General features: G+C 69.7%; 53 protein-coding genes and 1 rRNA gene (1 of these 54 only partly in view). 24 read left to right on the forward strand and 30 right to left on the reverse strand.

Annotation, left to right across the window (positions count from 1 at the left end):
- Nucleotides 1–86: ribosomal RNA gene (rrf, locus tag AB0310_RS13575) — 5S ribosomal RNA — on the forward strand; the annotation flags it as partial.
- A gap of 80 nt (nt 87–166) precedes the next feature.
- Here the strand turns inward: rrf and AB0310_RS13580 are convergent.
- Nucleotides 167–904 carry an IclR family transcriptional regulator gene (locus tag AB0310_RS13580; protein WP_366237689.1) on the reverse strand — a complete coding sequence of 246 codons (738 nt, stop codon included), beginning with the start codon at nt 902–904 and terminating at the stop codon, nt 167–169.
- Between the two features lie 94 nt (nt 905–998).
- On the opposite strand from AB0310_RS13580, the gene hutH reads away from it, so the two are divergent.
- The 3 genes from hutH to hutI are packed head-to-tail and all read left to right on the forward strand — an operon-like array spanning nt 999 to nt 5,354.
- The gene (hutH, locus tag AB0310_RS13585; protein ID WP_366237452.1) at nt 999–2,540 is read left to right on the forward strand and encodes a histidine ammonia-lyase; all 1,542 of its coding nucleotides are present in this window, start codon (nt 999–1,001) and stop codon (nt 2,538–2,540) included.
- Nucleotides 2,533–4,191 (forward strand): urocanate hydratase, encoded by a 1,659-nt coding sequence (gene hutU / locus AB0310_RS13590; RefSeq protein WP_280570079.1) that lies wholly within the window; start codon nt 2,533–2,535, stop codon nt 4,189–4,191. The genes hutH and hutU overlap by 8 nt, the downstream gene beginning before the upstream one ends.
- Nucleotides 4,188–5,354 carry an imidazolonepropionase gene (gene hutI, locus AB0310_RS13595; RefSeq protein ID WP_366237453.1) on the forward strand — a complete coding sequence of 389 codons (1,167 nt, stop codon included), beginning with the start codon at nt 4,188–4,190 and terminating at the stop codon, nt 5,352–5,354. Before hutU ends, hutI begins: the two co-directional genes overlap by 4 nt.
- Before the next feature lie 12 nt (nt 5,355–5,366).
- Here the strand turns inward: hutI and AB0310_RS13600 are convergent, their stop codons facing one another.
- Genes AB0310_RS13600 through AB0310_RS13615 form a run of 4 tightly spaced genes read right to left on the reverse strand, consistent with a single transcriptional unit; the run spans nt 5,367 to nt 10,418 of the window.
- A complete protein-coding gene (locus AB0310_RS13600; RefSeq protein WP_366237454.1) occupies nt 5,367–7,235 on the reverse strand; it encodes a glycogen debranching N-terminal domain-containing protein in 1,869 nt (622 codons plus the stop codon).
- Nucleotides 7,232–8,071, reverse strand: coding sequence for a carbohydrate ABC transporter permease (locus AB0310_RS13605; protein ID WP_268776569.1), 840 nt, complete (start codon nt 8,069–8,071; stop codon nt 7,232–7,234). Before AB0310_RS13605 ends, AB0310_RS13600 begins: the two co-directional genes overlap by 4 nt.
- Nucleotides 8,068–9,165: a carbohydrate ABC transporter permease gene (locus AB0310_RS13610; RefSeq protein WP_280571791.1), complete on the reverse strand. Its 1,098-nt coding sequence runs from the start codon at nt 9,163–9,165 to the stop codon at nt 8,068–8,070. The genes AB0310_RS13605 and AB0310_RS13610 overlap by 4 nt, the downstream gene beginning before the upstream one ends.
- Nucleotides 9,166–9,167: 2 nt before the next feature.
- Nucleotides 9,168–10,418: a sugar ABC transporter substrate-binding protein gene (locus AB0310_RS13615; protein ID WP_280568692.1), complete on the reverse strand. Its 1,251-nt coding sequence runs from the start codon at nt 10,416–10,418 to the stop codon at nt 9,168–9,170.
- Between the two features lie 116 nt (nt 10,419–10,534).
- On the opposite strand from AB0310_RS13615, the gene AB0310_RS13620 reads away from it, so the two are divergent.
- A complete protein-coding gene (locus tag AB0310_RS13620; RefSeq protein ID WP_187662417.1) occupies nt 10,535–11,539 on the forward strand; it encodes a LacI family DNA-binding transcriptional regulator in 1,005 nt (334 codons plus the stop codon).
- Between the two features lie 30 nt (nt 11,540–11,569).
- Here the strand turns inward: AB0310_RS13620 and AB0310_RS13625 are convergent, their stop codons facing one another.
- Both AB0310_RS13625 and AB0310_RS13630 read right to left on the reverse strand, forming a co-directional pair.
- The gene (locus AB0310_RS13625) at nt 11,570–12,484 is read right to left on the reverse strand and encodes an agmatinase family protein (protein ID WP_366237455.1); all 915 of its coding nucleotides are present in this window, start codon (nt 12,482–12,484) and stop codon (nt 11,570–11,572) included.
- 1 nt (nt 12,485) lies between these two features.
- Complete coding sequence (locus AB0310_RS13630; RefSeq protein WP_366237456.1) at nt 12,486–13,763, reverse strand: DUF445 domain-containing protein; 1,278 nt, start codon at nt 13,761–13,763, stop codon at nt 12,486–12,488.
- A gap of 36 nt (nt 13,764–13,799) precedes the next feature.
- Here AB0310_RS13630 and AB0310_RS13635 point away from each other — a divergent pair, with 36 nt between their 5' ends.
- Nucleotides 13,800–14,072, forward strand: a complete 273-nt coding sequence (locus AB0310_RS13635) for a metal-sensitive transcriptional regulator (RefSeq protein WP_025102619.1) — start codon at nt 13,800–13,802, stop codon at nt 14,070–14,072.
- 20 nt (nt 14,073–14,092) lie between these two features.
- Here AB0310_RS13635 and AB0310_RS13640 read toward each other — a convergent pair whose 3' ends face one another.
- Together AB0310_RS13640 and AB0310_RS13645 are read right to left on the reverse strand one after the other, a co-directional pair.
- The gene (locus AB0310_RS13640; protein ID WP_366237457.1) at nt 14,093–15,481 is read right to left on the reverse strand and encodes an aspartate aminotransferase family protein; all 1,389 of its coding nucleotides are present in this window, start codon (nt 15,479–15,481) and stop codon (nt 14,093–14,095) included.
- Between the two features lie 15 nt (nt 15,482–15,496).
- Entirely contained in the window at nt 15,497–16,981 is a 1,485-nt protein-coding gene (locus tag AB0310_RS13645) for a CoA-acylating methylmalonate-semialdehyde dehydrogenase (protein WP_366237458.1), read from the reverse strand.
- Between the two features lie 98 nt (nt 16,982–17,079).
- Here AB0310_RS13645 and AB0310_RS13650 point away from each other — a divergent pair, with 98 nt between their 5' ends.
- A complete protein-coding gene (locus AB0310_RS13650) occupies nt 17,080–18,621 on the forward strand; it encodes a PucR family transcriptional regulator (protein WP_366237459.1) in 1,542 nt (513 codons plus the stop codon).
- 9 nt (nt 18,622–18,630) lie between these two features.
- Here AB0310_RS13650 and AB0310_RS13655 read toward each other — a convergent pair whose 3' ends face one another.
- From AB0310_RS13655 to AB0310_RS13675, 5 genes are read right to left on the reverse strand one after another with little or no spacing between them, the layout of a single operon-like run.
- Nucleotides 18,631–19,098, reverse strand: a complete 468-nt coding sequence (locus tag AB0310_RS13655; RefSeq protein ID WP_187662412.1) for an Lrp/AsnC family transcriptional regulator — start codon at nt 19,096–19,098, stop codon at nt 18,631–18,633.
- Between the two features lie 54 nt (nt 19,099–19,152).
- Nucleotides 19,153–20,313, reverse strand: a complete 1,161-nt coding sequence (locus AB0310_RS13660) for an acyl-CoA dehydrogenase family protein (RefSeq protein WP_280568672.1) — start codon at nt 20,311–20,313, stop codon at nt 19,153–19,155.
- A complete protein-coding gene (locus AB0310_RS13665; protein WP_268776578.1) occupies nt 20,310–21,068 on the reverse strand; it encodes an alpha/beta fold hydrolase in 759 nt (252 codons plus the stop codon). Before AB0310_RS13665 ends, AB0310_RS13660 begins: the two co-directional genes overlap by 4 nt.
- A gap of 40 nt (nt 21,069–21,108) precedes the next feature.
- Nucleotides 21,109–22,026 (reverse strand): sugar kinase, encoded by a 918-nt coding sequence (locus tag AB0310_RS13670; protein WP_187662409.1) that lies wholly within the window; start codon nt 22,024–22,026, stop codon nt 21,109–21,111.
- The gene (locus AB0310_RS13675) at nt 22,023–23,231 is read right to left on the reverse strand and encodes an MFS transporter (protein ID WP_366237460.1); all 1,209 of its coding nucleotides are present in this window, start codon (nt 23,229–23,231) and stop codon (nt 22,023–22,025) included. The genes AB0310_RS13670 and AB0310_RS13675 overlap by 4 nt, the downstream gene beginning before the upstream one ends.
- A gap of 377 nt (nt 23,232–23,608) precedes the next feature.
- Between AB0310_RS13675 and nrdH the strand changes: the two genes are divergently transcribed.
- From nrdH to AB0310_RS13700, 5 genes are read left to right on the forward strand one after another with little or no spacing between them, the layout of a single operon-like run.
- A complete protein-coding gene (gene nrdH / locus AB0310_RS13680; RefSeq protein WP_017202656.1) occupies nt 23,609–23,842 on the forward strand; it encodes a glutaredoxin-like protein NrdH in 234 nt (77 codons plus the stop codon).
- A 57-nt stretch (nt 23,843–23,899) separates the two neighbouring features.
- Complete coding sequence (gene nrdI / locus AB0310_RS13685; RefSeq protein WP_060922465.1) at nt 23,900–24,334, forward strand: class Ib ribonucleoside-diphosphate reductase assembly flavoprotein NrdI; 435 nt, start codon at nt 23,900–23,902, stop codon at nt 24,332–24,334.
- Nucleotides 24,331–26,475 (forward strand): class 1b ribonucleoside-diphosphate reductase subunit alpha, encoded by a 2,145-nt coding sequence (nrdE, locus tag AB0310_RS13690; protein ID WP_366237461.1) that lies wholly within the window; start codon nt 24,331–24,333, stop codon nt 26,473–26,475. The genes nrdI and nrdE overlap by 4 nt, the downstream gene beginning before the upstream one ends.
- 39 nt (nt 26,476–26,514) lie before the next feature.
- Nucleotides 26,515–27,495, forward strand: a complete 981-nt coding sequence (nrdF, locus tag AB0310_RS13695; protein WP_060922463.1) for a class 1b ribonucleoside-diphosphate reductase subunit beta — start codon at nt 26,515–26,517, stop codon at nt 27,493–27,495.
- A gap of 18 nt (nt 27,496–27,513) precedes the next feature.
- Nucleotides 27,514–29,721, forward strand: coding sequence for an nSTAND3 domain-containing NTPase (locus AB0310_RS13700; protein ID WP_366237462.1), 2,208 nt, complete (start codon nt 27,514–27,516; stop codon nt 29,719–29,721).
- Between the two features lie 261 nt (nt 29,722–29,982).
- On the opposite strand, the gene AB0310_RS13705 is transcribed toward AB0310_RS13700, so the two are convergent.
- The 4 genes from AB0310_RS13705 to AB0310_RS13720 all read right to left on the reverse strand — a co-directional run bounded on the left by AB0310_RS13705 (nt 29,983) and on the right by AB0310_RS13720 (nt 31,935).
- A complete protein-coding gene (locus tag AB0310_RS13705) occupies nt 29,983–30,294 on the reverse strand; it encodes a hypothetical protein (protein ID WP_366237463.1) in 312 nt (103 codons plus the stop codon).
- A gap of 58 nt (nt 30,295–30,352) precedes the next feature.
- Nucleotides 30,353–30,829, reverse strand: coding sequence for an adenylyltransferase/cytidyltransferase family protein (locus tag AB0310_RS13710; RefSeq protein ID WP_259954064.1), 477 nt, complete (start codon nt 30,827–30,829; stop codon nt 30,353–30,355).
- Between the two features lie 73 nt (nt 30,830–30,902).
- A complete protein-coding gene (locus AB0310_RS13715; RefSeq protein ID WP_366237464.1) occupies nt 30,903–31,511 on the reverse strand; it encodes a hypothetical protein in 609 nt (202 codons plus the stop codon).
- A 109-nt stretch (nt 31,512–31,620) separates the two neighbouring features.
- Nucleotides 31,621–31,935 carry a hypothetical protein gene (locus AB0310_RS13720; RefSeq protein WP_366237465.1) on the reverse strand — a complete coding sequence of 105 codons (315 nt, stop codon included), beginning with the start codon at nt 31,933–31,935 and terminating at the stop codon, nt 31,621–31,623.
- A 212-nt stretch (nt 31,936–32,147) separates the two neighbouring features.
- Between AB0310_RS13720 and AB0310_RS13725 the strand changes: the two genes are divergently transcribed.
- Nucleotides 32,148–32,819 carry a hypothetical protein gene (locus tag AB0310_RS13725; RefSeq protein ID WP_366237466.1) on the forward strand — a complete coding sequence of 224 codons (672 nt, stop codon included), beginning with the start codon at nt 32,148–32,150 and terminating at the stop codon, nt 32,817–32,819.
- A gap of 17 nt (nt 32,820–32,836) precedes the next feature.
- On the opposite strand, the gene AB0310_RS13730 is transcribed toward AB0310_RS13725, so the two are convergent.
- Nucleotides 32,837–33,247, reverse strand: a complete 411-nt coding sequence (locus AB0310_RS13730; RefSeq protein WP_366237467.1) for a hypothetical protein — start codon at nt 33,245–33,247, stop codon at nt 32,837–32,839.
- A gap of 96 nt (nt 33,248–33,343) precedes the next feature.
- Here AB0310_RS13730 and AB0310_RS13735 point away from each other — a divergent pair, with 96 nt between their 5' ends.
- A complete protein-coding gene (locus tag AB0310_RS13735) occupies nt 33,344–33,964 on the forward strand; it encodes a cyclodeaminase/cyclohydrolase family protein (RefSeq protein ID WP_363446573.1) in 621 nt (206 codons plus the stop codon).
- Nucleotides 33,965–33,979: 15 nt separating this feature from the next.
- Here AB0310_RS13735 and AB0310_RS13740 read toward each other — a convergent pair whose 3' ends face one another.
- Nucleotides 33,980–34,210: a hypothetical protein gene (locus AB0310_RS13740; RefSeq protein WP_366237468.1), complete on the reverse strand. Its 231-nt coding sequence runs from the start codon at nt 34,208–34,210 to the stop codon at nt 33,980–33,982.
- Nucleotides 34,211–35,083: 873 nt separating this feature from the next.
- Here AB0310_RS13740 and AB0310_RS13745 point away from each other — a divergent pair.
- Entirely contained in the window at nt 35,084–36,574 is a 1,491-nt protein-coding gene (locus AB0310_RS13745) for a thioester domain-containing protein (RefSeq protein WP_366237469.1), read from the forward strand.
- Here the strand turns inward: AB0310_RS13745 and AB0310_RS13750 are convergent.
- The 3 genes from AB0310_RS13750 to AB0310_RS13760 form a co-directional block, all read right to left on the reverse strand.
- Entirely contained in the window at nt 36,542–37,552 is a 1,011-nt protein-coding gene (locus tag AB0310_RS13750) for a cation efflux transmembrane domain-containing protein (RefSeq protein WP_259954052.1), read from the reverse strand. The two genes, AB0310_RS13745 and AB0310_RS13750, sit on opposite strands and share 33 nt — an antisense overlap.
- Nucleotides 37,549–38,034 (reverse strand): transporter substrate-binding domain-containing protein, encoded by a 486-nt coding sequence (locus AB0310_RS13755; protein ID WP_366237470.1) that lies wholly within the window; start codon nt 38,032–38,034, stop codon nt 37,549–37,551. Before AB0310_RS13755 ends, AB0310_RS13750 begins: the two co-directional genes overlap by 4 nt.
- A gap of 124 nt (nt 38,035–38,158) precedes the next feature.
- Entirely contained in the window at nt 38,159–38,875 is a 717-nt protein-coding gene (locus tag AB0310_RS13760; RefSeq protein ID WP_366237471.1) for a helix-turn-helix transcriptional regulator, read from the reverse strand.
- A gap of 136 nt (nt 38,876–39,011) precedes the next feature.
- Here AB0310_RS13760 and AB0310_RS13765 point away from each other — a divergent pair, with 136 nt between their 5' ends.
- From AB0310_RS13765 to AB0310_RS13780, 4 genes are all read left to right on the forward strand, one after another.
- Complete coding sequence (locus tag AB0310_RS13765; RefSeq protein ID WP_259954045.1) at nt 39,012–40,412, forward strand: MFS transporter; 1,401 nt, start codon at nt 39,012–39,014, stop codon at nt 40,410–40,412.
- Nucleotides 40,413–40,421: 9 nt separating this feature from the next.
- Complete coding sequence (locus AB0310_RS13770; protein WP_366237472.1) at nt 40,422–41,528, forward strand: sensor histidine kinase; 1,107 nt, start codon at nt 40,422–40,424, stop codon at nt 41,526–41,528.
- Entirely contained in the window at nt 41,525–42,202 is a 678-nt protein-coding gene (locus AB0310_RS13775) for a response regulator (RefSeq protein ID WP_366237473.1), read from the forward strand. The genes AB0310_RS13770 and AB0310_RS13775 overlap by 4 nt, the downstream gene beginning before the upstream one ends.
- Before the next feature lie 137 nt (nt 42,203–42,339).
- Nucleotides 42,340–43,206, forward strand: a complete 867-nt coding sequence (locus AB0310_RS13780; protein WP_366237474.1) for a CPBP family intramembrane glutamic endopeptidase — start codon at nt 42,340–42,342, stop codon at nt 43,204–43,206.
- A 19-nt stretch (nt 43,207–43,225) separates the two neighbouring features.
- Here AB0310_RS13780 and AB0310_RS13785 read toward each other — a convergent pair whose 3' ends face one another.
- Nucleotides 43,226–44,323 (reverse strand): YihY/virulence factor BrkB family protein, encoded by a 1,098-nt coding sequence (locus AB0310_RS13785; protein ID WP_315638342.1) that lies wholly within the window; start codon nt 44,321–44,323, stop codon nt 43,226–43,228.
- Nucleotides 44,324–44,444: 121 nt separating this feature from the next.
- Nucleotides 44,445–44,978, reverse strand: a complete 534-nt coding sequence (locus tag AB0310_RS13790; RefSeq protein ID WP_187662395.1) for a DUF488 domain-containing protein — start codon at nt 44,976–44,978, stop codon at nt 44,445–44,447.
- Between the two features lie 116 nt (nt 44,979–45,094).
- On the opposite strand from AB0310_RS13790, the gene AB0310_RS13795 reads away from it, so the two are divergent.
- Nucleotides 45,095–47,890 (forward strand): hypothetical protein, encoded by a 2,796-nt coding sequence (locus AB0310_RS13795; protein ID WP_366237475.1) that lies wholly within the window; start codon nt 45,095–45,097, stop codon nt 47,888–47,890.
- Here the strand turns inward: AB0310_RS13795 and AB0310_RS13800 are convergent.
- Complete coding sequence (locus AB0310_RS13800; protein WP_259954035.1) at nt 47,854–48,786, reverse strand: LysR family transcriptional regulator; 933 nt, start codon at nt 48,784–48,786, stop codon at nt 47,854–47,856. The two genes, AB0310_RS13795 and AB0310_RS13800, sit on opposite strands and share 37 nt — an antisense overlap.
- Before the next feature lie 146 nt (nt 48,787–48,932).
- On the opposite strand from AB0310_RS13800, the gene AB0310_RS13805 reads away from it, so the two are divergent.
- From AB0310_RS13805 to AB0310_RS13815, 3 genes are read left to right on the forward strand one after another with little or no spacing between them, the layout of a single operon-like run.
- Nucleotides 48,933–50,309 carry an MFS transporter gene (locus AB0310_RS13805; RefSeq protein WP_366237476.1) on the forward strand — a complete coding sequence of 459 codons (1,377 nt, stop codon included), beginning with the start codon at nt 48,933–48,935 and terminating at the stop codon, nt 50,307–50,309.
- A 40-nt stretch (nt 50,310–50,349) separates the two neighbouring features.
- Complete coding sequence (locus AB0310_RS13810; protein WP_366237477.1) at nt 50,350–51,570, forward strand: FAD-dependent monooxygenase; 1,221 nt, start codon at nt 50,350–50,352, stop codon at nt 51,568–51,570.
- Nucleotides 51,567–52,187 carry an NADPH-dependent F420 reductase gene (locus AB0310_RS13815; RefSeq protein ID WP_187662390.1) on the forward strand — a complete coding sequence of 207 codons (621 nt, stop codon included), beginning with the start codon at nt 51,567–51,569 and terminating at the stop codon, nt 52,185–52,187. Before AB0310_RS13810 ends, AB0310_RS13815 begins: the two co-directional genes overlap by 4 nt.
- 89 nt (nt 52,188–52,276) lie before the next feature.
- Here the strand turns inward: AB0310_RS13815 and aztD are convergent, their stop codons facing one another.
- From aztD to aztB, 4 genes are read right to left on the reverse strand one after another with little or no spacing between them, the layout of a single operon-like run.
- Nucleotides 52,277–53,476, reverse strand: coding sequence for a zinc metallochaperone AztD (aztD, locus tag AB0310_RS13820; RefSeq protein ID WP_366237478.1), 1,200 nt, complete (start codon nt 53,474–53,476; stop codon nt 52,277–52,279).
- Between the two features lie 28 nt (nt 53,477–53,504).
- On the reverse strand, nt 53,505–54,422 hold the full coding sequence (gene aztC, locus AB0310_RS13825; RefSeq protein WP_366237479.1) for a zinc ABC transporter substrate-binding protein AztC: 918 nt from the start codon (nt 54,420–54,422) through the stop codon (nt 53,505–53,507).
- 1 nt (nt 54,423) lies between these two features.
- On the reverse strand, nt 54,424–55,650 hold the full coding sequence (locus AB0310_RS13830) for an ABC transporter (RefSeq protein ID WP_366237480.1): 1,227 nt from the start codon (nt 55,648–55,650) through the stop codon (nt 54,424–54,426).
- A gap of 20 nt (nt 55,651–55,670) precedes the next feature.
- The gene (gene aztB / locus AB0310_RS13835) at nt 55,671–56,549 is read right to left on the reverse strand and encodes a zinc ABC transporter permease AztB (protein ID WP_268776595.1); all 879 of its coding nucleotides are present in this window, start codon (nt 56,547–56,549) and stop codon (nt 55,671–55,673) included.
- Between the two features lie 55 nt (nt 56,550–56,604).
- Between aztB and AB0310_RS13840 the strand changes: the two genes are divergently transcribed.
- Nucleotides 56,605–56,655 carry the start of a metal ABC transporter ATP-binding protein gene (locus AB0310_RS13840; RefSeq protein ID WP_366237481.1) on the forward strand. The gene runs 693 nt beyond the window's last position, so the window shows 51 of its 744 coding nt (coding positions 1–51); it begins with the start codon at nt 56,605–56,607; its stop codon lies beyond the right edge, outside the window.

Consider the following 56,655-nt stretch of genomic DNA (forward strand, 5'->3'; position numbering starts at 1 on the left):
GTCACATTCCGAACCCGGAAGCTAAGCCTCACAGCGCCGATGGTACTGCAGGGGGGACCCTGTGGGAGAGTAGGACACCGCCGGACTCCTTTTAGACAAGAAGGCCACCCAATGCTGGGTGGCCTTCTTGCGTTAACGCGATCGCTCCGCGGCCCGCAGGACGGACTCAGCGCGCCAGGCGTGCCTCGAGCGTCGCCGCGGTCTCGCGTACCGCTTTCGCCAGCGCAGATTCCCTGCCGTCGTCGTCGGCCCAGGTGACCGCCACGGCGGCGACCGGCCATCCCGCAGCGTCCCGCACCACTGCGCCCACGGAGCGCAGTCCGTCCGCGACCTCACCGTCCTCGGTCGCATACTCGCGGACGCGGACTTCGCGGAGGAGTTCGCGCAGTTCGCCGGGCCTGCGAGGACCGCGCCCTGTGCGGTCGGAGAATGCGGAAGCATCCGGATACAGCGCCCGCACCTGTTCGCGGGGGAGCGCGGCGAGCGTCGCGCGTCCCGTTGCGGTCAGATGCGCCGGGAGGCGCACGCCCACGTCGGTCACCAGTGCCGGGCGTCGCGGCGCCCGTTCCTCGACGATGTAGAGCACATCGCCGCCGCTCATCACCGCGAGGTGTGCGCTTTCCCCGAGATGGTCGGAGAGTGCGGCGATGAGCGGACGGCCGAGCCGTGCCAACGGTTGCTGCCGCGCATAGCCCCCTGCCAGCTCGAAGGCCGACGTGCCGAGTCCCCATCGACGCTCCTCACGGAGGTGCAGGACGAAGCCATGGGCGGCGAGCGTGCGCAGCAGGTGATAGACCGTCGATCGCGGAAGCATCAGCTCGCGGGCGATCGCGGACGCCGCGACCGGTGCCGGCCGACCCGCCAGGTAGCTGAGGATGCGCAGGGTCTGCGCCGCGGCAGGCACCTGGGCTTCATCGGTCTCGGGGATGTCTGGGATCACAGACACAGGTTCCCACGAAGCCTCGTCCGCGTCGACTCCATGGGTGTGGAATCGAGACATGAGCGATCCTGCCCCTGTCATCGTCGGCGCCGCCCCTCTCTCCCCGGCGGAGGTCGTCCGCGTGGTCCGGCATAACGTGCCCGTCCGGGTGGATCCCGCCGCGCTGGCGAGGGTCGCCGAGAGCCGCCGTGTGATCGACGGCCTCGCCGCGGACCCGCACCCGCACTACGGGGTGTCCACCGGCTTCGGCGCGCTGGCGACGACTTTCATCGCTCCTGAGCGGCGACTGCAGTTGCAGGCGAGCCTCATCCGCTCCCATGCCGCGGGGACCGGAGCCGAGGTCGAGCGGGAGGTGGTCCGCGGGCTCCAGCTGCTGCGCCTCCAGACGCTCGCCTCGGGGCGCACGGGCGTGCGTCCTGTCGTGGTCGAGACCTACGCCGCGTTGCTCAACGCGGGCATCGTCCCCGTGGTCCGCGAGTACGGGTCACTGGGGTGCTCCGGAGATCTCGCCCCGCTCGCCCACATCGCCCTCGCGGCGATGGGAGAGGGCGAAGTGCGCGACGCCGCCGGGCGTCTCGTCGACGCGGCCGACGCCCTCGCCGCGGCCGGCATCGCTCCGCTCACCCTCGTCGAGAAGGAGGGGCTGGCCCTCATCAACGGCACGGACGGCATGCTCGGCACCCTGGTGCTCGCGCTCCACGACCTCGAGACGCTGCTGCTCACGGCGGACGTGGCGGCGGCGATGTCGGTCGAGTCGCAGCTCGGCACCGACGCCGTGTTCGCCGCCGACCTCATGGCGCTGCGTCCGCAGGCGGGCCAGGCGGTCTCCGCCGGCCACCTCCGGGCGCTGCTCGCCGGCTCGCCGATGGTCGCGAGCCACAAGGGCCCGGAGGACGGCCGCGTCCAGGACGCGTACTCGCTGCGCTGCTCGCCGCAGGTGCACGGCGCCGCACGTGACACGCTCGGGCACGCCGCGATGATCGCGGAACGTGAGCTCTCCAGCGTGATCGACAACCCCATCATCACCCTCGATGGACGCATCGAGTCCAACGGCAACTTCCACGGGGCCCCGGTCGCCGCCGTCCTCGACTTCCTGGCGATCTCCATCGCCGACGTCGCCTCCGTGTCCGAGCGCCGCACCGACCGGGCGCTGGACCCGGCCCGCAGCCACGGGCTCCCGCCGTTCCTGGCGGCGGAGGTCGGCGTCGACTCCGGTCTGATGATCGCGCAGTATGCGGCGGCCTGCATCGTCTCGGAGCTCAAGCGCCTCGCGGTTCCGGCCTCGGTGGACTCCATCCCGTCCTCGGCGATGCAGGAGGACCACGTCTCGATGGGCTGGGCCGCGGCGCGGAAGCTGCGGCGCGCGGTCGACGGCCTCTCGCGGGTCCTCGCGATCGAGATCCTCACCGCGGCCCGTGCGCTCGACCTGCGCGCGCCGCTGCAGGCGGGCCCGGCGACCGGAGCCGTGCGCGACCTCGTCCGCACCGTTGCCGCAGGCCCCGGACCTGACCGCCACCTCTCGCCCGAGATGGAGGCCGTGACCGCCCTCGTCCAGTCGGGCGCCGTCGCCCGTGTCGCAAAGGAGCACATGCATGACTGAGGACACCGCAGCGCGTACGGTACGCGCAGCCCGAGGTGCCGAGCGCACCGCGAAGAGCTGGGGCGCGGAAGCGGCCAAGCGCATGCTCATGAACAACCTCGATCCCGAGGTCGCCGAGCACCCGGAGGATCTCGTCGTCTACGGCGGGACGGGCAAGGCGGCGCGCAACTGGGCGGCGTACGAGGCGATCGTCCGCACGCTCGACGAGCTGGAGCCGGATGAGACGCTCCTGGTCCAGTCCGGGAAGCCGGTGGGGGTGTTCCGCACCCATGAGTGGGCACCGCGCGTGCTCATCGCCAACTCGAACCTCGTCGGTGACTGGGCGACCTGGCCGGAGTTCCGCCGCCTGGAGGAGCTCGGGCTGACCATGTACGGCCAGATGACCGCCGGCTCCTGGATCTACATCGGCACGCAGGGCATCCTGCAGGGGACGTACGAGACGTTCGCCGCTGTGGCCCGCTCGCTGGGCCGGGATTCCCTGCGGGGCACGCTCACGTTGACCGCCGGCGCCGGCGGTATGGGCGGGGCGCAGCCTCTCGCGGTGACCCTCAACGAGGGCGCGGTCCTGATCGTGGACGTCGACGAGACGCGGCTGGCCCGCCGCGTCGAGCACCGGTACCTCGACGAGTACACCACCGACCTCGACGCGGCGGTGGCCCGGGTCGTGGCGGCGAAGGACGCCGGTCACGCCCTCTCGGTCGGCGTCGTGGGCAATGCCGCGGAGATCTTCCCCGAGCTCCTGCGCCGGGGCGTGCCGATCGACGTGGTCACCGACCAGACCAGCGCCCATGACCCGCTCGCCTACCTGCCGATCGGTATCGACGTGTCGCGCTGGAAGGCGGAGGCCGCGCGCGATCCGGAGGAGTTCACCCGGCTGTCCCGCGCGTCCATGGCGGCCCACGTCGCCGCGATGGTCGGCTTCCAGGACGCGGGGGCGGCCGTCTTCGACTACGGCAACTCGATCCGCGCGGAGGCGCAGCTCGGGGGCTTCGACCGGGCGTTCGCGTTCCCGGGCTTCGTCCCCGCCTACATCCGCCCGCAGTTCGAGGAAGGGCGAGGACCGTTCCGCTGGGTGGCGCTCTCCGGAGACCCGGAGGACATCTTCAAGACGGACCGTGCGATCGCCGAGCTCTTCCCCGAGGACGCCGCGCTGCACCGCTGGCTCGACAAGGCGGGGTCGGCCGTCCACTTCGAGGGGCTGCCGGCGCGCATCTGCTGGCTCGGCTACCAGGAGCGGCACCTCGCCGGGCTGAAGTTCAACGAGATGGTCGCGTCGGGAGAGCTCTCCGCACCGATCGTCATCGGCCGCGATCATCTGGACTCCGGGTCCGTCGCGTCCCCGTACCGGGAGACCGAGGCCATGAAGGACGGCTCCGACGCGATCGCCGACTGGCCGCTGCTCAACGCCCTCCTCAACACCGCCTCCGGGGCCTCATGGGTGTCGCTGCACCACGGCGGCGGGGTGGGGATCGGCCGCTCGATCCATGCCGGGCAGGTGACGGTGGCGGACGGTTCGGCACTCGCCGCGGAGAAACTCGCGCGCGTGCTGACCAACGACCCGGGAACCGGCGTCATGCGGCATGCGGACGCCGGTTACGAACACGCCAGGGAGGTCGCGCGCGACCGCGGACTGAAGGTGCCGATGCTGTGACGACCACCCTCATCACCGGGATCGGGGAGCTGACGACCAATGTCGCCGCCGAGGGCGATCCGAGCGGCACGCTCAGAGACGCCGCCGTGCTGGTCGACGGCGAGCGGATCGCGTGGGTCGGTCCGTCCGCGGGGGCCCCCGCGGCCGACGAGGTCGTCGACGCCCGGGGGAGGGCCGTGATCCCCGGATTCGTCGACAGCCACAGTCACCTCGTCTTCGGAGGCGATCGCGCGGCGGAGTTCGAGGCGCGCATGGCGGGGCAGCGGTACGCGGCGGGCGGCATCCGCTCGACGGTGCAGGCGACCCGGGCTGCGAGCGACGACGAGCTGCGGAGCCGGCTGCGTGGCTTCATCGAGGAGCTGCGGACGCAGGGCACCACCACGGTCGAGATCAAGAGCGGCTACGGTCTCGCCGTCGCGGAGGAGGAGCGCCTCGTGCGCCTCGCCGCCGAGGTGACGCCGGAGGTCACCTTCCTCGGGGCGCACGTGGTGCCGGTCGAGTACGCTGACGATCCCGATGCCTACGTCGACCTCGTCGTGGGGCCGATGCTCGACGCCTGCGCCCCGCACTCCCGGTGGATCGACGTGTTCTGCGAGACCGGCGCCTTCACGGTGACGCAGTCGCGGCGGATCCTGGAGGCGGGCATCGCCCGGGGTCTCGCTCCTCGCGTGCATGCGAGCCAGCTCGGCCCGGGCGATGGCGTGCGGATGGCGGTCGAGCTCGGGGCCGCCTCCGTGGATCACGGTACCTACCTCACCGACGCGGACGTCGCCGCGCTCGCCGCGTCGGACACGGTGCTCACGCTGCTGCCCGGTGTGGAGTTCTCCACGCGTCAGCCCTATCCGGACGCCCGCGGACTCCTGGACGCGGGGGTGACCGTGGCGCTCGCGTGCGACACCAACCCGGGGTCGAGCTTCACGTCGTCGATGGCCTTCTGCATCGCCATCGCCGTGCGCGACATGGGTATGACCACGGCGGAGGCGGTCTGGGCCGCCACGGCCGGCGGGGCGCGCGCGCTCCGGCGCGACGACATCGGCCGGATCGCCCCCGGTGTGCGCGCCGACCTCGTGCTGCTCGACGCCCCCTCTCGCGTGCACCTCGCGTACCGGCCGGGGGTGCCGCTGGTGCAGCGCGTCTGGAAGGACGGGACGGCCGTCGTCTGACCGTCCCGCCCCTCATCGCAGGGCTTCGGCGCAGACCACGGCGGCAGCGGCGGACCATGCCTGCGGACGGCAGGCGGCCGGGTAGGGGACCGGTCGGCCGCCGTCGACGCGGGGCTCGCCCGAGTGCAGCTCCGGCACGCGGTAGTCGAAGCCCTCGGCGAGATCGAGCAGCTGGGCGGCGATGCGTCCGGCATGATCGGTGAGGCCGGCGCGGAGCATCCCGTGCACGGCGATCGCGGTGTCGTGGGTCCACACGCTGCCGCCGTGGTAGCTCAGCGGCCAGTATCCCGAGGCCTCCGTGGACATCGTGCGGACGCCGTAACCGCTCGACATCGTCTCGCCGACGAGCAGTTCCGCGCAGGCGCTCTCCTCGTCCGGATCGAGCAGCCCGGTGCCGATGAGATGGCCGATGTTGCTGGTGAGCGTGTCGACCGCGGCGCCGTGGGCGTCGAGGGCGATGGCGGGGTACCGCCCCTCCGGCGTGGTGACCCAGTAGGCCTCCCGGAAGCGTCGCCGCAGGTCCGCCGCCCACGAACGCAGGTCGTCACCGCCGGCTGCGCCCAGCTCGTCGAGGAGCGCTGCTCCGCGCACTGCGGCCTCGTAGGCGTATCCCTGCACCTCGCTGAGCGCGATCGGACCTTCCGCGAGACGGCCGTCGCGCCACTGGATCGAGTCGCCGGAGTCCTTCCAGCCCTGATTCGCCAAGCCGTGGCCGGACTCATCCGCATAGTCGATGAAGCCGCTGCCGGAGGCGTCGCCGTGCTCGATCATCCACGTCACTGCGGCGCGCAACGCGGGCTCCAGGTCCTTCAGCTCCGTGATCGTCAGGCCGGCCGCGCGCGCGTCGGCGAGGAGGCAGATCCACAGCGGTGTCGCGTCGACCGTGCCGTAGTAGAGCGGAGGCAGCAGCACGCCCTCGCCGGGGAGGGAGAGCTCCGCGCTGCGGAGCTCGTGCGCGATCTTGCCCGGAGCCTCCGCGGTGCCGGGGTCGTGCACCGTGCCCTGGAGACGCGCGAGCACCCGCAGGGTGGAGGCGGCGATGTCGCGGTCGGCGGCGAGGGCGAGACGGGCCGCCCAGATCGAGTCCCGTCCGAACAGGGTGAAGAACCAGGGGGCGCCCGCGGCGTAGAACGCCTCGTCCGGCTGATCCGGCAGGGCCAGTCGCAGGGCATCGAGGTCGGCGCAGGCGCGCTCCAGCCAGCGCGCGGCGCGAGGGTCCGCTCCGGTGGGGACGGGCCGGACGCCGGCTGTCCGGGGCGACGACGTCACGACCAGGGTCGGATCGTCGAGGTCGACCGACCACGTCACCTCGACCTCGCCGCGCGGAGGGACGGTCACCCGCCAGGCGAGCAGCATCTCCCGACCGTCGATCGACACGGCGGCGTCCACAGCGTGCAGCGTGAACGACGCCTGCCCTGCGCGGCAGCGCTCGCCGTCCCACGACCACTCCTCGCCCCCGGCCACCCCCGCCTTGACGAGCTGCAGGGGGGTGAAGTCCGGGCGGATGCGCACCGTGAGCTCGGCCGTCACCTCGTGCATGAGGTGCGAGGACACCCGCAGGGTCTCGGTCAGTCTTCCCGCCTCGACGGTGCGATCCCGGTCGAGGCGCACCTTCGGATCGGCGGCGGCATCGTCGAGTCCGCGCAGCAGGCCGGTGAACAGCGCACGCTGCGGGACCGGCGCCGAGCAGGCGATGGCTTCCAGGGCGGTGCCCCGCACCTCGAGTCCGATCGCGGCGATGTGACGGACGTCGCCATGGTAGACCCCGTGGATCGGGGCGCCGCCTACGTCGCCGTCGCGGTCGGACCAGACCTGGGTGGGGGCATCGAGCACGACCACGGCGTCGTCGAGCAGCGGCTGGAGGTGGGGGCGGTCGGTCATTCCTTGACGGCTCCTTCGGTGGAATTCATGATGCGGCGCTGGAAGATGAAGAACATCACGGCGACGGGGATCGTCATGATGAGCGCCGCCGCGAGCTTGAGCGGGTACTGGGTGCCCTGGCTGAGCTGCCCGCTGGCGAGCGAGGCGACACCCTTCGTGAGGGTCGTCAGCGCGGGGTCGTTCGTGGACACGATGAAGTGGCTGAGCTCGTTCCACGACCCCTGGAACGACAGGATGACGATCGTGATGAGGGCGGGCGTCGCCATCGGGAGCACGACCGACCAGAAGGTCCGGAACGCACCGGCTCCGTCGATCCGCGCCTGCTCCTCGACCGAGACGGGGATCGACTCGAAGAAGTTCTTCATGATGAAGACGCCGGCGGCGTCGACCAGCAGAGGCAGGATCATGCCGGCGTAGGAGTTGAAGATGCCGAGCTGGTTGATGACGAGGAACTTCGGGATGAGCAGGACGACGGTCGGCACCGACATCACGGCGACGAGGGCCGCGAACACGACTCCTCGTCCGCGGAAGCGCAGACGCGCGAGCGCGTATCCGGCGAGGGAGTTGAAGAACACCCGCCCCGCGGTGACGAAGATCGTCACGATGGCGCTGTTGACGAACCACGACGGGAAGTCGGAGTTGGCGAAGAGCCGTTCATAGGCGGCGAACGTCCACGACTCCGGGAGCAGGTTCACGCCGGAGCTCGCAGCGTCCTCGTCCGTCTTGAAACTCGTGAACACCTGGATCAGGAACGGGTAGATGTAGATGACGGCGAGCACGATCAACACGGTGTACAGCACGATCTGCCAGGTCAGCTGCGTGCGCGAGAGCCTCATGACGTCCCTCCCTCGCGCGCGACCTCGTACGCGCGGATGCGGCGCCGCGATACCGGCCGGTCGCGCAGCACCCAGCGCTGCAGCAGCGTGAAGATCACGATGATGACGAAGAGGATGAAGGCGATCGCGGCGCCCTGACCCCACTCCTGATCCGTGAACGCCGTCTTGTACGACAGGTACGCCGGGGTGAGGGTCGTCTTGCTGGGGGCGCCACGGGTGCCGGTGTAGATCTGATCGAACACCTGCCAGCAGCCGATGAGCCCGAGGGTGAGCACCGTGAACAGCGTCGGCCGCAGCTGCGGCAGGGTCACCCGCCAGAACCGCTGCCACCCGTTCGCCCCGTCCATCATGGCCGCCTCGTCGACGTCCGCGCCGAGATTCTGCAGACCGGCGAGGAAGAGCAGCATGAAGGTGCCGGAGGTCGTGAAGATGGCCATCAGGATGTAGGCGCTCATGGCGATCGACGGACCGGCGAGCCACTCCCACCAGGAGATGCCCAGCATCCCGCCGCCGGTGAGCGCGGCGGGTCCGGTGTCGATGCCGATGCCGCTGAGCGCGAGATGCAGGATGCCGCGGGGGTCGTTGAACCAGTTCGGACCGTTCAGGCCGAACCAGGCGAGCACGCTGTTGACCGCTCCGCTCGCGGAGAACAGGAAGAGCCAGAGCACCGTGATCGCCACCGAGCTCGTGACGGAGGGGAAGTAGTACGCGGTCCGGAAGAACCCGCGGCCGCGCAGCACCGCTCTGTTCACCAGGACGGCGAGGAACAGGGCGATGGCCGTCTGCAGGGGCACGACGAGCAGCACGTACCAGGAGTTATTGCGCAGTGCGGTCCCGAAGTCCTTGGTCGCGAGGCCGCCGTCGGCCAGCACGGCCGAGTAGTTCTCGGTGCCCACGAACGAGACCGACGGCGAGAGGGGGCTGCCGCGCCCCGCCCAGTCCGACATGCTGACCCAGAGGGCCATGAGCACGGGGACCAGCAAGAAGACGCCGAGGATGAGGATGACCGGCGCCGTGAAGAGCCACCCGGCTGCGGCCTCGCCGCGGCGGAGTCCGGAGGCTCCCCCGCGGCGAGACAGGGCCTGTCCCGCCATCGCTACTCGACGATCGCTTCGAGGTTCGACTGCACGGTGTCGAGGATCTGTGCGGGGTCTCCCGTCTTCAGCGACTCGAGCTGCGCGTTGAAGTCGGCGATCACGTCCGCAGCGCCGTCCTGGTTGGGCGGGAACTGCGCGTAGTCCGCTCCCGCGAGGAAGGGCGCGAGGTCCGGGTTGTCCGCGGTCCACTGGTCGGCGGCGGAGGTGATCGACGGCATCGGGCCGAACGCCTTCGAGAAGGCGAGCTGGCTGTCAGCACTGGTGAGGTACTCGACGAGGTCGAGGGCCGCCTGCTGGTTGGGGCTGTCGGCAGCCATGCCCCAGCAGTTCGTGAACTGCAGGGTGCCCTGGCCGCCCGGTCCTTCGGGAAGCTCGGCGACGGTGTAGTCCACGGAGCCGAAGTCGTTCGCCATCGCACCGGTGATCCAGTTGCCTTCGATCACCATCGCGGCCAGCTCCTTCCCGAGTGCCTCGCCGCCCCAGCCGGCCCCGACGTCCTTCGCGTAGGCGAAGGTGCCGTCGACGAGGTGGGTCTGCACGTACTCCAGCGCCTCGACGTTCGCGGGGTCGTCCGCGATCGCCGTGCCGTCCTTCACGAGCCCGCCGCCGGCCTGCGCCATGAACGTGCCGACGCGCTGGTACTCGGCTCCGAAGGCCAGACCCACGTGGTCGGCGGTGGTGAGCTTCTGCGCGACGGCCGCGAGGTCGTCCCAGCTCTTCGGGAGGTCGGCATCGGTGAGTCCCGCCTCCGCCCACATGCGTGTGTTGATCACGAGCGCGAGCGTGGAGAAGTCCTTGGGCGCACAGTAGAACGTGCCGTCGAGGGTGAAGTTCTCGACGAGGGAGGGGTAGAAGTCGTCCTTGTTCGAGAGCTCGTCGCCGTACGCCTGGAGGGAGCCGTTCGAGGCGTACCCGGCCATCTGCTCCGGTGCGAGGTAGAAGAGGTCGGCGGGGTTCCCGGCGGCGAAGCCCTGGGAGAGCTCCTGCGCCAGGTCGCTCGCCACCTGGAGGTCGACCTCGGTGCCGGACTCCTCGGACCAGGCGTCGAGCGCCGACTGCACTGCGGCGGTCTCGGCGTCGCCCGACGAGCCGATGAGGATCGTGAGGCCGTCGTCGGAGGAGGTGAGGTCTGTGTCGCCCTCGCTCTGCTCCTCGCCTGAGAACCCGGAGCCGCACCCGGTGAGCACGAGGGTGGTGGTGATCAGGACCGCTCCGGCGCCGAGCCAGGCGCGTGTGGTCTGCCGTGTCATGTCTCTCTCTCCTTTGATGAGGGCCGGCGGGCAGGAATTTGAACGATCAAACTCTGCATGGAATACGCTAGGTGCGGCAGTGCGGACGTGTCAAGCCGCCGGGATCGAGGAGTGCGATGGCCAAGGCCCCCACGGTGGAGGATGTGGCGGCACACGCCGGCGTCTCCCGCCAAACGGTGTCGAACGTCCTGAACACCCCGGACATCGTCCGGCCGGCCACCCGGGAGCGCGTGCTCGCCTCCATCGACGAGCTCGGCTACCGTCGGCACGCGGCGGCCCGCCGGCTGCGCCTGCGTCGGAGCTCGACGATCGGCATCCGGCTCGACCCGTACCTGGGCGGGATCTCGGGGGTGGTGCTGGATCGGTTCGTGCACGCCATCACGGAGCGGTCGAGTGATCGCGGCATGCGCATGCTCGTGTACGCGGCACGGACCCCGGAGGAGGAACTCGGCCGGCTCGCCGAACTGTGGGACGGATCCGAGATCGATGCGGCGATCCTCACCGGCACCGTGCGCGACGATCCCCGCGTCACGCGGCTGGACGCGCTCGGTCTGCCGTTCATCTCCTTCGGACGGCCGTGGGGGGATGACGACATCTCCGATCCGATGCATCTCTGGGTCGACGTGGACGGCGCGGCGGGCACCAGGGCGGCGACGACGTATGCGCTCGAGCACGGGAGCGCGGTGACCTTCCTGGGCTGGCCGTCGGGGTCAGGCACGGGGGACGATCGAGAACGCGGGTGGCGCGAGGCCGTCGCGGAGGCGGGTGCGCACGGCGCCAGGGTCGTCGCCGAGGACTCGGTTCCCGAGGCGCGTCGGGCGATCACCCGGGCGCTGGAAGACGGCATCCGGGCGGACGCCATCGTCTGCGCCAGCGACTCTCTCGCCGTGGGGGCCCTGCTCGGCCTCGCCGACGCCGGGAAGACCGTCCCGGTCATCGGGTTCGACAACACGCCCACCGCCGAAGCCTTGGGATTCTCCAGCGTCGAGCAGCGACCGGAGGATGTGGCGGAGGCGATCCTCCATCTATTGATGGGGCCGACGGGGGACGTCGTCGCGCCGCGTCGAGTCGAGTCCGGCTCGGCGCACGCGCTCATCACGCCCGAGCTCGTCGTGCGCTGATCCGGCGCGTCGCCCGGGCCGCTCCTCTGCTCAGCGCGCGGCGAGGCCGGCGAGCAGCTCGAGCACGCAGAGGGCCGCGAGTCGCACGGTGCGACCGTCCTCGGCATCCGCTGTCGCATCGACCTCGGCGATGTCGGCGCTCCGGACCCGCGGGTCGGCGGCGACACCGCGCGTGAGGGCGCGCAGCTCCCACGCCGCCAGGCCTCCGGGGACGCTGGCCGGGCACCCCGGGGCGACCGCGCGGTCGCACACGTCCACGTCGATGTCGAGGTGCACGCGGGGCCGGTCGCCCGCCCCCGCGATCTCGACCGCCTCGGCCACGACGTCGGCGATCCCCCGACGGCGCACGTCGTCGAGCGTGACGACCCGGATGCCCCAGTCCGCCGCCCGGCGCGCGTAGGCGGCGGAGTTCGCGAAATCGGCGAGGCCGATCTGCACGATCCGGGTGGGGTCGATGCGGGCGGTGGGGAGGCCGGACGCCGCCGGGGCGTCTTCGACGAGTCGTCGCACCGGCGTGCCGTTGGAGACGCCGTCGCGCAGGTCGAAGTGGGCGTCGAACGTGATCAGGCCCGTGGCCTCCGCACCGAGGGCGACAGGGTAGGTGAGGGAGTTGTCGCCGCCGAGAGCGATGACGAGGTCGGACGCTCGCGCCAGCTCCCGGACCCGCTCGATCGTCCGTGCCTCTCCGGTGTCGCCGTCCGGCTCCGGCACGTCCCCGGCATCCGCGATGCGGAGCACCTCGTCCAGGTCGATCGTCGGCGGGCCGAGGACCGCCGTGCCGTAGCGGGGGAGCGCCTCGCGGATCGCGGCCGGCGTCGCGTGGGCTCCGGTCGGGGACAGCGAGGTGCGCCAGGTCGGGACGCCGAGGAGCACCGAATCGGCCGTGTCCTCGAACGCGGGCCAGGCCCCGGCGCGCGGCCAGGACGGATCGTGGGACAGCGCCATGTCAGACTCCCGGGATCAGGGCGTGGGCGACGGTGAAGATCGCAAGGCCGGCGAGGGCGCCGACGACGGTGCCGTTCAGACGGATGTACTGCAGGTCGCGGCCGACCATGAGCTCGATCTTCTCGGTGGTCTCGGCGGGATCCCAGCGCTCCACGGTGTCGGTGATGATCGAGGCGATGTCGTGCCGGTACCGGTCGACGAGGAAGACGGCCGCGTCCGAGACCCACGTGTCCACCCGGCGCTGCAGGGCCGTGTCGGTCGTGAGCCGCTCGCCGATCTCCTGCAGGGCCTGCACGGCGCGACGCCGCAGCCCGCTCTCCGGGTCGGCGAGGGAGGTGAGGAGTCCGTTCTTGGCGGTGTTCCAGGCCTCCGCCGCCAGGGCGCCGACGCGCGGGCTGTCGAAGAGCGCGGCCTTGGCGTTCTCCAGCTTCTCGCGCGTCGCGGGGTCGTTCTGCAGAGCGTCAGCGAGGCGGGACAGGTACCCGTCGATCGCGAGGCGGGCCGGATGCCGCGGATCGGCCTGCACGGCGCGGACGAACTTGACCGCCTCGTTGTACACCGTGTCGTCGATCAGGCGGTGCGCGATCTTCGGCATCCACCCGGGGAGTCGTCGGGAGACGAGTCCGGCGAAGGACGCGGCGTTCGCGTCGAGCCACCGCCCGATGCTGTCCACCGCGAGGTCGACGGCGCCGTGGTGCGCTTCCGCGTCGACGATCTTCTCCAGCCACGCTCCGGCGGGCGGCCCCCACTCCGGCGCGACGAGGTGCTCGCGGGCGAGGTCGGCGAGGAGGTCGCGCACGTCGTCGTCGCTCAGCGCGTTCAGCACCGCCGTCGCGACCGTCGCGCCCTCGGCAGCGACCCGCTCGGCATGCGGGGTCTCGCGGAGCCACTCGCCGGCGCGGAGGGCGATCGCGGTGCTGGTCAGCTTGGTGCGCACGACGTCGGCAGCGAGGAAGTTCGTCTCCACGAACTCGCCCAGCGTGCGGCCGATCTCGTCCTTGCGGTTCGGGATGATCGCGGTGTGCGGGATGGGCAGGCCGAGCGGACGGCGGAACAGCGCCGTGACCGCGAACCAGTCCGCCAGCGCGCCGACCATCCCGCCCTCCGCCGCGGCTCGCACGTAGGCGAGCCCACCGACCCGCTCCTGGAACGCGAACGCGACGATGAAGGCGAGGGCCATGAAGATGAGGGCGCCGAGCGCGACGGCCTTCATCCGCCGCAGCGCGCGCCGACGCTCCTGGTCGGCGACGGAGAGCAGCGTCGTGGGTGTTCGCGGCATGACGTCATCCTTTCACGGGGCGAGTAGCCTCGATACGTGATCGAAGACATCAAGAAGCGCGCTCTGCACCGCACCAGCATCCTCGAGGGTCAGATGCGCGGTGTCGCGCGGATGATCGAGAACGAGGAGTACTGCATGGACATCATCACGCAGTCCCGCGCGATCCAGCGCTCCCTCGAGTCGCTCAACCGTCTGCTGTTGGAGAACCACCTGCGCACGCACGTCACCCACATGTTTGAGGACGGCGGCGAGGAGCGCGACAAGGCCGTCGGCGAGCTCCTCAAGGCGTTCGACTTCGACCGCAAGTAGCGTCCGGCGGGGGGCGCCTCTCAGCCGACCGCGTACCCGTCGGCGACCGTCAGCGCCTCCTCGATCCCGGCCAGTCCCCGCACCAGCTCCGCCTCCTCGATCACCAGCGGCGGGGCGATGTGCACGCGGTGGAAGTGCGTGAAGGGCCAGATTCCTGCCCGCTTCGCGGCGGCTGCGAACGCGGTCATCGGCGCGGCATCGGTACCGGTCGCGTTGAACGGCACCAGCGGCTCCCTGGTCTGCTGGTCCCGCACGAGCTCCACCGCCCAGAACAGGCCGCGGCCGCGCACCTCGCCCACGCTCGGATGCGACGATGCCCACGCGCGCAGCGTCGGGCCGACGATCCGCTCGCCGAGGTCGCGTACCCGTTCCAGGATGCCGTCGCGGCGGAACACCTCGAACGTGGCGACGCCGGCCGCGCAGGCGAGAGGGTGCCCGGAATACGTGAGTCCGCCCGCGAACGGAACGGTGTCGAAGGCGGCGGCGATGCGGTCCGAGATCACGACGCCGCCGAGCGGGACGTAGCCCGAGTTCACGCCCTTCGCGAAGGTGATCAGGTCGGGGCGCCCCTCGAAGGCGTCGATGCCGAACCATTCGCCGAGCCGGCCGAACCCCACCATCACCTCGTCGGCGATGAAGACGATCCCGTAGCGGTCGCACAGCGCGCGCACCCCGGGCAGATAGCCGGGCGGCGGGAGCAGCACGCCGTTGGTGCCGACCACCGTCTCGACGATGATCGCGGCGATCGTCTGCGGGCCCTCGAGCTGGATGGTCTGCTCCAGATGCGCGAGGGCGCGCTCCGTCTCCTGCTCCGGCGTCTCGCTGTGGAACGGGGAGCGGTACAGGTACGGGCCGAAGAACCGCACGGCGCCGGTGTCCGTGACGTCGTTCGCCCAGCGACGGGGGTCGCCGGTGAGGGAGATCGCGGTGGCGGTGGAGCCGTGGTAGCTGCGGTACATCGACAGCACCTTCCGGCGGCCGGTGGCCTGCCGGGCCATGCGCACCGCGTACTCGTTCGCCTCCGCGCCGCCGTTCGTGAAGAACACCTTCTCGAAGCCGTCCGGGGTGACCTCGGCGATGAGGCGCGCGAGCTCACCCCGCACATCATTGGCCATCGACGGCTGGATGGTCGCGAGCCGCCCGGCCTGCCGCTGGATCGCGGCGACGAGGTCCGGGTGCTGATGGCCTAGGTTGAGGTTCACGAGCTGGCTGGAGAAGTCGAGGTAGGCGGTGCCCTCGTAATCCCAGAACGTCGAGCCCTGGCCGGCGGCGACCGGCAACGGGTCGATCAGCGCCTGGGCGCTCCAGGAATGGAAGACGTGGGCGCGGTCGTCGGCGCGCACCTGCGCTTCGGCGTCGGGGGCGGGGAGGGGGGAGGAGACTCCGTGGCGGTCGGTGAAGGTCGTCATCGTGATCGCTCCTCGTCAGTGGTTGCTCGGGAAGCCGAGGTCGATCTGCGACGGGGTGTGGTCGGGCCACCGCGTCGTCACGACCTTCGACCGCGTGTAGAAGTGCACGGACTCCGGGCCGTAGATGTGCGCGTCGCCGAAGAGGGAGTCCTTCCACCCTCCGAAGGAGTACGCGCCGACGGGCACCGGGATCGGGACGTTGACGCCGACCATGCCGACCTCGATGTCGAACTCGTACTGCCGTGCCGTCCCGCCGTCGCGCGTGAAGATCGCCGTGCCGTTGCCGTAGGCGTTCGCGTTGACCAACGCGACGGCCTCCGCGTAGGAGCCCACGCGCACCACGGACAGGACCGGGCCGAAGATCTCGTCGTCATAGACGCGCATGCCAGGGGTGACCCCGTCGATCAGGCTCACGCCGAGGAAGAAGCCGTCGCCGTCGAACTCCGCGCTCGTGCCGTCGACGACGACGCTGGCGCCCTCTCCGGGTGCTCCCGCGACATACGAGGCGACGCGATCACGGTGCTCCGCGGTGATGAGCGGGCCCATCGCGCTCGCCGGGTCCGTGCCGGGGCCGATCGAGAGGCCGTCGATGCGGCGGGCGATCGCGGCGACGAGGTCGTCGGCGATGTCGCCCACGGCCACGAGCACGGACACCGCCATGCAGCGTTCGCCCGCGGAGCCGTAGGCCGCGGAGACGGCGGCGTCGGCGGCCGCGTCGATGTCGGCGTCGGGCATCACGACCATGTGGTTCTTCGCGCCACCGAGCGCTTGGACGCGCTTCCCGGCGGCAGACGCCCGCTGGTAGATCGCCCGGGCGATGGGCGTCGATCCGACGAAGCTCACCGCGTGCACCCGCGGGGAGTCGAGAAGCGCGTCGACGGCCTCCCGGTCGCCGTGCACGACGTTGAGGACGCCGTCCGGCAGGCCCGCCTCGTGGAACAGCCGTGCGAGCCACACCGCGGCGGACGGATCCTTCTCACTGGGCTTGAGGACGACGGTGTTGCCGCAGGCGATGGCCGAGGCGACCATCCACAGCGGCACCATGACCGGGAAGTTGAACGGGGTGATGGCGGCGACCACCCCGACCGGCTGCTTGACGGAGTGCACGTCGACCCCGCGGGCGACCTGCTCGCTGCGCTCGCCCTTGAGCAGATGTACGAGGCCGGCCGCGAACTCGACGTTCTCGATGCCCCGGGACACCTCGCCGGCCGCGTCGGACAGGACCTTGCCGTGCTCGGACGTGACGATCGCCGCCAGCTCGTCCGTGCGCTCCGTGAGGAGCTGGCGGAGCCGGAAGAACACGTCGGCGCGTTTGATGAGGCTCGTCTCCCGCCACGCCGGGAGTGCCGCAGCCGCGGCGGCGACGGCGGCGTCGACCTCGGCGGCCGAGGCGAAGGCGACCTCCTTCGTGACGGCTCCTGTGGCCGGGTCGAAGACGGGGCCGCGGCGCGCCGCAGCGGCCGTCTCGGTGCCGTTGATGAGATGACGGACGGTGTCCACAGGTGCTCCTTCGCAGTGGGTCGCGTATCGCACACTCTGACCGAGGGTCGCTACGCTGGGGCTCGGCCCATGCTCACAGAGAACGGAGCCCGCGCAGAGTGGCAGAGCGTCAGGAGTTCTTCTTCGGTCGGACAGACCGTCCGGATCGGCGCTCGTCGGCGCTGCGCGTCGGGGACGTCCTCGCTCTTCCCGCGGTCCAGGAGGGAGCGCCGACCGTCCTCGTCGGCGGCCCGGCACTCGAGGCCGGGGTGCGGTGGGTCCACGTCTCGGACAGCGCCGACGTCGCCCGCCTGCTCGACGGCGGCGAGCTGCTGCTCACGACCGGCGCCGCCTGGCCGACCGGCACCGCAGCACTGCGCGTGCTCGTGGCGGAGCTGGCGGCGATCGGGGTCTCGGGCATCGTGATCGAACTCGGCCCGCGGATGTCCCGCGTCCCGGACGCGGTCATCGAGGCCTGCGCCGCCGCCGGTCTCGCCCTCGTCGCGCTCGCGGTGGAGGTGAAGTTCGTCGCGGTGACCGAGGCCGTGCACCGGGCGCTGATCGAAGCGCAGACCGCGGCGCTCCGCGAACGGCAACGTCTGCATGATCTCTTCACCGCCCTCAGCCTCCGTGGCGCACCGGCCGACCTCATCGTGTCGGAGGTCGCCCGTGCGCTCGACGTCCCCGTCCACCTCGAGAACCTGGCAGGAGAGGTCGTCGCCGTCGAAGCTCTCCGCGTTCCGGTCGGCCAGGCTCTCCGTCCGCCCGGCCCGGATGGCGGTGACCGTGTGCCGGTGCAGGCGCGCGGTGTGCGCTGGGGCTGGCTCATCGCGGCGGACGGTCCACAGCATCCCGCCGGTCGCGCCACCGTCTTGGAGCTGGGGGCGACCGCCCTCGCCTTCGGTTGCCTCGCCGACGGGGAAGGCGCGTGGACCGTGCTCGCGCACCGCAGCCTCATCGAGGATCTCCTCGGCGCGCGCTTCGCCCGTGAGGAGGATGTCGAGGTCCGGCTCCGGCGGCTCGGGCTCGATCTCGCGGGCACCACCGGCACCGGGCTCGTGTTCCGCACCGACGAGGTATCGGACCGGCTGGTCGCCCGTGCGCGTGCGGCCGGTCTGGCTGCGGTGGGCTCGCGGCGCGGCGCCGACGTGGTGCTGCTCGTCGCGACCGGCGTCGGCGCCCTGTCCGATGCGGCCGTCCGCCACCTCTCCGGCGGTGCGCCCGCGATCCTCGGTCCGAGCGCCGAAGGCGTGCTCGGACTCCTGGCCTCGACCCGTGCCGCGCTCGACCTCGCCGCGCGGCCGTCCGGGGGTGACGTGCCGGCGGTCCGCCGCGTCGCCGACCGGCCGCTCGAGCGCCTCGTGTCCGCCCTGCGCGACGATCGGCGACTCCAGGCGCACAGCGAGCAGATGCTGGATCCGCTCGTGCGTCACGACAGGGATCGCCGAGGCGATCTGCTCGCCGTGCTCGCCGCTCTCGTGGCGCACCCGGGCAACCGCTCCGCCGCGGCGGCCGCGAGCCACCTCTCCCGCTCGGTGTTCTATCAGCGCCTCGCGCTCATCGGCGACCTGCTGGGCGCGGATCTGGACGACGGGGAGACCCTCGCCGCCCTGCACCTCGCCCTGCTCGCCCGCCGTCGTGATACGGCGCCGCCGCTCTGAGCGGGACGGTCAGCGTGTGCCCCAGGCGAACTGCTGCTTCTGGAGCTTCGCGTAGATGAAGGTCTCCGTCGACACCACGCCCTGGATCGGACGGATGCGGTCGTTGACGAGCGCCAGCAGATGATCGTCGTCCTCGCACACCGCCTCGACGAGCACATCGAACGATCCGACCGTGATCACGACGTAGTCGACCTCGTCGATGTCGGCGATCGCCTCGGCCACGCCCCGCGCGTCGCCGGCGACCTTGACGCCCACCATCGCCTGCCGGTGGAAGCCGAGCTGCATCGGATCCGTCACCGCGACGATCTGCATGATGCCCGACTCCGTGAGGCGCTGCACCCGCTGGCGGACGGCGGCCTCGCTCAGCCCCACGATGCGGCCGATCTCGGAATACGAGCGGCGGCCGTCCTCCTGCAGCATCTCGACGATGGTCTTGGAGATCGCGTCGAGGGTGTGGTCCTTCTTCGACGGTGCCATGGTGCGATCCTGGCACTGCGGACGATCGCGGACAACGGGGTCCGCGTGCGCCGATCAGGCCTCGATCGGGCCGAGCCAGGCGCTCGCCGCTGTGGCGTGCGCCGACTCGGGGTCGGAGGGGTGGAACGCCCCGGCGAGGACGTCGCGGTACAGCCGGGAGAGCTCGTTGCCGGAGAAGTACGAGCCGCCACCGGCCACCAGCATCGCCTCGTCGACCACCTGCTTGGCCATCGTCACCGCCCGGTGCTTGACTCCCGAGAGCGCGGGGAACCAGCCGGCGCCGCGGTCCGCGCGCTCATCCACGTCGCGGGCGAGGGCGGCGATCTGCGGCGGGAGCGCGTCGTAGGCGAGGGCCATGTCGGCGATACGCCAGCGGATGTCCGGATCCTGGCTGTACGCGGTGCCGCTCTTCTTGGAGCGACGTCGGTGCGCCGTCGCCACGGCCAGCTCGAGGGCCCGGCGCGCTATGCCGGTGTAGACGGAGGCGAGGAGGATCTCGAAGACGGAGAAGATGCCGAAGACGATCGGGTCCGGGCTGGGTCCCGGGTCGATGCGCCGCACCACGTGCGCCGCATCCGCGACGGCGCCGTCGAGCCGCGTGGTCCGGCTCTGTGTGCCGCGCATGCCGAGGGTGTCCCAGTCATCCGCAGTGGAGACCGCGGAGGTGCGGTCGACGAAGGCGAACACGAGCTTCGGCGCGTCCGGGCTCGTGGTGTCGAGGCCGTGCAGCCCGAGCTTCGTCCACACGGGGGCGAGCGAGGTGAAGATCTTGGTGCCGGTGAAGGCGTAACCGCCGTCGCCGTCCGGGGCCGCCGCCGTGTCGCTCCCGAACAGCACGAGGTCGTTGCCGCCCTCGCTGATGCCGAACGCGAAGACCTCTCCGGCCACGGCGCCGTCCTGCACGAACTCGAGACCGGGGACCCCGCGATCCGAGAAGACCTTGGCCACGCCGGTCCAGACCAGGTGCATGTTGATCGCCAGGGCCGTTGCGGGCGCGGCGCCGGCGAGCCGCTGCTGGAGGACGGCCGCCTGCTCCAGGCCGAGTCCCGCGCCGCCGCGCTCCCGGGGCACGAGGATGGACAGGTAGCCGGCTGCGCGGAGCTCGTCGAGGTCGGCCTGGGGGAAGGTGTTCTCCCGGTCGTGGATCGGCGCGCGTTCGCGGATGCGGTCGAGCAGGTCGTCGGGGAGATACGCCGACGGGTCGAAGTCGTTCATGCCAGAGCCTCCAGGAGCTGTCGGATCGATTCCTCCGGGCGGTCGCGATGCACCGAGTGGCCGGCGCCGGCCACGACCGACAGGGAGATGCGGGGGTTGCTCGCGAGCACCTCGTCGGCGAGAGCTCCGGCGAAGATGCTGTAGACGGCGGGGTCGCCGCCGATCACGTGCGTGGGCACGGTCAGGCGGGCCGCGTGTCCGCGGACGTCCCACGGCTGATTCTGGGCGCTGGTCTGCTCGACCGCCCACGCACTCGCCCGCCGGACGGCGTCGACCTTGAGCTCCTGGTCCTGCGGGTGCCAGTGCGGATGCTCCTGCCGCACGGCGTCGAGGCGGTTGTCGGCGAAGGCGCGTTCCTGGCTGTGGCGGACGATGGCCGCATCCCGCTGGACGATGTGGATCGCGGGGTCGATGAGGACCAGGCGGTGCGTCCAGCCCGTGTCGTCGGCGGCGGCCACCGTACCGGCCGCCCCGCCGAGCGAGTGCCCGACGACGGCGTCCCAGGCGCTCGACCCGGCAGGCCGCGTTGCGACGAGATCCGCGGCATACGCCGCGACGGAGTAGTCGAGGGCCCGCGGGGCGTCACCGTGGCCGCGCAGGTCCACCGCCGTCGCGTGCCAACCGGCCGCCGCGAGAGCATCGCCGAGCCGCCACATGAGTGCGCCGGACGAGCCGAGACCGTGCACGAGAAGGGCGCGTCGCCCCGCCGCGGGATCGCCCCAGCTCAGGCGGGGAAGGGTGACGGGAGCGGGCATGGCACCAGCCTACGACCGCACCAGGACGCGGCGGGCGGAGTCAGCGCGCCGGCTCCAGGGGCGGCAGGTCGGCCGCGATGCGGAGCACTCGCGCTGCGGCTTCGTGTCCTGCGGCCAGGCGGGTCTCGAGGTCGGCGCCGTCGAGCGTCGCGGCCAGGAACCCGGAGGCGAAGGCGTCCCCCGCACCGACGGGCTCCACCACGTCCACGGTCGGAGCGGGCACGAAGACCGGGTCCGCGTCACCGGCGAAGGCCGTGGCGCCGACGTCGCCGTCCTTGACGACGAGCAGACCGCAGTGCGGAAGGTGCGCGCGGATCTCCGCGGCCGTCGCGGTGCCCCAGATGCGCTCGGCCTCGTCGCGGCCGACGAAGGCGATGTCGGCGGCGTCGGCCAGGCGCGCGAGGGTCGCGGCCGCCTCCTCGGGGCTCCACAGCGCCCGGCGGTCGTTCACATCGAAGGAGACGACGGCTCCGGCGGTGCGCGCGTCCGCGAAGAGCCGGTCGACCATCGCCAGGCAGGTCGCAGACAGCGCCGGGGTGATGCCCGTGGTGTGCACGATACGGACGCCGGCGAGCTGCGCGGGGGACAGGAACCCGGGTGCCATGCGCGAGGCGGCCGAGCCGCGGCGATAGTAGTAGACCGCCGAGGACTCCACGCCGGGATCCTTGAACATCACTCCGGTCGGCGCCTCCGGGTCGACCTCGGTCCAGAGTTCGACGCGACGCTGCTCCAGCTCTGCGGAGAGGCGGCGGCCGAGAGGATCGTCGCCGAGACGAGAGGCCCAGACAGCCCGATGGCCCGCGGCCGCGACGCCGACGGCGACGTTCGCCTCCGCACCCGCGTGGGTGATCGACGCGGTGTCGGCGGTCGTGAGGTCGGCGCCGGTCGGCGTGATCAGGGCCATCGACTCGCCGACGCACACGATCGCGGGGGAGGAGGACGGGACGGAGGGGCTCATGAGGGGGTGACCGCCAGGGGCTCGGTGTCGGGATGGGGGCTGGCGTCGCGGTGACGCAGATCGGGGAAGGACCGCACGAACACGATGGAGACGAGCAGTCCGACCGCCGCGAAGATGGTGGCGGCCAGGTACGCACCGCGCCAGTCGCCGACGTCGACGAGGAAGCCGGCGACCGCCGATCCGGCCGCGGCGCCGATGAGCTGCCCGGTGCCCGCCCAGCCGAAGGCCTCGGCGGTCTCGCTGAACTTCACGCTGGCCGTGGTGATGGCGAACAGCACCGCGAGGGCGGGGGCGATGCCGATGCCGGCGAGGATGAGCGTGCCGCCCAGCCAGTAGACGTTGAGCATGACCATCGTGAGGGCGAGGCCCACCGTGACGATGAGCAGGCGGCGCGCCATCGCCCAGGGGCCGATCGGGATGTGGCCGAAGGCGAGGCCGCCGGCCAGGCTGCCAGCGGAGAAGACCGCGAGGACGAGACCCGCCGCGAGGCTGCCGTGCTCGAACGTCGCGACCACGCCGACCTCGACCGCGGAGCAGGCGCCGATGAGCAGGAATCCGATGACGGTCGCGAGGAGCACGGGCGGCTTGAGCACGACCGTGCCCAGCGCGTTGCGGCTGCGCGGGATGCGCACGCGGCCGACCTCGGGGGAGAGGATGAACCACGCACCGCCGGCGACGAGGACGATCGCCACCAGGAGCAGGCCCTCCATGGTGCCGACCTGGGTGGAGACGAGGGTGATGACGACCGGCGCCAGCACCCAGATGATCTCCTGCAGGGACGCGTCGAGGGAGAACAGCGGGGTGAGCTGACCGGCGTTCACGAGCTTGGGGTAGATGGTGCGGACGGCCGCCTGCACCGGCGGCGTCGAGAGGCCGGCGATCATGCCCAGGGCCATGTATCCCGGGACCGAGAGGGGCAGCAGTCCCAGGCCGAGTACCGCGATGACGCAGACGGACAGGGTGAGGGCCAGCACCCGCCGCATGCCCCAGGCGCCCATCCACCGGCTGGTGATGGGGCCGGCGACCGCTTGGCCGACACTGGTCGCGGCGAGCACGAGGCCCGCCGATCCGTACGATCCGGTCTGCTGCTCGACGTGCAGCAGGATCGCCAAGGACATCATCCCGTTGGGGAAGCGCGCGGTGAGCTGGGCGGCGATCATGCGGCCCACTCCCGGCGTGCGAAGAAGATCCCGATAGCCCGCCACCCGACAACGGTACCGGGCGGCGGGGACGTCGGTGCGATGGGCCGGCGATGGACACGCCGCGACACGCCGTGGACACGCCGGACGACGAATTCCACAGGCCTGGGGATGTCGGATGCCCCTCGTAGGGTGCCTCCTGTGGATGGATCTCTCCCAGGCTCCTCCCAGCCGCGATTTCCCGCGGGTCGTCGACCCCGCGAGAGGGGGTCCGCCTGTGGAAGAAACGGTGGACAACCTGTGTTGTATCTGTAGAGAGCGGTGGAAAAACTACACGGATGTAACTACTACCCCTTGTGGTCGCACCGAATGTACGTCCCTATATGTAGTATTGAGATCCCGGCGGAGGTCTGCCGGAGAAACCAGAGATTTGAGGGGTTTAGATGTCGATCACGGTGTACACCAAGCCTTCCTGCGTCCAGTGCAACGCGACCTACCGTGCCCTGGATGCCAAGGGCATCGAGTACGAGATCCACGACCTGTCGGAGGACCCGACGGCGCTGGAGCAGGTCAAGGCGCTCGGCTACATGCAGGCGCCCGTCGTCGTCACCGACGAGGACCACTGGTCGGGCTTCCGTCCCGACAAGATCGACGAGCTCGCGTCCCGCCTGGCGTAGTCCGACAGGCTCACCGACCCGGCCCTTCGACAGGCTCAGGAACCCAAGGAGAGAGCTATGAGCGCCGTCGCGACCGCTGCGCCGCTCCTGGTCTACTTCTCGAGCGTGTCGGGTAACACCGCGCGCTTCATCGAGAAGCTCGGGCTTCCCGCCCGACGCATCCCCCTCCACCGGAACGAAGAGGACCTCGTCGTCGACGAGCCCTTCGTCCTGGTCACCCCCACCTACGGCGGGGGTGCCGGGCGCGGGGTCGAGAAGGGGGCCGTGCCCAAGCAGGTGATCCGGTTCCTCAACGACGAGCGCAACCGGCGTCACATCCGCGGGGTCATCTCCGCGGGCAACACCAACTTCGGCGACGCGTTCTGCCTCGCCGGCGACATCATCAGCCGCAAGTGCCACGTGCCTCACTTGTATCGGCTCGAGATCTTCGGCACACAGGACGACGTGGATCGCGTGAGCGACGGATTGGAACGACGGTGGAATCTTCAGTGACCGAGACAGTGGCATTCAAGGTGAACCCCGCGTATGAGGGTCTGGACTACCACGCCCTCAACGCGATGCTGAACCTGTACGACGCGAACGGGAAGATCCAGTTCGACGCCGACAAGCGCGCCGCGCGGGAGTACTTCCTGCAGCACGTGAACCAGAACACGGTGTTCTTCCACTCGCTCAAGGAGCGCCTGGACTACCTCGTGGAGAAGGAGTACTACGAGGGCGCCGTCATCGAGAAGTACTCGTTCGACTTCGTGCAGAAGCTCAACGACCTCGCCTACTCGAAGAAGTTCCGCTTCGAGACGTTCCTCGGCGCGTTCAAGTACTACACGAGCTACACGCTGAAGACGTTCGACGGCAAGCGCTACCTCGAGCGCTTCGAGGACCGCGTCGTGATGACCGCGCTCGCCCTCGCGGACGGCGACGAGAAGCTCGCCGTGAACCTCGTCGAGGAGATCATCTCCGGTCGCTTCCAGCCGGCCACCCCGACCTTCCTCAACGCGGGCAAGGCGCAGCGCGGCGAGCTCGTCAGCTGCTTCCTGCTGCGCATCGAGGACAACATGGAGTCGATCGCCCGTGGCATCAACTCCGCGCTGCAGCTCTCCAAGCGCGGCGGCGGCGTGGCCCTGCTGCTGTCGAACATCCGCGAGTCGGGTGCCCCGATCAAGCAGATCGAGAACCAGTCCTCGGGCATCATCCCCGTCATGAAGCTCCTCGAAGACAGCTTCAGCTACGCCAACCAGCTCGGCGCGCGTCAGGGGGCGGGTGCGGTGTACCTCAACGCCCACCACCCCGACATCATGCGCTTCCTCGACACCAAGCGCGAGAACGCCGATGAGAAGATCCGCATCAAGACGCTGTCGCTCGGAGTCGTGGTGCCGGACATCACGTTCGAGCTCGCCAAGAACGACGAGGACATGTACCTGTTCTCGCCGTACGACGTGGAGAAGGTCTACGGCGTTCCGTTCGGCGACATCTCGGTCACCGAGAAGTACCGCGAGATGGTCGACGACCCGCGCATCAAGAAGACCAAGATCAACGCGCGCGAGTTCTTCCAGACCGTCGCCGAGATCCAGTTCGAGTCCGGCTACCCGTACGTCATGTTCGAGGACACGGTCAACAAGGCCAACCCCATCAAGGGGCGCATCAACATGTCCAACCTCTGCAGCGAGATCCTGCAGGTGAACACGCCGACCACCTACAACGACGACCTGTCGTACAAGGAGATCGGCAAGGACATCTCCTGCAACCTCGGCTCGATGAACATCGCGCTGTCGATGGACGCCGACGACCTCGGCCAGACGGTCGAGACCGCGATCCGCGCGCTCACCGCGGTCAGCGACCAGAGCCACATCGGCTCGGTCCGTTCGATCGAGGACGGCAACGACCGGTCGCACGCGATCGGCCTCGGCCAGATGAACCTGCACGGCTACCTCGCCCGCGAGCACGTGTTCTACGGCTCGGAGGAGGGTGTCGACTTCACGAACATCTACTTCTACACCGTGCTGTTCCACGCGCTGCGCGCCTCGAACCAGCTCGCGATCGAGCGCGGCACGACGTTCGACGGGTTCGCCGACTCCACCTACGCGTCCGGCGAGTTCTTCGACAAGTACATCGACCGCGCCTGGGTGCCGGAGACCGAGAAGGTCAAGGAGCTCTTCGCGGGCAAGCACATCCCGACGCAGGAGGACTGGGTCCAGCTCAAAGCGTCGATCCAGGAGCACGGCATCTACAACCAGAACCTGCAGGCCGTGCCGCCGACGGGCTCGATCTCCTACATCAACAACTCGACGTCCTCGATCCACCCGATCGCCTCGAAGGTCGAGATCCGCAAGGAAGGCAAGCTCGGTCGCGTCTACTACCCGGCGGCGTTCATGACGAACGACAACCTGGAGTACTACCAGGACGCGTACGAGATCGGCTACGAGAAGGTCATCGACACGTACGCCGCGGCCACGCAGCACGTCGACCAGGGTCTGTCGCTGACGCTGTTCTTCAAGGACACCGCCACCACGCGCGACATCAACAAGGCCCAGATCTACGCATGGCGCAAGGGCATCAAGACGATCTACTACATCCGTCTGCGTCAGCTGGCGCTCGAGGGCACCGACATGACCGAGTGCGTCTCGTGCATGCTCTGACATTTCGACAGGCTCAGTGACCCAGGAACTAGGACAAGAATGACTCCTCACTCCCCGCTCAAGCTGGTCTCCAGCGTGCAGGCGATCAACTGGAACCGCATCCAGGACGACAAGGACCTCGAGGTCTGGAACCGTCTGGTGAACAATTTCTGGCTGCCGGAGAAGGTGCCGCTGTCGAACGACGTGCAGTCGTGGAACACGCTCACCCCCGACGAGCAGCTGCTCACCATGCGGGTGTTCACCGGGCTCACGCTCCTCGACACGATCCAGGGCACCGTCGGCGCGGTGTCGCTGATCCCCGACGCGATCACGCCTCACGAGGAGGCCGTCTACACGAACATCGCGTTCATGGAGTCGGTGCACGCGAAGAGCTACTCCTCGATCTTCTCGACGCTCGCGTCGACGAAGGAGATCGACGAGGCGTTCCGCTGGTCCACGGAGAATGCGAACCTTCAGAAGAAGGCGCAGATCATCATGGACTACTACCAGGGAGACGACCCCCTCAAGCGCAAGGTCGCCTCCACGCTGCTGGAGTCGTTCCTGTTCTACTCGGGCTTCTACCTGCCGATCTACTGGTCCTCGAAGGCGAAGCTGACGAACACGGCCGACCTCATCCGCCTCATCATCCGCGACGAGGCCGTGCACGGGTACTACATCGGCTACAAGTTCCAGCGCGGACTCGAGACGGCCGACCAGGCGCGCAAGGACGAGCTCAAGGACTACACGTTCTCCCTGCTCTACGAGCTCTACGACAACGAGGTGCAGTACACGCAGGACCTCTACGACGGCGTCGGCCTGACCGAGGACGTCAAGAAGTTCCTGCACTACAACGCCAACAAGGCCCTCATGAACCTGGGCTACGAGGCGATGTTCCCCTCCAGCGTCACCAACGTGAACCCGGCGATCCTGTCGGCGCTCTCCCCGAACGCGGACGAGAACCACGACTTCTTCAGTGGGTCGGGCTCGTCCTACGTCATCGGCAAGGCCGAGGCCACGGAAGACGACGACTGGGACTTCTGAGGAACCGCGGGTGCGGAATTGCGTGCATATGAATCGCTCTCTTCATACGACTTTGAGCGTCTAGTTAGGGACCTTCTTCAAGCCGAATGGAAGGAGAGGCTCGAGTCGTTCTCTCCTGGGCCGGATGGTGGGGTCGACGTCCGGCTTCTGCGCGCTGGCGCACTGCGTACCGTCCAGTGTAAGCACTCGCCGGGACGAACGCTCCTTCAGCTTAAGTCGAAGCTGGAGCGTGAAGCTAGAAAGGTGGCTTCAAGCGACCTTGGCGAGTACTGGCTAGCGACAACAGCGCGCGCGAGCCCGGGAGCGAAAGCTACAATCGCCGCAATATTTGGGAAACAGAAGCTGCGGCAAGAGCACATTCTTGCATGTGAGGATCTCGAGAACCTTCTCGATCGTCACGGTGAGGTTGAGCGCCTGCACGTGAAGCTATACGTTTCGAGCCTGGCGGTGCTAAAGACTGTTTTGCATCATGCAGTATACGAGCGGCAACGATATTTTCTCGAGCGCGCCGCAAGGCGGGCGAGACTATTCGTTACGAGTGACGCGACTCAGTTCGTGCACGAATCGCTAGGGAAGTACGGGATGTCGATCATCACCGGTCCTCCCGGGGTGGGGAAGACTACACTCGCAGAATCGGTAGCTCTGACATATGCTGCGGACGGCTACGAGGTCTTCGACGTTCGGAATGCCTCGGAGATAGAGAACGTGTGGCAGCCCGGTGCGAAGCAGCTGTTTCTGTACGACGACTTTCTCGGTCAAACAAGCCTTATGGAGAAGCTGTCGAAGGGTGAGGATCACTCCCTCGACTTACTAGCGCAGCGACTACGCGATTCGAAATCACACAAGATGATTCTGACCACGCGTCAGTACATCCTGACTGCAGCTCAAAGCACCTATAGTAAGTTGCGAACTGCCCGCGTTCTCGATTCAAACGTTGTTGTAGATGTCAGTACGTACAACGCGTTTCAACGCGGACATATCCTGTTCAATCATATTTACTACTCCGGGCTAGGGCAGGCCGCTAGGCGAAGTATTATCCGCAATCGCGCCTATCTCCGAGTGATTAGGCACCCCAACTACAATCCTCGTCTGATCGAGTCGATTGTGTCCGCTGCTCAAGCACTTGGGGGTGGGTCGAAGGGCGCAGGGTTTGCGGAGTTCATGTTGAGTTCGCTGAACTCGCCCTCTGCCTTGTGGAACAGTGTGTACGAGGTGGAGCTCTCCAGTGCCCAGAGAGCGCTGGCGTTAGCGATCTGTGTCGGGTTGACGGATACTTCCAAGGCAAGTGCAAGTGCGACTGCGCAATCGGTTTTATCGGCGTGGGGTGAATCTACGGTGGTAACTGACTCTGACGTAGACGTCCTCGAGGGTATTTTTATTGATGTTGACCGAGACGCGTTCGGAGAATATGAGTTCTCGGCAAAAAACCCAAGCATCAGAGACTTTCTACTATCGCGACTCTTTTCAGATCTTCGAGCTTTCAGGGCGCACCTGCAATCAGCAGAACCTTCATCGATCGCAGTCCTCTTCGCAATGCTGAGTGGCAAGGGAATCCGCGCCTCCAGGCCGTGGCAGGATCTTGAGGTTCCAAGCCGGGTGGCTCTTTTGGGAGCAGTCGATGAGTTCTTCGTGCCGATTCTGAGGCGGTCTCGAGGACTAGACGGTCTACGGCTCGTTGCCATGGGCATGGGCGTTCTGGATGATCATGCTCACAGGGGTCGGGTTAGCGCGACAACCGACATACTGAAGCTCACGCATGATTTCATGCGTGAGGAGTCAGATGTTGACGCGCGTATTCGGGCGTACTGGGCGCTTGAGCCGTTGCTGACTGCGAGTGAGGCGGAGATTCTCGCCACGGAAGTTCGCCGAGTATGGGTCGATGATGAGATTGGGATGCACGACATCTCAGCGGCTCACGAGTTTGAGCGCGAATGCGAGTCTGGGGTGGAGTCACATCTCGAAGCCATGCTTGTCGAGAGCATCGAATGGGCCCTCGATGATCCCGACAGGGACGGGTACGATTCGGATTTTGAATTGCTCCACGCTTTGCAGAGCGTACTCGAGTCTTTCCCGGTCGAATTTGTGGACGTGCAAGAGAGAGTCCGGGAGCGGTTGAATGAAGTATGGGAGCCCGACCCGGACGACGACTTCGACCGTCGTGAGTGGTCGAACAGCGACCGCGAGGATCTTCACGAGGTCGATGTCCTCTTCGCTCACCTTGGATGAACCTGGGCTACGGCATCGGCAAGGCCGAGGCCACGGAAGACGACGACTGGGACTTCTGAGTCCGTGGTGCGGCGCCACGCCGTGTGGCGCCGCACCAGGTTCGGGGCGACGCACTGTTCGGCGGTTCCTCGACGCGGCGGCGCAGCTTGATGGGGTCGCTCGCGACGTGCGGGTTCAGGCACCGTGATCTCGTGAGGCGGGCGTGAGATAAGACGCAGGGGCATCCTTCGTGTTCCGGCAGAGATCGCGGGAGCCCGAACCTCAGCGTGCGCTCAGGACGAAGGCCAGAACCGCTCCCAGGACGGTGCCCGCGAGCATCGCGGCGGCCGTCCAACCGACGACGCGACCTCGGGCGACCTGGCGTTTCGTCGCGTACACGCCCGCGCCGAGGCCACCCACCAGCACTGCCGCCATCGTCACGCCGGCGACGAGCGCCTGGACCCCGTAGTCCGGCGTCGGCGGGGCAGGATCGACGACCGGAGTCGCGAAGCGGTAGGTCATGACGACGCCGAGGGCGACGAGCGAGACCGCGGTCATCGCTGCGATCAACCCCCACGCTGTCGATGTGCGCATCCGTCACCTGTTCTTCGCGGAGTTCGATGACCGGAGGTCGCCACAGGCAGAACGCGGGTCAGTGACCCGCGGCGCGCTCCGCTTCCTTCTCCGCGACGATCCTCCGGAGGCCCGAGCTGGAGAACCGATGGTCTCGGCTGTTGAAGTAGAGCTCGATGCCACTCTCCTCGCAGTACGCGCGGCCGGTGAAGTCCCGATCGCGGTACTCATCCCCGACGATGCGCACATCGAGCTTGAAGGACCGAAGGATGTCCTCGAGGTCCTGCTCCGTCGAGTACGGCACGATCTCATCCACGTGCTGACAGCCGCGAAGCTGGATGTAGCGCTCCACGACCGTCTGCGTCGGCGCGTTCTTCTCCGGGCGGTCCAGGGTCGGATCCATCTGCAGGCCGACGATGAGGTAGTCGCACTGCCGCTTCGCCTCGGCGAGCATCATGATGTGCCCTGCGTGCAGCAGGTCGAAGGTGGAGAAGGTGATCCCCACTCGCGGTCCGGGGTTGTAGTCGCGCCGTTGCGCCATGGACTCGTCAGACAAAATGTTCCCCCCTGTTTCCCGTACTCTACCGGCCCGCGCTCGCGCGTCGATTCCGGTCGCGGAGTCGCTCGCGTCAGCCGCCGTCGCCGAGCACCGGAACGCCCCAGATGCGTGCCGCGTCAGAGATCAAACGGTCCATGCCGTCCGGTGACTCCCGGCGAAGCGGCGCGTCGTCCCTGGTCACCGGGACCGGGATCGTGGCCTGTCCCGCTCCCTGCGAGACCACGATCTCGAGGGTCGGGTAGAGGAAGGCGCCCTCCTGGATGGCACCTCTCGTCACGCCCTGGATCCGATCCCGCGGCACGCTGTATGCGGTGAGGAGACGGTCCCCGCCGCGGACCACCCGGAACCCCGAAGGGTCGATGACGCCCGTGGGGCTCGCCGTCAACAGGCCGCGGGGGGCGGGGCCGAGTGCGAGGAGGGGGATCGCACGTGACAGGTAGGCTGCAACACCGTTGAGCGCGTAGGAGCCGAAGGCTCGCGCCTGTGGCTCGCGCTCCCGCAGTGCTCGCCGCTGGGTGCGCTGCAGTCGTTGGATGCGTCCGAGCACGATCCAGATGATCAGACCCGCGAGCAGTACCCCCGTCGCGAATACCAGCGATGTCGCCACAGGCGGCTCGCCCTCGACCAGGGGACGCACGAGTGTCCCCCAGACGAAGAACGCCGCCAGGGCCACAGCCATCGCGAGCATCAGTCTGTTGGCGGGCGGGTTCCGGCGCACGAGGGCTCTCTTTCAGGAAGCAGTGAGGGCGAGGGTTGTTGGGGCTGACTGACACCCTGCTCGCGGCGGTTCAGCCACCCATAAGGAACGCGGCGGTGGGAAGGACCGACACGGCCCCCAGCACGGTTCCCGCGACCGGCCACGCGTAGCCGACGCGGTCGGCACGGGCGAAGACGAGCCCGATCACTCCGAGGATGAGGGCGGTGCCACCGAAGAGGACCGCGAGCGGCAGCGTGAGGAACAACAGCCATCCGTAGTTCGGGTCCGCCGTCCCCGCCAGGACGAAGACGATCGCGGTCGGCAGGATCCCGACGAGCGCCACAACGGTGGCCGCGACCCCGCATCCGAAGGCTCGGCGACGAGGTAGCGGCGAGATCTGAGTCACGGGGCGATCCTAGCCACAGCCTGATCGCGCGACGAAAGAGACGTTCCCGATGGCCACGGCTCCACGCGATCGGAGGATGCGAAGATGAGGGGCGAGCCGGGGGAGGGGTGGCCGATGAACACCGAACATGACGAGGACGTCAGCGCGTTGCGAGGGGTCGTCGGCCCGGTGCTCCGCGGCGGCGGTCAGCCGACCAGGGGAGCAGAGGGCGCATGCGATCGATGACCCCGATGCCGGGGGACCCGTGGCCGCACGACATGATCATCACCGTCGACGATCGCCCTCACGCCCTGCTCGAACTGCTCTGGGTCCGGGAGGCGCATGGGCTGGTCCCCGTCGACGACGCGCTCCCGCCGTTCCTGGTCGACCGACCAGCGGAGGCGGAGCGGCCCGTGGACGCGCAGACCCGTGAGCACTGGGCGGAGGTCTGGCCCCGGATCTGGGGAAAGGCTGTCGCGCACGCCGCGACAAAGCCGGATCGGGCCTTGTTCGACCGCGCCCTCGATCCGACGATGGGTCCGGATGAGCGGGAGACGCTGCTCGGCCAGCTCGTCGGCCCCACGGCGCGGGATGAGTTCGGAGACGATGTCTTCGACGACGCGGCGTACCGCGAATGGGAGCGACGTGGCTCCGACGCGCACCTCGCGACGCACGTCATGACACTCGCGGACAGCCCCGAACACCGGGACGTGGCGACTCTCGCCGACGCCTGGCGTCGGGGCCTCGGGAAGGTGGTGACGCTGCCGTGCCGGGGGACGTACGTCCGGCAGATCGGACCGTATGCGCTCCTGGTCACCGATGAGGTGCGGAGCGACGCCGCCACGTATCGCACCGCGCTGGAATCGTTCCGCCGGTCATCCTCGCAGCGACCGTCGACGGCGTGAGGCTTCCGCGCGCGACGTCAGAGGACCAGCGGGAGGAAGGACACGATCAGGCCGACGGCACCGACCGCGGCGAAGACGACCCCGACAGTCCGCAGGACCCGGCGCAGATGCGGCGGCTCACCGATCCGGATGCGGGCCGGGTCGTTCGAGCTGTGAAACCCGTCGAGCCATCCATCGGTGGTGGCCGTGGGCTCGCTGCGGCGCAGCGGTCTCTCGTGGAAGTCGCCGCCCGCGAACCAGCGAGCGGTGCGGCGGCCGTCCCGATCGATCACGGCGATCTCGACGGGGATCCACTGCCCCTCGACGAGCCGGATCAGCAAGGCCACGATGAGGAGCGGCACGCCGATACCGAGGCCGATCCAGGACAGCACCTCGCCGACGACGGAGAGGGTGTCGACGAGCTGCACGAGTCCATCGTAGAGACGCATGCATCCGGAGTCGTGGGAGACGCGGCACCCGATCACGGAGGACCGCTCGCTGATCCGCCGTCATACTGCATCCTTCCCACGGATAGTCTGACCGGCATGACGGATTCTGCAGACATCCCGACGTCCCGCCCGATGGACGCCTGGCTCGACGCGCTCAGTCAGCCCACCGGTTCGCCTGGCGGAGGTGCGGCGTCGGGGGTCATGCTCGGCCTGGCCGCGGCACTGATGGGCATGGTCGCCGGATACACTCGCGAGGATCCTGCCGTCGCCGAGAGCACCGGCCGCCTCGACCCCGTGCGCGCGGAGCTCCTGCAGGCCGTCGAGGCGGACGGCGTGGTGTCGGCGGGCTTCGGTGCCGCGCTCGCGCTGGCACCGGAGGACCCGGCACGGGAGGAGAGGGTGCGGAACGCCGCCCTCGACGCTGCTGCGTCCGTCGCGCGCCTCGGCCGCATCGGCATCACCCTGGTCGCGGAGGCGCGCACTCTCGCGTCGCGCGGCAACCCGCACCTCGCCGTAGACCTCGCCGTCGCGACGGAGGCCCTGGAGGCCGGCCTCTCGGGTGCCTCCCTGAACCTCCGCGCCAACCTGCAGCTCGCTCGCGCACACGGCGCCTCGCCGTCCATGCGGTCCGGGCTCGACGAGGAGGTCGGGCGATTGGCGGAGGCGCGGACCCAGGTCTCGCGGATCACGGCGGAGCTGTCTGCGCGCCTGGACTGACCGTGTTCCTGCGGCTCACCCCTGCGTGAGGCGATACGAGGGCCCGCGAAGGGCCCGCACCGACGGGTATGTCTCGGCGCCCGGAAGGGGCCGCCGGTCGATGTCGAAACGCAGGCTCGCGTCGTCCGCATCCCGGGCGGAGTCGAGCCGCACCTCGGCGAAGGGATGCCAGAGTCCGCCGGGCGAGGCGAAGTACAGCCGGAGCTGCCACGGCTGATCGTCCACCGCCTTGCGGAGCTCCGTCACGGCGCCGGGGAGGGGACGGGGTGGAACGGTTCGCGCCGAGCATGACCGGACCGCGCGGCGTCCGGTACGGCACGACGCTGCTGAACGTCGCGCGGGTCGGCGTGAGACGGGGGAGGAGCAGGAACCGCCCGGGGACGCCGATGCCCGTCGAAGCCAGCTGAAGGTCGACCTCCTCGGCGCCGTGCACCCAGCGGATGCCGAGCCCATAGACGTCCGGCGCCCACGAGGGCGTACCGACCGAGCGCGAGACCCGCACGACGACCGGCACCTCGGCGGCCGGAGGGTCATCGATCCCTCGGATGCCGGATCCCGGGTTCGGCCGCAGGGTCAGCCGCCCGTCGAAGATGGCGCCGTGCGCGTGGATCGGCCTGGGGTGCCGGACGAGGAGGATCAGGGCCATGACCCCTCGAAGGGCGAGGCCCAGGCCTCGGGACAGGTAAGCGCTCATGCGGCCATGGTGATCGCGCACTCCCCGCGGATCGACCCCTTGGCGTCGGTCCCCGCGGACGGGCTACGATGCGGTCGTCGTCGGGGTAGGAGGAGATGGATCGTCAGGGATCTGTCGTGACGGACACACCCGTTGCGCGGTCCGTACGCATGGTTCATCCTGAACGTGCTGCACCGATCGACTCGGGGGGCCTTGCCGGTCGCGCTGCGGCCGACGGAGCGCCTGCCACCCAACTCCCTCCCCCGGCGGGCGCTCCGCTGCGCGAGAGGGTGCTCGCTTGCGCGAGAATCCCGGGACTCACCCGGGTGAACATCGCTCAGCCCCTTTTCGCTGAAGGAGCTTGTGCCTATCGTCGGTGACCAACGGCGGGCTGTCGCAGGTCGGGGAACCCGTCACTCGGATCATCGGCGAGATCGAGGGACACCATGCACACCGAGACGACGCGATCGCGTACGCGCACGGCAGGGGCTCTTCTGGCGACGGCCATCGCTGCGGCGATGGTGCTCTTCGGAGCTACCCCGGCATCGGCTCTGTGGGATCCCGATCCGGTGCTTCCGCGGGCCGGCTTCTTCACGCAGGTCACCATCACCGGCTCGCAGTACCCGACGAACGTGACCGGCGAGCTGACGACGCCGGGGCCCACGCCCGGCCCCTATCCGGCGACCGGGGCCTCCGTGGAGGCCGTGAGCCCCCAGCTGATCACCATCGCCGATCCGGTCTCGGGGGCGACGGCTTCGGCGTACTGCATCGATTTCAGTACCGAGACCGGCGTCGGGGCGGGCTACAACATCGGCGAGTGGGACGAGTCCAACGTGCCCAACCTCGACTACATCAACTACATCCTCACCAACTACTTCCCGTTCGACACGAGCAACCCGATCTCCGCGCTCACCCTCGCCCAGCAGGTGGCGGCCGTGCAGAGCGCGATCTGGTACTTCAGCGACGGATTCGTCCTGGCCACCGGCACCACCGCGACCATCCGGAACGCCACGGCCGCTGTCGTCCAGGATGCGCTGGACAGCGGAGGTCTCCCGGAGCCGTCGGTGCCGACGCTCGGCATCGAGCCCGGCACGACGACGATCCCGGAAGACGGCTCGATCGTGGGACCGTTCACCGTCTCGGGCACCGCCAGCGGCACGCTCGACGCCGCCGCGGGCGTCGAGGTCTTCCTCGATCAGGCCGGAACCCAGCCCGTTCCGGTCGGCACGGCTGTCGCGTCCGGGGCGCAGCTCTGGGCGCGCTGGACCGGACCCGCGGCACCCGTGAACGGCTTCCGGATCACGGCGCAGGTGCCCCTGACGCAGGGCACGGTCTATCTCTACGACCCGGAGTCCTCGGACAGACCCGCAGCGCAGAAGCTGGTCCTCGCGCAGACGACAACGCTCCCGGTCCGCGCCGGGGTCCGGGCGACGCCCTACGCCTCCGGCGAGATCACCGTGCAGAAGATCATCACCGGTGACGGCGCGGGACTTCAGGGCGCCATCACGATCGACCTGGCCTGCACGCCCGCCCCGGCACCGGGCGTCGTCGTCTCCGCCACGATCCCCGCCGGAGCGACGGCCGCCGACCCCGTCGTCTTCTCCGGGCTGCCGGATGGCGCGACCTGCACGGTCAGCGAGTCCGCGGACGGCGCCAACGACGCGGTCACGCTCGCCGCGCAGACCATCGAACCGGCGACCGTGACGGTGGACGCCGCTGCGACCACCCCGGTGGCGGTGACCGTGACGAACACCTACGACCCCGTCGAGTCGCCGAGCAACGGCGGCGGCGAGGAAGGCGGCGAGGGCGGCGGTGAGGGCGAAGGGCTCGCCGCCTCCGGGCCGACGCCGATGACGGGCGCGCTGACGGTGGCCGGGCTCGGTCTCCTGCTCGCGGGTGCCCTGCTACGGGTGCGGCGACGGGCGAACCTGCGCTGACGATGCCTCGTCCTCGTCCTCCCGCCGCGTCAGATGGTCGGCGAGTTCGGGCACGAGCACGAGGACGACGTCGACGAGCTTCCAGTCCAGCTCGTGGCACTCCTGGCGCGCGCGGTCGAGGTCGGCCAGGGAGGGCAGGGCATCGTCGACGGGCACGATGAACGCTTCGACGTGGAAGAACTGGCCTTGATCCCTCGTCCGCACCGCGACGTCGCGGACCCAGGGCAGGGTGCGGAGGTGGTCCAGCACGGCGTGGGAGTCGGGGTGCGGCTTCTCGTCGTCGAAGGTCGTCGCCCTGGTGTCCATGAGGTCGGTGATCGCGGCTCGGGTGTTGCGCCACCCGTCCCAGAGGATGCTCCCCGCGATGAAGGTCGCCGCGGCGGCGTCCGCCCACCACAGCCCGAGCCCGATCCCGCCGACCCCGACGATCGAGCCGGCCGCGGTCATCCAGTCGGCCTTGTTCATGTCCGCATCGGCATAGAGGACCTTGTTGTGCAGATCCTTGGCCAGGCGCATCTTCACACGCCCGAAGTAGATCGGCAGCGGAATGGTCAGCGCCATCATGCCCATCATCAGCCAGCCCGACCAGATCACGTGTCCGAACACCTGGACCGACCCGATCGGAGGCCGGTCGCCGCTCACCAGCCCGATGACGGAATCGACCAGGAGGAACGCGCCCATCGCGAACAGGGCGACGCCGGCGACGAGGTGGGCCACACCGACGGAGCGGAAGAACCCGTACGGGTATTTGACGGTCGGCGGCTTCGCGATGATGCGGACGGCGACGAGGAAGGCGATCGGAGGGGCGAGGGAGAGCAGGTCCTCGATCCACGCGGCCTTCATCGCCTGCGAGCTGCCCATGACCAGGTAGACGCCGGTGATCGCCACTGCGAGGAACGCGAGCGTGAACCACTCGTAGCGGATCGCTCGACGCAGGGTGTCCTGCTGCGCGGGCGGAAGGTCGGGGTGAGCCCTCATCGCGCGTCTCCTCGTTCGAGCAGGAAGGTCTCCAGGGTGGTGAGGAACCGGTTCTCCCCCAGAACGGTGAGCATCACGTGCTTCTTCGTCTCGCCCGCGGTCGTCGCGTCGTCGAACGGGACGGTCATCGCCGCCTTCTCGACCCAGGGGGTGTCGTCGGTGAACCCGCCGACGGCCAGGTCGAGGGCATGGTCGTGCAACCGCTCGGCCAGGTTCGCCTCGCTGTCGACGGTCCAGACGACGGTCGCGTCCAGCGTCTCGGCGAACTCCTCCACGAGGCGCACTTCGACCCCGGCCGGGTCCGACGGATCGGTCGTGTCCGTCCACGGCGGGTTGTGCGTGATCCCGACCCGGATCTGGCCGTCGCGGGCCCTGTCGAGGGTGCCGTCGACGTCGGCGGGGATCGCCGTGCAGCCGGCGAGCGCTGCCGCGATCGCCGCGGCACCGGTGACGCTCGCGATCGCCCTTCGGTGATGACGCATCCACATGGCTTCGCCTCTGCCCCTCGCATAGGAAGACGCGCCGCACAGGCGGCGCGCCGGGTCATGGACCTCACCATAGCGCCGCGTCGGTGGAAAGCAATTCCCGGGCAGCGCGTCGCCGATTTCAGCGGGCGCGGGCTTCCTCGAGGTAGTTGTAAGCGGTCACCCGTGAGATCCCGAGCCGCTTCGCGATCGCCTCGACGGACTTGCGCATCTGGGTGGCTCCGCGCTGATCCAGGCGCTCCAGGACGCTGATCCTGTCGTCGCGGGACATCGCCTCGACAGGCCTGCCGATGTCCCGTATCGCCTCGGTGATCATCGCATCCATCACGGATACGAGGTCGGTGCCGAAGTGCTCCTTCGGCGCGGACTCCGATGCGGTGGCGGGCAGGAGCGCGTCCAGCAGATTGCGGGCCTCGCGGAGCGGACTGACGTCGACGTTGATGCACAGCGACGCGATGATGTCGCCCTCCCGGTTGTGGAAGTAGATGGACGAGCAGCGGAGCTCCCGGCCGTCGCTCGTGTGGGCGGTGTATCCGAACGCATCGTGGTTCTTCTGCCGATCCCGCAGCACGTCGAGTCCGAGCGAGGTGGAGGGCCCGCCGACGGCCCGTCCCGTGACATGGCCGTTCTCGATCGCGACGATCGTGTGGCCGAGGTCCACGTCGTTCCCGTCGAGGTTGTGGAGCACGACCTCGACGGAGGGTCCTGCCGCCGCAGCGAGCGCCGGTAGCAGAGGCCGGTACTTCTGCAGAACCTCCTCGGCGCTCTCGTAGGTCTCCTGGCGGGACGGCAGCGGGAGCGACGCGGCGGCTCCTTCGCCGGCGGGGACTGGGAACACGGTGAACACCTCAAGCTGAACAAAAAGTACGAGTCATAGACAGAATGTCTCTGCCCCTGTTAGTTTATCGAGGCCGGGGACGGTGGTCGAGGGGCGACCGCGGCCCGGCAGCGACTCATCTGGCAAGGAGGCTGGGATGACCACGACCGCGGCTCGGGGCCGACTCACGGCGAAGCAGCGCAAGACGATCGCCGGCGGTGCGATCGGCACGATCATCGAGTACTACGACTACTACCTGTACGGTCTGGCCGCGGCTGCGGTCTTCCCTGCGGTGTTCTTCTCCTCGAACGACCCGGTCGTCGCGCAGCTGTCGTCGTTCGCGACGTTCGCCGTCGGATTCTTCCTCCGTCCGCTGGGCGGCATCATCTGGGGGATCGTCGGTGACAGAGTCGGACGCAAGGTCGTCCTGATGAGCACCGTGGTCGGCATGGGCGTCGCCACCACGGGCATCGGACTCATCCCCTCCGACCAGGCGATCGGCATCGCCGCCCCGCTCCTGCTGCTCCTGTGTCGGCTCCTGCAGGGCTTCTTCGTCGGCGGGGAGATGGGGGGAGCGGCGACGATGGTGGTCGAGGCAGCTCCCACCGGCAAGCGCGGGCTCTACGGGGCCTTCCTCATCAGCGGGGCGGGAATCGCCAACGTCTTCTCCGGTGGGCTCATGGCAGCGCTCGGAGCCACCGATGACTCGTGGTTCCTGCAGTGGGGCTGGCGCATCCCGTTCGTGCTCTCGATCGTCCTCGCGATCGCCGCCGTGGTGCTGCGTCGTCAGCTCGAGGAGTCGGATGCCTTCACCGAGACGCAGACGCTGCAGCTCACGATGGTCGGCAAGAAGGTCAACCCGCTGGTCGAGGCGTTCCGGCATCCGAAGAACGCGATCATGGGCGTCCTCATCGGCCTTCCGCAGTCGATCGCCGGCTACGTGGTGCTCACCTACGGTCTGGCCTTCATGGTCTCCAACGAGGAGCTCCCTGCCTGGATGGGCTTCGCCGGGACCATGATGGTCGGCCTCCTGCAGATCTTCGTGGCTCCGCTCTGGGGCGCGATCTCCGATCGCATCGGGCGTCGTACCGTGTACATCATCGGCTGTCTGGGATTCGCCGCCATGGTGTACCCGGCGTTCCTCATGTTCAGCACGGGCAACATGTGGTTGATCTGGCTGGGGCAGATCCTGGGCTTCGTCGTGTTCGGCGTCGCGATGCAGGCGACGCTGGCGACCATGCTCGCCGAGATGTTCGACCCTGAGGCGCGGACCACCGGTGTGAACATCGGGTACCAGATCTCCAACACCCTCGGCGGCGGCCTCGCTCCGCTCATCTGCACGGCGCTGGTGGCGGCGGCGGGGGGAGCCTTCTGGCCCGTCGTGATCTACTCGGCCGTCATCGCCGTGGTCGGGGTGATCGCGACGCTCTCGGCATCGATCATCCCCGACGTCGAAGGGGCCGGACGCCTGCATGCGCTGGCCGGGACGCCGTCCGCGGAGGAGGCGCCGCTGGACGGCGGTGCACCGGGAGCAGTCGAGCGGGCATCGAGAGGGTAGAGCTTCATCGTGCAGATCGTGCGCACCCGGTGGGACGTCGTCGTCGCCTGCGCCCTGATCGTGCTGTCCTTCGTGCCAGGGGTGGCGCAGCAGGGACTGGAACTCGCCGGCCTCCCGGATCGACACCTCGATCCGGGAGGTCTCATCCTGATCGCGGCGCAGGGCGGCAGCGTGGCGCTGCTGCGGAGGTGGCCCGGGACGGCGCTCGCCCTGTGCTTCTCGGCGTTCGCCGCCTTCCAGCTTCTCGGGTATCCGACCACCGTCGCCGCTCTCGGACTCCTGATCTGCTTGGTCGGCGCGGGTGCCCTCGCGTCCCGACACCGCGGCGTCATCGCCGCGGGGATGCTCTCCTGCTATCTCGTCTTCGCGGTGGTGCTCCTGCAGATCGACCAGAGCCTCGCGATCACGGACGCGGTGGTCTTCGGCGTGATGCTCGCGGCGCTGTGGCTCTGGGGCTCGTGGCTGCGAACCCAGACGGCGGCCCGACGGGAGCGCGCGCGACAGGCGGAGAAGGACGCGATCGCCGCGGAGCGCGCGCGGATCGCCCGAGAGCTGCACGATGTGGTCACGCATCACGTGACGGCGATGATGATCCAGGCCGAGGCGGGGCGGCTGCGCCCCGGCCTCGACGAGGACACGAACCGCGTGCTCGCCTCCATCGCCGAGGGAGGTCGCGCGACGCTGGTGGACCTGCGGAGTCTTCTGGGCGCGCTTGAGGCGACCGCCGACGGCTCCCGTGAACCGGCGCTGCAGACGATCGCGGAGCTCGTCGCCCGTGCCCGGTCGACCGGGCAGACGGTCCGGCTCGAGGAGCGGGGGGAGCACCGGGTGCTGCGCGGAGCCGCAGGACTCGCGGTGGTGCGCGTCGTGCAGGAGAGCATCACCAACGCGAGGAAGCACGCCCGAGACGGCGCGGCCGATGTCCGCGTGGAGTACGCTCCGGATGCGATCCTGGTCGAGGTGACGAGTCCGCGCGGCCGCACGGCCGCCTCGGACACCACGGTCGGAGGGCGAGGAGTGATCGGGATGCGCGAGCGGGTGGAGAGCCTGGGCGGGGAGTTGCATGCCGCCGGGGAGGGCGATCTGTTCGTCGTGCGCGCGAGGATCCCGGCATGAGTCCGTCGGACGCACCGGCATCCCTGCGCATCGTGGTGTGCGACGACCAGGAGCTCGTCCGCACGGGCTTCGTCACGATCATCGACGCCCAGCCGGACATGACGGTGGTCGGGCAGGCCGCGAACGGCGAGGAGGCTCTCCGGGTCGCCGCCCGGGAGGAGCCCGACGTCGTGGTGATGGACATCCGGATGCCGATCCTCGACGGCATCGAGGCGACCAGGAGGATCGCCGGGCCCGATGTCGACAGGCCGGCACGCGTGCTCGTGGTCACCACTTTCACGATGGACGCCCTCGTCTACGACGCTCTGCGGGCCGGCGCGAGCGGCTTCCTCCTGAAGGATGCGCGACCAGACGAGCTGACGGCGGCGATCCGGACCGTCGCCGCAGGGGAGTCGTTGATCGCCCCGGCGGTGACGCGGGCGCTCATCGGCCGCTACGGTGAGCGTCTCCGGCCATCGGGGCAGGAGAGTGAGCGGTTCGATGCGCTCACCGCGCGCGAGCGGGAGGTCCTGCTCCTCCTCGCCGACGGTCGCTCGAACGCCGAGATCGCCGGACAGCTCGTGATCAGCCAGGAGACGGTGAAGACCTACGTGTCGCGGCTGCTGGTGAAGCTCGGCGTGCGGGACCGGGTGCAGGCGGTCGTGCTCGCGCACCGTCTCGGCCTGGCCACCTGACGACCTCGCCCTCGCCCCGCGGCGGTCCGGCGCTTTCGCATCCCCCGAGCGAGGGACCTGAGATGTCCACGGTCGGGCGATTCGCCCCGCTCCCGGCGTCCGTAGCGTCGTTCCTGCAGCAGTCACGAGGAGGAACGATGAACGACACGACGTGGGATCCGGACCAGGCGGAGAAGCCCGAGCGACCAGGAAGGCCGAGTCGGAGATGGGTACGGACGACCGTCCTCGTCGTCGGGCTCGGTGCGGCGATGCTGGGCGCCAACGCCGTCGCCGCCGGAGTGCAGAACGCGGCGCTCAGCCTCGTCGTCGGGCCGGCGCTCGCCGCGGGCATGATCGCCCTGCACGTCTGGGCAGGACGCCACCTCGAACGGCGAACCGTGACCGAGTTCCCCCGGGAGTCCGCGCGGAGGCACGTGGTCCTCGGCACCCTCGGGGGGCTCGGGCTCGCGACACTGTCGATCGGGATCATCGCCCTCTTCGGCGGCTACCGGGTCACCGGATGGGGGTCGCTCGCCGGAGCACTGGCACTCGTGGGGACGATGTGCGCCGTCGCCGTCTCGGAGGAGGTGTTCTTCCGTGGGGTCGTGTTCCGCCTGCTCCGGGGACGATGGGGCGCGACCGTGGCCCTGCTCGCATCGGCGGCGATCTTCGGCCTCCTCCACCTCGTCAACCCCGGTGCGTCGCTGTGGGGCGCGGTCGCCGTCGCGGTCGAAGCCGGGCTGATTCTCGGCGCGGCCTACCTGCTCACCGGCTCCCTCTGGCTGGCGATCGGTCTCCACCTCGGCTGGAATGTCGCCATCGGTGGGATCTTCGGAACGGTGGTGTCCGGATCGGCGGCTCGCGACGCCCTGCTCACAGGGGCGACCTCCGGTCCCGAGTGGTTGACGGGAGGCGCTTTCGGGCCGGAGGGAAGCGTCGTCTCCATCGTCGTCTGCCTGGCGGCGACCGGGGTCCTCCTGTGGGTCGCTCATCGCCGCGGTCGTGTGCTCGGGCGGATGCGATGACGTCGGGGGTGGCAGCAGGTCACGGCCGCCGCGACTCCTCCCGCGGAGGGTCGTCGCCTTCGCCGTCGTCGTCGTTCTCGACGCGGATGCGCCGCCCCTCCTCGATGTCCTTCCGCTCCTTCTCCGCCCGCTTATCGCTCTGGCGGGTGTCGCGTGCGGGGAGCTGGATGTCGCGCTCGGCGGCGATCCCGGCCTGAAGCTGGCGGCCGCGTTCCAGCTCCGCGTCGAATTCCGCGCCGAACAGCAGGGCGAGGTTCGCGATCCACAGCCACAGCAGGAACACGATGACGCCCGCCATCGATCCGTAGGTGCGCTCGTAGTTGGAGAAGGTGGTGACGTAGAGCACGAAGCCGAGGGTGGCGACGGCCAGCACGACGATCGCCACGAGGGCACCCATGCTGATCCACCGGAACTTGGGCTGCTTGGCGTTCGGTGTCGCGTAGTAGAGCATCGCGACGAGGAAGACGACGACGAACAGCAGCAGCGGCCACTTGGCGATGCTCCACGCGAGCTGCACGCCCTCGCCGGCGCCGATCGCGTCGCCCAGCGCCGACACCACATCTCCGGAGAGCACGAGCACGATGGCGACGATGGTCAGCGAGACGACGGTGATGAGCGTGACGAGCAGCTGCATGGGGCGCAGCTTCCAGAACGGCCGCCCCTCCTCGATCTCGTAGATGCGGTTCATCACCCGGCTGAACGCCCCGACATACCCCGAGGCCGACCACAGCGCGAGGAGGATTCCGGTCACGAGCGCGATGCCGGCGCCGGGAGCCTGGGAGATCTGCTCGATCGGACCGCGGAGAGCTTCCGCGGTCTCCGGCGGTGCCACGTCGCCGATGATGCCGAGCACGGCGTCGGCGGCGGCCCCGCCCTGGCCGAACACGCCGAGCAGCGAGAAGACGGCGATCATGGCGGGGAAGATCGAGAGCACCGCGTAGTACGTGAGGGCCGCGGCGCCGTCCATGCACTGATCGGCGGAGAACTCCCGGACGCTCTTGACCAGGACGTACTTCCACGACCGCTTCTGCAGATCGGTCGGGCTGTCCGGCTTCTCGTCGTGCTCTGGCGATGGAGCGGACGCGGATCCGCTTCGTCCTGTGGCTGCCTTCGACATGGCTCCTCCTCGGCGTCGGCGCGAGCACTGCTCCCGCGATCCAGTCCTATGAGGAGAAGAGGTGTTCCAGCACGGGGGTTGCGCTAAGACGAGACGAGGGGGATGCTGTGCCGGCGTGCGGTCATGCGGCCGGGTAGGTGACCGTCCCGTCCGCGCGGACGACCGCGCCGGCGCTGAGCTCGGCCGGATCGACGTGCCCGGGACCGAGGATGTGGCGGACGACTTCGTCCCGCGCGAGGAGGTGGTCGGCGATGATCCGTCGATGGCACCGCCACCACACGCTCTCCGAGCACATGACCGTGACGCGCCGCTCGCGGCCCTCGGCGCGGAGCTCGTCCAGGGCCTGCCCGAAATCCGCGGAGAGGGCGTGATCGGCGTAGTTGTGGAAGCTGCGGTTCTGCCACCACGCGTTGGTCTCGAAGGGCACGTCCCTGCTCACGGGGCGGCGACCCGTCAGCCCCTCTGCACGGTGGTAGGCGATCCCGGCGGTGCGGAGGGAGGACGCGAGTGCGTCCTGGTCGAACTGCGGATGCCGCTTCGAACCGGGGAGGCGGCGCACGTCCACGACGCTCTCCACACGGCTCTCCTGCACCAACGCGAGGAACTCATCGATCGTGCGGGTGGAGTGCCCGATGGTGAAGAACGGCTCGGCCATGAGGCGACCGTAGCCCACCCCTCCCCATCCGTCGGCAACCCTTGCCCTGCCGAGGTCCTCGCCCCTACGGTGAGGTGACGGGTGGGATCCGCACCCGAGGCGGGGGCCGTTCGATCATGAGAAGAGTCCGATTCGGCGTTCTGGGCGTGCTGCTGGCCGCCGTGGTCGGTTTCGGCGGCGCACTCCCCGCCGTCGCGGCCGAGCCCACTGCCCGGCTCTCGCTCTTCAAGGCGATCGAGAACCTCGACACGGGGGCCAGTCTGGGGGATCGGACCCTGTGGACGATGCACGCCGTCAACGTGGCCACGGGGGAGACCTTCACCGGCGACGGCCTCAACGGCATGCAGTCGCGCCTCGTCCCGCCGGGCACCTACCGCATCTTCGAGACCGGCGGCGTGGCCGGTTACGCCTTCTTCGCCTGGAACTGCGACGGCGACATGACGACGGAGCCGGAACGCACGATCACGATCACCGCGAACCAGTCGATGACGTGCACGGTGCAGAACAACGCCATCCAGGGCAGACTCACGCTCGTCAAGAACGTGCAGGGCGGCGGCGCGGCCCCGTCGGAGTGGACGCTGCGGGCCCAGGGACCGTCGACCATCGAGGGGGTGGGAGGCTCGGCCGAAGTGCAGAACCAGCCCGCCCGGATCGGCGTCTACACGTTGAGCGAGTTCGGCGGACCGGGGAGCTACGTGCCGGGGCCATGGACGTGCGAGCGGCGGGATCTGACGACCGGAGAGGTCACCGAGGTCCCCGTGAGCGGCGACCAGTTCGAGATGACGCTCGGCGGTGCGGTGACCTGTCAGATCACGAACACCGGGGATCTGCCCCACCTGACGCTCGTCAAGGAGGTCGTCGACCCGGCAGCCACCGGATACCCGTTGGCCGCCCCGTCGGACTTCGTGCTGAGCGCGAGCGGACCCGAGCGGATCTCCGGTCCCTCCGGCTCGGACGCCGTCGACCACGCCTCCATCGACCCCGGCGCCTACACGCTCGCCGAGAGCGGCCCTGCCGGATACAGCGGAGGCGCGTGGACCTGCGTCGACGCCACGAGCGACGGCGGCATCGACGGCGGCCTCCTCTTCGTGCGCGAAAGCTCCGACATCACCTGCCGCATCACCAACACCTTCGCGGGCGGCTGGCTCACCCTCGTCAAGAACGTGGTGGGCAGCGACCAACCGCCGTCCGACTGGACCCTGACGGCTGCAGGACCGGAAACGGTCACCGGTGCCTCCGGATCCGCTGCCGTCTCCCGCGTCCCGGTGCCGGTCGGCGACTACGCGCTCGCCGAGGCGGATGGCCCCGCCGGGTATGCGGCCGGCCCGTGGTCGTGCACGGGCGGCGCCCTGGCGACCGACACCGTGACCGTCGGCGCCGGAGCGGACGTGACATGCACGGTCACGAACACCCTCGAGGTCGGCCAGCTCACCCTGGTGAAGAACGTCGTGAACGCGGGCGGCGGCCCGCTCACCGCGCAGGACTGGGAGCTCACCGCGAGATCGGCCGACACCGTCATCAGCGGCGCCTCCGGCTCGGGCAAGGTCAGCTTCGCGGCGGTGGCACCGGGGACCTTCACCCTGTCGGAGGCCAGTACCGCTCCGGAGGCGGGCTCCTATACGAGCGAGGGCTGGTCGTGCGTCGATGACGAGGGCACTCCGGTCGGCACGGGCGACACCGTGGAGGTCGTGCCGTTGGAGAGTGTGATCTGCACCGTCACGAATCGATGGACCGAGTCGACCCTGACGCTGCGCAAGCAGGTCGCCTCCGCCTTCGGCACGCCGGCCCTGCCCTCGGCCTGGACGCTGACCGCGACCGACGGCGCCGCCACGGTGTCGGGGCCCGCCAACTCCCCGGCTGTCACGCAGGCGGCGGTCGCCCCCGGCGCGTGGACCCTCGGCGAGACGGGAGGCCCATCCGGCTACGACCCTCTCGGGTGGAACTGCTCGGGCGGGTCCGTGTCCGGGGACGTCGTCCAGGTTCCTCCGTCCAAGGACGTGGTGTGCATCCTCACCAACGCATCGATCACGCCCAGCCTCACGCTGGTCAAGCAGGTGGTGAACGGCGAGCGCGGCCGAGCAGTGCCTGCGGACTTCGAGCTGAAGGCCCGCGGTCCGGGCAATGCGGCTCTCTCCGGTCCCAGCGGCTCGGAGTTCGTCACCGACATGCAGCTTCCGCCGGGCGACTACATCTTCTCCGAGGACGGCCCGAGCGGCTACGAGGGCGAGTGGTCCTGCACGGGCACCGCCTGGGACGGGACCACGGCGACGCTGGGGTTCGGGGAGGACGCGATCTGCACCGCGACCAACACGTTCGTCGGCGGAACCCTGACGCTTCGGAAGGCCATCGTCGGGGTCGGCCCCGGGGCGCCGACCGGGCCCGCCGACGCCACGGACTGGACCCTGCGCGCCATCGGCGGCGGGCAGTTCCCGCGTCCGCGCATCGAGGGGGCGTCCGGAGAGACCGCAGTGACCCTCGCTCCGCTCGGCGCCGGTGCGTTCCGGCTCTCGGAGCGGGCGGTCGCGGGGGCGCCCACAGCGGACTACCGCAGCGACGGCTGGGCGTGCACCGGGGGAGCGCTGGAGGGCGACGTCGTCGAGGTCACGGCCGGGATGGACACCGTGTGCACGGTCACGAACGTCTACGACCCGGGGCCCGAGCCCGAGCCCGAACCCGAACCGGAACCGGAGAACCCGGATCGCGGAACGGACGGAGACCCCGGCCCGGCGACCGGATCGGAAGGCGGGGCGGCCTCCGACCTGGCCACGACAGGGCTCGCGCCGGCGACGGTCGTGATGGCAGGCGCCGGTGGTCTGCTCGTGCTCCTCGGGGCCGTGCTGATCGCGACCCGCCGTCGCCGACGGCGAGGAACGGATCAGGGAACAGGTGTCCGCACGTCCGCGCGTCCGTAGTCGCCGAGCTTCTCCACCGCGAAGTCGAGGAGGGCATCGGCACGCGACGTCAGGGTCATGTCCGCCGGCCAGATCCCCACGACGTGGGAGACCGTCACCGGGGGGTCCAGGGGGCGGATCACGACCGGGCGTCCCTCGCTGCTCACGGGCAGGGTGTTGGGGCGGGACATGAGGAGGCCGTAGCCCAGGCCTCGGCCCACGAGGGCTTCGACGAGGGCGAGCTGGCTGACGCGGGCCTCGATCCGGGGCTCGAGTCCGCGCGCGGTGAAGGCATCGATGACGTTGCGCGTCCCCGGGCTGGCGTCGTACTGGATGTAGGGCTCGTCGGCGAGGTCCGGCAGGTCCAGGGTCGCCGCATCGGCCAGCGGGTGCGCGGGCGGCAGGTGGACCTCGAGCTCGGTGGCATAGATCCGCCGACGACGGTATCCGGCGGGCAGGGACACGTTGTACACGAGCGCCACATCGAGGTCTCCCGCGTCGAGTGCCGCGAGGAGTTCCTCGTTCGTGCCGATCATGATCTCGAGCTGCACGCCCGGATGGCGCTTCGGGAAGCCTTCGAGCAGCTCCGGAACCACGCTGGTCGCGAAGCTGGCGTAGCACCCGAGCGTGACCGGGCCGCGCAGCTCGGTGCCGCGGCGCGCGTCGAGGACGAGCTCCTGAGCATCCGCGACGATCCGACGGGCCTGCTTGGCGAACTGCTGACCGGTCGGCGTCAGAGTGAGGCCGCGTGCCTTCCGTCGCACGCAGAGCTGGGCGCCGACCGCCCGCTCCAGGCTCGTCACCGCCTGGGACAGCGCCGATTCCGAGATGTGCAGATGAGCTGCCGCGGCGCTGAGGGTCGGGAAGTTGGGCAGGGCGGCGAACAGCTCGAGCTGCCTCATGCTCACGTCGGACATGACGGCCCCCCTCGATTCTTCTTCCGCTCACCTGAACTATAACCACGAAGAAGTGCGATTTACGTACAGAGTCCCCGCCCTCACGATGAGAGGGACACATCCCGATCCCCTCGCTCGCGAGGGGGACAACGACGTTAGGGACGACCATGACCTCCTCTTCCGCACCAGGCAACGCCAGCTCGCAGCGCCGCATCGCCTTCGCGACGATCATCGGCACGACCATCGAGTGGTACGACTTCTTCATCTACGCGACGAGCGCCGGGCTCGTCTTCGCACAGCTCTTCTTCCAACCCGCCGGCAAGGAGATCGGCCTGCTGCTCTCCTTCGCCACGGTCGGCATCTCCTTCCTCTTCCGTCCGCTCGGCGCCTTCCTCGCCGGGCACTTCGGCGACGTCCTGGGGCGGCGCACGATGCTCGTCCTCACCCTCGTGCTGATGGGAGCGGCCACTACCCTCATCGGTCTGCTGCCGACGTACGCCCAGATCGGGATCGCCGCGCCGATCCTCCTGCTGCTGCTGCGGATCCTCCAGGGTCTCTCGGCCGGCGGTGAGTGGGGAGGCGCGGTGCTGATGGCCGTGGAGCACGCCCCGGCCGACCGTCGAGGGCGCGCGGGGTCGTGGCCCCAGCTCGGGGTGCCCCTCGGCTTCCTCCTCGCCTCCGGCGTGACGGCCCTCATGACCGGCGTCATCACCCCGGGTGCCGCGTACCTGGAGTGGGGCTGGCGCGTGCCGTTCCTGGTGAGCGTCGTGCTCATCGTGGTGGGGTTCGTCATCCGGCGCTCCGTATCGGAGAGCCCCGTGTTCGCGGAGATCGCACGCCGCGGACGGCAGTCCCAGGCGCCGATCGTGACCCTGTTCCGGCGCCACTGGTATCTGGTGCTCCTGGCCGCCCTCGTGTTCGCGGGCAACGGCACGCTCGGGTACATGACGACGGGCGGGTTCCTCAACAGCTATGCGATCAACGTGCAGAGCCTCGACACCACGGCGGTGCTCGTCGCCGCGTCGGTGGCCGCCGTCGTCTGGTTCTTCTCGACGCTCCTCGCCGGGTACCTCTCCGACGTGATCGGGCGGCGGAGCACCTTCCTGATCGGTTTCGCCCTGCAGGCTCTCGTCGTCTTCCCCGTGTTCTGGCTCGTCGACCACGGAGGTCTGCCGGGGCTGTACACCGCGCTCGTCCTCATCTCGACCGGACTGGGCCTCACCTACGGACCGCTGGCCGCCTGGTACTCCGAGATCTTCCCCGCCTCGATCCGCTTCTCGGGCGTCTCGATCACCTACGCGATCGGCGCGGTGCTGGGTGGTGCGTTCGCACCGATGATCGCCCAGCTGCTGCTCGACAGGACCGGTACGACCGTGGCCGTGTCGGCCTACCTCCTGGTGGCCTCGCTCCTCGGCGGCATCGCGACGCTGTGTCTGCGGGACCGATCGGGGATTCCGCTGGGACCGGACCACGAGGCCGAGCAGGCCACGGGAGCCACGATGTTCCGGTCGCGCCCGGCTGCGCCCGCGCTGGCCGCGAAGTGAGAGGACGCCTGTTCGTGCGTCGTTCGATGAAGGAGAGGCAATGGTAGACAGCAGGACGAGGATCGCCGTGATCGGCGGGGGGATGGGCGGGCTCACGGCCGCGATCGCCCTCGACCGGATCGCCGGTGTCCAGGTCACCGTGTTCGAGCAGGCGACGGCGCTCGGCGAGGTGGGAGCAGGCGTGACCGTCGCCCCGAACGCGCAGCGCGTGCTGGACGCCCTCGGTGTGCTCGACCAGGTGCGACGGGCCGGGGCGACCCCCGACGGGCACGGCGTCTACCTGGATGCGAGTGGGGCGCTCGTCACCGACGCGGCGTGGGAGGACTCCGCGAAGCAGTACCGGAACATCGGCATGTACCGCCCGGATCTCATCGAGGTCCTGGCGCGCGAGGTCGACGGGGAGAGCATCCGCCTCGGGCACCGCCTGGCCTCCCTGCGCACGGAGGAGTCCGGCGTCCGCGTCACCTTCGAGAACGGGGTGACCGACCTCTTCGACGCGGTCATCGGGGCGGACGGCATCCATTCCGTGGTGCGCCGCAGCATCGTGCCCGATCCGGAGCCCGTGTACTCCGGCTACATCGTCTACCGGGGCGTCGTCGACGCCTCCCACCTGCCCGCGGACTGGCCGCGGATCAGCCAGGTGTGGATGGGGGAGCAGCGGCACTTCATGTGCTACCCGCTGCAACAGCGCACCCTGTTCAACTTCGTCGCCGGGGTGCCCAGCGACCGTCCGCTCCACGGCCCCTGGTCGGGCCCCGCCGACGTGAGCGAGCTCCGCGCCGAGTTCGCCGGCGAGATGTGGGACACCCGGCTCCAGCGCTTCCTGGGAGCGATCGAGAAGACGTTCTGGTGGGGGCTCTTCGACCACGAGCCGCTCCGCAACTGGTCCCACGGAGCGGTGACCCTGCTCGGCGACGCCGCACACACGATGCTGCCGCACCAGGGCCAGGGCGTGAACCAGGCGATCGAGGACAGCATGGCGCTCGCCGTGTTCCTGAAGGCCGCCGACACGGTCGCCGACATCCCGGAGGCGTTCCGGCGCTACACCTCGGTCCGCATGCAGCGGACCGCGATCCTGCAGCACGGCTCACGGCGGGCGGGGTGGATGTTCGACGCGCAGCACGAGTTCGCGGACCGGCGGAAGCGCGACACCGACCTGCGCGTCGGGCGCGACTTCCGCCGGAGCGCGGTCTTCGACTACGACGCGAGGAAGGTCGCCGAGAGGGCGCTGGCCCGCTTCCGGAAGGAGCAGTACGCATGACCTCGATCAGCATCATCGGCAGCGGGAGGATGAGCGCTGCGATCGCGGACGTCGCCGCGCGCGCCGGCGCGGGTATCCAGATCGTCCGTCGGAGCACCGCCAGTTCCTCCGGCGACCGCCCCGACGTCACGTATGCCGCGCTCGGCGACGACCTCACGGGCGACCTGGTGGTGCTCGCAGTCCCCTCTGCGGCGTACCCGAGCATCCTCGACCACTATCGCGAGCGCCTGCGCGACAAGGTCGTGATCGATATCAGCAACCCCATCGACTTCACGACCTACGACGAACTGACCGTCCCGTCCGATTCGTCGAGCGCCGCGGAACTCGCGCGGATGCTCCCCGAGGGGGCAGCGGTCGTCAAGGCGTTCAACGTCAACCTCGGCGACACCCTGGTCACCGGCACCAACGGCACCACGCGGACGACGGTCCTCTTCGCCGGTGACTACGCGGAGGCGAAGATCGCCGTCGCGTCGCTGATCGAGGATGCGGGGCTCCGCGCCGTCGACGTCGGTCCGTTGTCCCGTGCTCGGGAGCTCGAGGCGATGGGGTTCCTCCAGATCGTCCTCGCCGCGCTCGGCGCCACGAGCTACGAGTCGGGATTCACCCTGCTGCCCTGAGGGTTCCGCGTCTGGTCGTGCCGGGAACGTGCACGGGACACGATGCTGCGGGTCCGCCCCGGAACGGGACGGACCCGCAGCGCCGAGGCTCAGCCGGCCGCCGGCGCGATCTCGTTCGGGGTGACCTCCAGCTCGGTGCTCGCGAGCACCTCGCCCGTGGTGAGGTTCACCGCGTGCACGCTGTCCGCGGCGGGCTCGGTCACGTAGGCGATGTCACCGGCGACGACGATGGCGGGGTGCGGGTCCTGCCACTCGGCCGGCCCTTCCCACGCCTCGATGACGGGGTAGGAGTCGGTGATCTCCCCGGTCTCGGGGTCGAGCACATGGATGGCACCGTCGGCGCCGAGGATGTAGGCCAGGTCGTCCGGCCCCCGCACGACGTCGCGGAAGGTGTACTCCGCTCCCTCCGGCAGGGACACGACCTCGGACGTCATCGCCGCGGTGTCGATGAGCGTGACGGCGTCGAGCAGGTACCCCTCGGCGTCAGGATCGTTCTTGTAGTCGCCCACCACGATCGGGCTCGTCTCGCTCACGTAGGCGTTGCCCATGCGGCCGTACGGCTGGTCCGGGGCGGCGAGCTTGGTGATCTCGCCGTCCTTGTAGACGAGCGCGCCGTCCTCGCAGCCGAAGACGACGACCTCGTCGGACGCCGTGCCTTCGCCGTGGACGCCGGGGCACTGATCGGACGCCGCGATCTCCGTGCCCTCCGCATCGCGCACCACGATGCCGCTGCGACCGTCCGCATCGCCCACCGTGGTGAGGAACGTGCCGTCCTCCAGCAGCACCGAGACGCCGTGGTGCGCCTCGACGCCGTCGATGGTCTCCACTTCCGGGAGGCCGTCGTCGCCGAGGGCGGCGGTGTCGAAGATCGTGGTGTCGCTCGTGCCGTCGGCGTAGAGGATGGTCTTGCCACCGTGACGGACCACGTGGCCGGGGGTGTCGGCCGCGAACACCGTGTCGGTCAGCGCCGCGTCATCGGTCGACCCGGCTCCGGTGTCGAGTACCTGGAAGCCCTCGCTCATCGTCACCATGACGTGGCGACCGTCGCCCGCCGGGTTCAGGCGGGTGAACGGCTCCGAATCGAAGTCGGCGACGGTGTCGAGGGTCTCCCCGTCGAGGACGAGGATGCCGCCCTCGTACGAGATGGCCACCCGGGGGCCGGGGTCCGACTCCGGGGCATCGCTTCCGGCGGAGCCGGACCCGGGGCTGGTCGAGCAGGCGGCGAGCGTCACGGCGGCGCCGAGGGCGACGGCCCCGGCCAGCGCCCGGCGCAGGGGGAGTGTCTTCATGCGGTGCTTCTTTCTTGTGAGGGTGGTCTCAACGGGTGAGACCGGAGGCGATGCGCTCGGTGTTGACGCGCATCATGGTCAGGTAGTCCGGGGCGCCGCCGTCTTCCGCGGTGAGCGACTCGGTGAACAGCTCGATCACCTCGACGTGGACGTCGGCCTCCTCGGCGAGCGCCTGGACGAGGCGGTCGGGGGAGGAGGACTCCGCGAAGACGGCGGGCACGCCCGTGTCCTCCACGGCGCCCACGAGGTCGGCGAGGTCGGAGGCCGAGGGTGCAGCGAGCGTGGTTCCGCCCGGGATCACGGCGCCGACGACCTCGAAATCGAAGCGGTCGGCGAGGTAGCCGAAGACGTGATGGTTGGTCACGAGCGCCCGGCGTTCGTCCGGGATCCGGGCGAATGCGGCGGTCATCTCGGCGTCGAGCGTCGTGAGCTCCTCGCGGTAGTCGGCGACGTCCGCGGCGAGGGTGTCGGCGTCGATCCCGTCGAGCGCGGCCAGGGCGGGCTCCAGGGCATCGACGACGTCGATCATGCGCGCGGGGTCGGTCCAGAAGTGCGCATCGGGCATTCCCGCGGCGTCGCCGTCGCGGTAGTCCAGCACCTCGATCGCGTCGCCGGCGACGAAGGACGGCACCTCGGCGGCGACGGCCGCGTCGAGGTGCTGCTGCAGGCCCTCCTCGAGCCCGAGCCCGTTGGAGACGAGGAGGTCGGCGTCCCGGAGCGTGGCGGCCTCCTGCGCCGAGATCTCGAACGAGTGCGGGTCCGCGTTCGGCTTCATGAGGGTGACGACGCGAGCCTGACCCCCGACGAGCTCGCCGACCACGTCGCCCAGGATGTTCGTCGAGACGACCACCACCGGTCGCGTGTCGGCAGGGGTGGCGCAGGAGGTCAGGGTGGCAACGGCGCACGCGGCGAGCGCCGTGGCGGTGAGAACGCGGAGGAGGCGCATGTCAGCGCCCCGTCTCGGCGACGAAGGCCGGGGCGTCGGTCGTGTCGAAGGTCCTCGCGACGCGGGCGCCGTCGGCGTAGTCGATCTCGAACAGCCGGTGCTCCGCCGGGCCGCTGAGGTAGGCACGGTGCTGGTCGGCGATGAGGATCGGGGTGGCTCCCCCCGCCACCGACTCCGCCACCAGCGGCGCCGTCTCCGCTCGCACCGCCCCGTCGAGCGCGCTGAGCACGAGCACACGGCCGTCCTCCGCGAGGGCGAGCAGGGTGTCGTCCTCATCGCCGACGGCTGTCACCTGCACGAGTGGGGCCGGAGCGGTGAGGAGGGTCCAGGCCCGGGCCCGGGTGTCGAGGATGCGGATGTCGGTGGGCCCGGCGAGGCCGGCGACCGTGGGGCGCCCCTCACGATTGTGGAAGGACGTCACGGCTCCGGCCGGCGCGTCCTCCGGGTACGGGATGCGGTCGACGACGACGGCGCCGTCCTCGACCTGAGCCAGCAGGGCGCCGTCGGCGCAGCCGATCACCGCTCCGACCCTGGTCGTGATCGTGCCGCTCGGCGCGACGCAGCTCTCCCGGAGCCCGGTGCGCTCGCCGTGTGCCGTGTGGCCGACGACGGATCCGCCCGCCTCACCATCGTCCTCGGTCACGAGGGCGAACGACCCGACCGGTACCACCAGACCCTCGTGGGGAGTGCGCTCGATGCGGAACCGCTCACGGATCTCCCCCTTCGACAGGGCCTCCGTATCGAGGAGGACCGCGTCACCGGATCCGGAGAAGGAGATCCCCGTGCCGCCGGTGGTCGAGCTGTTCGTCGTCGCGACCGTTGCCGTGCCGTCGCCCTCGACCGTGCCGAGCAGCGCGGGCTCCGCCCGGTAGTAGTGGAAATGGTCGACGTGGTCCCACGTCCAGACGCCGCTGTCGACGACCTCGACGCCGTCGCCGGTGTCCGCGAAGAGGTACCGGCCGTCGCTGGCCATGCCCTCAGGGGCGGCGACCGCACCGATGTCGGTGACGCTCTCATCCAGGAGGTCGAGGTGGGTCACCCGACCCGCGTCGTCGACGGTCGTGAGGCCGAGCTGCGGTTCGGCGACCTCTTCCGCTCCGGCGATCGCGCCGTGCCCGTCCGCGGGAGTCGAGGGCGCGGCCGGGCTCTGCGTCGCGGGACCGGCGCAGGAGGTGAGGGCCAGGGAGAGGGCGGCGAGAGTGATGAGGGGCAGGAGGCGGGAGCGCACGAGAACCTTTCGGAGACGGGTCAGGAGGCGGGAGCAGGGTCGGGATGGGCGGCCCGGTCGGCGAACGGATGCCGTGTGCGCACGGCGGCCCGCACCGCCCAGGAAAGGCCGGCGAGCGCGATCGCGGCGGCGGCGACGGACGCTCCGGCCGCGGTGGCCGCGTACCAGGACGCGAGGAGCCCGACGAGGACCGCGGCGACCCCGAACGCGGAAGCCAGGACCATGCGCGTGGGCAGCCGCGACGTCCACTGTGCGGCGGCGACCGCCGGAGCGAGGAGCAGACCGACGACGAGCAGCGAGCCGACCGCCTGGTACGACGCCACGACCGCGAGGGTCACCAGCCCGACCAGGGCCGCCTGGGCCCACCGCGGACGGAGCCCGAGCACGGTCGCGATCCGGGTGTCGAGGGCGAGCGCGACGAACGGTCGGTGGCAGAGGGTGGCGGCGATCACTCCCAGTGCCGCGGCTGCGGCGAGCAGGAGGAGATCGGCGCGGGTGATGGCGAGGATGTCGCCGAACAGGATGGCCGTCGCGTCCGTGGCGAAGCTCCCCGAGTGGGAGATGATGATGACGCCCAGGGCCAGCATCGCGACGAACAGCAGACCGATGCTCGTGTCGTAGGAGAGCCGGGCGCGTCGTTGCAGGGCGCCGATGCCGATGCTCATCGCGACGGCGCTGAGCGCTCCGCCCACGAGGACGGGAGCCCCGAGCACTGTCGCCAGCGCGACACCGGGCAGCATCCCGTGGGCCAGTGCCTCACCGAGGAACGCCATCCCTCGGACGACGACCCAGGTGCCGACGACCCCGCAGAGGACCGCGACGAGCGCGCCGCCGAGGAGCCCGCGCTGGAAGAACTCGAGCGTGAACGGGGTGAGGAGGGCGGAGAACGAGGAGGTCACGGAACGCGAGCCTATGCGTAGTTGAGAATGATTATCAAATTCATAAACTGGAGATATGACGACGCTCTCATCGACCACCGACCCCTCCGTGTGCCTGGACGGTGTC

It is taken from the genome of Microbacterium meiriae, assembly GCF_040702565.1.
In the GTDB taxonomy this organism is placed as follows: Bacteria; Actinomycetota; Actinomycetes; order Actinomycetales; family Microbacteriaceae; genus Microbacterium; species Microbacterium meiriae.

Coding starts and splice junctions, on each gene's coding strand:
- hutH (WP_366237452.1), top strand. CDS start 999: ATGAGCGATCCTGCCCCTGTCATCGTCGGCGCCGCCCCTCTCTCCCCG.
- hutU (WP_280570079.1), top strand. CDS start 2,533: ATGACTGAGGACACCGCAGCGCGTACGGTACGCGCAGCCCGAGGTGCC.
- AB0310_RS13600 (WP_366237454.1), bottom strand. CDS start 7,235: ATGACCGACCGCCCCCACCTCCAGCCGCTGCTCGACGACGCCGTGGTC.
- AB0310_RS13605 (WP_268776569.1), bottom strand. CDS start 8,071: ATGAGGCTCTCGCGCACGCAGCTGACCTGGCAGATCGTGCTGTACACC.
- AB0310_RS13610 (WP_280571791.1), bottom strand. CDS start 9,165: ATGGCGGGACAGGCCCTGTCTCGCCGCGGGGGAGCCTCCGGACTCCGC.
- AB0310_RS13615 (WP_280568692.1), bottom strand. CDS start 10,418: ATGACACGGCAGACCACACGCGCCTGGCTCGGCGCCGGAGCGGTCCTG.
- AB0310_RS13620 (WP_187662417.1), top strand. CDS start 10,535: ATGGCCAAGGCCCCCACGGTGGAGGATGTGGCGGCACACGCCGGCGTC.
- AB0310_RS13625 (WP_366237455.1), bottom strand. CDS start 12,484: ATGGCGCTGTCCCACGATCCGTCCTGGCCGCGCGCCGGGGCCTGGCCC.
- AB0310_RS13630 (WP_366237456.1), bottom strand. CDS start 13,763: ATGCCGCGAACACCCACGACGCTGCTCTCCGTCGCCGACCAGGAGCGT.
- AB0310_RS13640 (WP_366237457.1), bottom strand. CDS start 15,481: ATGACGACCTTCACCGACCGCCACGGAGTCTCCTCCCCCCTCCCCGCC.
- AB0310_RS13655 (WP_187662412.1), bottom strand. CDS start 19,098: ATGGCACCGTCGAAGAAGGACCACACCCTCGACGCGATCTCCAAGACC.
- AB0310_RS13660 (WP_280568672.1), bottom strand. CDS start 20,313: ATGAACGACTTCGACCCGTCGGCGTATCTCCCCGACGACCTGCTCGAC.
- AB0310_RS13665 (WP_268776578.1), bottom strand. CDS start 21,068: ATGCCCGCTCCCGTCACCCTTCCCCGCCTGAGCTGGGGCGATCCCGCG.
- AB0310_RS13670 (WP_187662409.1), bottom strand. CDS start 22,026: ATGAGCCCCTCCGTCCCGTCCTCCTCCCCCGCGATCGTGTGCGTCGGC.
- nrdH (WP_017202656.1), top strand. CDS start 23,609: ATGTCGATCACGGTGTACACCAAGCCTTCCTGCGTCCAGTGCAACGCG.
- nrdI (WP_060922465.1), top strand. CDS start 23,900: ATGAGCGCCGTCGCGACCGCTGCGCCGCTCCTGGTCTACTTCTCGAGC.
- nrdF (WP_060922463.1), top strand. CDS start 26,515: ATGACTCCTCACTCCCCGCTCAAGCTGGTCTCCAGCGTGCAGGCGATC.
- AB0310_RS13705 (WP_366237463.1), bottom strand. CDS start 30,294: ATGCGCACATCGACAGCGTGGGGGTTGATCGCAGCGATGACCGCGGTC.
- AB0310_RS13715 (WP_366237464.1), bottom strand. CDS start 31,511: ATGGCTGTGGCCCTGGCGGCGTTCTTCGTCTGGGGGACACTCGTGCGT.
- AB0310_RS13725 (WP_366237466.1), top strand. CDS start 32,148: ATGCGATCGATGACCCCGATGCCGGGGGACCCGTGGCCGCACGACATG.
- AB0310_RS13730 (WP_366237467.1), bottom strand. CDS start 33,247: ATGCGTCTCTACGATGGACTCGTGCAGCTCGTCGACACCCTCTCCGTC.
- AB0310_RS13735 (WP_363446573.1), top strand. CDS start 33,344: ATGACGGATTCTGCAGACATCCCGACGTCCCGCCCGATGGACGCCTGG.
- AB0310_RS13745 (WP_366237469.1), top strand. CDS start 35,084: ATGCACACCGAGACGACGCGATCGCGTACGCGCACGGCAGGGGCTCTT.
- AB0310_RS13750 (WP_259954052.1), bottom strand. CDS start 37,552: ATGAGGGCTCACCCCGACCTTCCGCCCGCGCAGCAGGACACCCTGCGT.
- AB0310_RS13755 (WP_366237470.1), bottom strand. CDS start 38,034: ATGCGTCATCACCGAAGGGCGATCGCGAGCGTCACCGGTGCCGCGGCG.
- AB0310_RS13765 (WP_259954045.1), top strand. CDS start 39,012: ATGACCACGACCGCGGCTCGGGGCCGACTCACGGCGAAGCAGCGCAAG.
- AB0310_RS13775 (WP_366237473.1), top strand. CDS start 41,525: ATGAGTCCGTCGGACGCACCGGCATCCCTGCGCATCGTGGTGTGCGAC.
- AB0310_RS13780 (WP_366237474.1), top strand. CDS start 42,340: ATGAACGACACGACGTGGGATCCGGACCAGGCGGAGAAGCCCGAGCGA.
- AB0310_RS13785 (WP_315638342.1), bottom strand. CDS start 44,323: ATGTCGAAGGCAGCCACAGGACGAAGCGGATCCGCGTCCGCTCCATCG.
- AB0310_RS13790 (WP_187662395.1), bottom strand. CDS start 44,978: ATGGCCGAGCCGTTCTTCACCATCGGGCACTCCACCCGCACGATCGAT.
- AB0310_RS13795 (WP_366237475.1), top strand. CDS start 45,095: ATGAGAAGAGTCCGATTCGGCGTTCTGGGCGTGCTGCTGGCCGCCGTG.
- AB0310_RS13800 (WP_259954035.1), bottom strand. CDS start 48,786: ATGTCCGACGTGAGCATGAGGCAGCTCGAGCTGTTCGCCGCCCTGCCC.
- AB0310_RS13805 (WP_366237476.1), top strand. CDS start 48,933: ATGACCTCCTCTTCCGCACCAGGCAACGCCAGCTCGCAGCGCCGCATC.
- AB0310_RS13810 (WP_366237477.1), top strand. CDS start 50,350: ATGGTAGACAGCAGGACGAGGATCGCCGTGATCGGCGGGGGGATGGGC.
- AB0310_RS13815 (WP_187662390.1), top strand. CDS start 51,567: ATGACCTCGATCAGCATCATCGGCAGCGGGAGGATGAGCGCTGCGATC.
- aztD (WP_366237478.1), bottom strand. CDS start 53,476: ATGAAGACACTCCCCCTGCGCCGGGCGCTGGCCGGGGCCGTCGCCCTC.
- aztC (WP_366237479.1), bottom strand. CDS start 54,422: ATGCGCCTCCTCCGCGTTCTCACCGCCACGGCGCTCGCCGCGTGCGCC.